The organism is Methylobacter svalbardensis, from assembly GCF_037671525.1.
GTDB lineage: Bacteria > Pseudomonadota > Gammaproteobacteria > Methylococcales > Methylomonadaceae > Methylobacter_A > Methylobacter_A svalbardensis.
The window spans coordinates 1-43,796 of sequence record NZ_JAWPOH010000032.1; the positions used below are offsets into that span (position 1 = coordinate 1).

At 47.0% G+C, this 43,796-nt stretch carries 46 protein-coding genes and 2 pseudogenes; 10 read left to right on the forward strand and 38 right to left on the reverse strand.

All coding sequences use genetic code 11. The annotated features are described in order from the left end of the window. Positions 1 to 159, forward strand: a pseudogene (locus tag RW114_RS20990) (IS5 family transposase); the annotation flags it as partial. A gap of 474 nt (positions 160 to 633) precedes the next feature. Here RW114_RS20990 and RW114_RS12745 read toward each other — a convergent pair. The 3 genes from RW114_RS12745 to RW114_RS12755 all read right to left on the reverse strand — a co-directional run bounded on the left by RW114_RS12745 (position 634) and on the right by RW114_RS12755 (position 2,922). Beyond that, a complete protein-coding gene (locus RW114_RS12745) occupies positions 634 to 1,797 on the reverse strand; it encodes a hypothetical protein (RefSeq protein WP_422614810.1) in 1,164 nt (387 codons plus the stop codon). A gap of 88 nt (positions 1,798 to 1,885) precedes the next feature. Beyond that, positions 1,886 to 2,623: a class I SAM-dependent methyltransferase gene (locus RW114_RS12750; RefSeq protein ID WP_340123179.1), complete on the reverse strand. Its 738-nt coding sequence runs from the start codon at positions 2,621 to 2,623 to the stop codon at positions 1,886 to 1,888. After that, a complete protein-coding gene (locus RW114_RS12755) occupies positions 2,623 to 2,922 on the reverse strand; it encodes a DUF1244 domain-containing protein (RefSeq protein ID WP_340123139.1) in 300 nt (99 codons plus the stop codon). The genes RW114_RS12750 and RW114_RS12755 overlap by 1 nt, the downstream gene beginning before the upstream one ends. A 121-nt stretch (positions 2,923 to 3,043) precedes the next feature. Between RW114_RS12755 and RW114_RS12760 the strand changes: the two genes are divergently transcribed. From RW114_RS12760 to RW114_RS12780, 5 genes are read left to right on the forward strand one after another with little or no spacing between them, the layout of a single operon-like run. Next, positions 3,044 to 3,370, forward strand: coding sequence for a hypothetical protein (locus RW114_RS12760; RefSeq protein WP_340123140.1), 327 nt, complete (start codon positions 3,044 to 3,046; stop codon positions 3,368 to 3,370). A 21-nt stretch (positions 3,371 to 3,391) separates the two neighbouring features. Continuing rightward, positions 3,392 to 3,928 carry a septation protein A gene (locus RW114_RS12765; protein WP_340123141.1) on the forward strand — a complete coding sequence of 179 codons (537 nt, stop codon included), beginning with the start codon at positions 3,392 to 3,394 and terminating at the stop codon, positions 3,926 to 3,928. 4 nt (positions 3,929 to 3,932) lie between these two features. After that, complete coding sequence (locus RW114_RS12770; RefSeq protein WP_340123142.1) at positions 3,933 to 4,235, forward strand: YciI family protein; 303 nt, start codon at positions 3,933 to 3,935, stop codon at positions 4,233 to 4,235. Next, on the forward strand, positions 4,232 to 4,510 hold the full coding sequence (locus tag RW114_RS12775) for a BolA family protein (protein WP_340123143.1): 279 nt from the start codon (positions 4,232 to 4,234) through the stop codon (positions 4,508 to 4,510). Before RW114_RS12770 ends, RW114_RS12775 begins: the two co-directional genes overlap by 4 nt. Beyond that, complete coding sequence (locus tag RW114_RS12780) at positions 4,511 to 5,575, forward strand: peptidylprolyl isomerase (RefSeq protein WP_340123144.1); 1,065 nt, start codon at positions 4,511 to 4,513, stop codon at positions 5,573 to 5,575. It begins immediately after the preceding gene. A 45-nt stretch (positions 5,576 to 5,620) separates the two neighbouring features. Here the strand turns inward: RW114_RS12780 and recJ are convergent, their stop codons facing one another. The 10 genes from recJ to RW114_RS12830 form a co-directional block, all read right to left on the reverse strand. Beyond that, a complete protein-coding gene (gene recJ / locus RW114_RS12785) occupies positions 5,621 to 7,366 on the reverse strand; it encodes a single-stranded-DNA-specific exonuclease RecJ (RefSeq protein ID WP_340123180.1) in 1,746 nt (581 codons plus the stop codon). A 64-nt stretch (positions 7,367 to 7,430) separates the two neighbouring features. Then, positions 7,431 to 7,571, reverse strand: a complete 141-nt coding sequence (locus RW114_RS12790) for a hypothetical protein (protein WP_340123145.1) — start codon at positions 7,569 to 7,571, stop codon at positions 7,431 to 7,433. Positions 7,572 to 7,785: 214 nt separating this feature from the next. After that, the gene (locus tag RW114_RS12795) at positions 7,786 to 8,001 is read right to left on the reverse strand and encodes a type II toxin-antitoxin system VapB family antitoxin (protein WP_340123146.1); all 216 of its coding nucleotides are present in this window, start codon (positions 7,999 to 8,001) and stop codon (positions 7,786 to 7,788) included. 93 nt (positions 8,002 to 8,094) lie between these two features. After that, on the reverse strand, positions 8,095 to 8,319 hold the full coding sequence (locus tag RW114_RS12800; RefSeq protein WP_340123147.1) for an addiction module protein: 225 nt from the start codon (positions 8,317 to 8,319) through the stop codon (positions 8,095 to 8,097). Positions 8,320 to 8,443: 124 nt separating this feature from the next. Then, a complete protein-coding gene (locus RW114_RS12805) occupies positions 8,444 to 9,415 on the reverse strand; it encodes a TIR domain-containing protein (RefSeq protein WP_340123148.1) in 972 nt (323 codons plus the stop codon). Positions 9,416 to 9,591: 176 nt separating this feature from the next. Continuing rightward, entirely contained in the window at positions 9,592 to 10,686 is a 1,095-nt protein-coding gene (gene thrC / locus RW114_RS12810; RefSeq protein WP_340123149.1) for a threonine synthase, read from the reverse strand. 9 nt (positions 10,687 to 10,695) lie between these two features. Next, on the reverse strand, positions 10,696 to 12,006 hold the full coding sequence (locus tag RW114_RS12815; RefSeq protein WP_340123150.1) for a homoserine dehydrogenase: 1,311 nt from the start codon (positions 12,004 to 12,006) through the stop codon (positions 10,696 to 10,698). Between the two features lie 23 nt (positions 12,007 to 12,029). After that, the gene (gene alaC, locus RW114_RS12820) at positions 12,030 to 13,214 is read right to left on the reverse strand and encodes an alanine transaminase (RefSeq protein ID WP_340123151.1); all 1,185 of its coding nucleotides are present in this window, start codon (positions 13,212 to 13,214) and stop codon (positions 12,030 to 12,032) included. Positions 13,215 to 13,316: 102 nt separating this feature from the next. Further along, on the reverse strand, positions 13,317 to 14,087 hold the full coding sequence (gene kdsB, locus RW114_RS12825; protein WP_340123152.1) for a 3-deoxy-manno-octulosonate cytidylyltransferase: 771 nt from the start codon (positions 14,085 to 14,087) through the stop codon (positions 13,317 to 13,319). Next, positions 14,084 to 14,278, reverse strand: coding sequence for a Trm112 family protein (locus tag RW114_RS12830; RefSeq protein WP_432746228.1), 195 nt, complete (start codon positions 14,276 to 14,278; stop codon positions 14,084 to 14,086). The genes kdsB and RW114_RS12830 overlap by 4 nt, the downstream gene beginning before the upstream one ends. 223 nt (positions 14,279 to 14,501) lie before the next feature. On the opposite strand from RW114_RS12830, the gene RW114_RS12835 reads away from it, so the two are divergent. The 3 genes from RW114_RS12835 (at position 14,502) to RW114_RS12845 (ending at position 16,686) form a co-directional block, all read left to right on the forward strand. Then, complete coding sequence (locus tag RW114_RS12835) at positions 14,502 to 15,005, forward strand: CDP-archaeol synthase (RefSeq protein WP_340123153.1); 504 nt, start codon at positions 14,502 to 14,504, stop codon at positions 15,003 to 15,005. Positions 15,006 to 15,205: 200 nt separating this feature from the next. Further along, positions 15,206 to 16,099 (forward strand): endonuclease/exonuclease/phosphatase family protein, encoded by an 894-nt coding sequence (locus RW114_RS12840; RefSeq protein WP_340123154.1) that lies wholly within the window; start codon positions 15,206 to 15,208, stop codon positions 16,097 to 16,099. Beyond that, on the forward strand, positions 16,096 to 16,686 hold the full coding sequence (locus RW114_RS12845) for a CDP-alcohol phosphatidyltransferase family protein (protein WP_340123155.1): 591 nt from the start codon (positions 16,096 to 16,098) through the stop codon (positions 16,684 to 16,686). The genes RW114_RS12840 and RW114_RS12845 overlap by 4 nt, the downstream gene beginning before the upstream one ends. Positions 16,687 to 16,812: 126 nt before the next feature. On the opposite strand, the gene RW114_RS12850 is transcribed toward RW114_RS12845, so the two are convergent. From RW114_RS12850 to RW114_RS12920, 15 genes and pseudogenes are all read right to left on the reverse strand, one after another. Next, complete coding sequence (locus tag RW114_RS12850) at positions 16,813 to 18,528, reverse strand: HAD-IC family P-type ATPase (protein ID WP_340123182.1); 1,716 nt, start codon at positions 18,526 to 18,528, stop codon at positions 16,813 to 16,815. Continuing rightward, positions 18,508 to 19,512, reverse strand: a pseudogene (locus RW114_RS12855) (HAD-IC family P-type ATPase); the annotation flags it as partial. The pseudogene RW114_RS12855 and the gene RW114_RS12850, both read right to left, overlap by 21 nt. Positions 19,513 to 19,585: 73 nt before the next feature. Further along, positions 19,586 to 19,780: a hypothetical protein gene (locus tag RW114_RS12860; protein ID WP_340123156.1), complete on the reverse strand. Its 195-nt coding sequence runs from the start codon at positions 19,778 to 19,780 to the stop codon at positions 19,586 to 19,588. After that, complete coding sequence (locus RW114_RS12865) at positions 19,767 to 23,147, reverse strand: NAD-glutamate dehydrogenase domain-containing protein (RefSeq protein WP_340123157.1); 3,381 nt, start codon at positions 23,145 to 23,147, stop codon at positions 19,767 to 19,769. Before RW114_RS12865 ends, RW114_RS12860 begins: the two co-directional genes overlap by 14 nt. Positions 23,148 to 23,181: 34 nt before the next feature. Next, complete coding sequence (locus RW114_RS12870; protein WP_340123158.1) at positions 23,182 to 23,607, reverse strand: ATP-binding protein; 426 nt, start codon at positions 23,605 to 23,607, stop codon at positions 23,182 to 23,184. A gap of 9 nt (positions 23,608 to 23,616) precedes the next feature. Then, positions 23,617 to 23,955: an STAS domain-containing protein gene (locus RW114_RS12875; protein ID WP_340123159.1), complete on the reverse strand. Its 339-nt coding sequence runs from the start codon at positions 23,953 to 23,955 to the stop codon at positions 23,617 to 23,619. Between the two features lie 556 nt (positions 23,956 to 24,511). Next, complete coding sequence (gene rsfS / locus RW114_RS12880) at positions 24,512 to 24,865, reverse strand: ribosome silencing factor (protein ID WP_340123160.1); 354 nt, start codon at positions 24,863 to 24,865, stop codon at positions 24,512 to 24,514. Positions 24,866 to 24,891: 26 nt separating this feature from the next. Then, on the reverse strand, positions 24,892 to 25,527 hold the full coding sequence (gene nadD / locus RW114_RS12885) for a nicotinate-nucleotide adenylyltransferase (protein WP_340123161.1): 636 nt from the start codon (positions 25,525 to 25,527) through the stop codon (positions 24,892 to 24,894). After that, on the reverse strand, positions 25,528 to 26,766 hold the full coding sequence (locus RW114_RS12890; RefSeq protein WP_340123183.1) for a glutamate-5-semialdehyde dehydrogenase: 1,239 nt from the start codon (positions 26,764 to 26,766) through the stop codon (positions 25,528 to 25,530). It abuts the gene before it with no gap. Positions 26,767 to 27,022: 256 nt separating this feature from the next. Further along, positions 27,023 to 27,358: a small metal-binding protein SmbP gene (gene smbP, locus RW114_RS12895; RefSeq protein WP_340123162.1), complete on the reverse strand. Its 336-nt coding sequence runs from the start codon at positions 27,356 to 27,358 to the stop codon at positions 27,023 to 27,025. Positions 27,359 to 28,525: 1,167 nt separating this feature from the next. Further along, positions 28,526 to 29,050 (reverse strand): ABC-type transport auxiliary lipoprotein family protein, encoded by a 525-nt coding sequence (locus RW114_RS12900; protein WP_340123163.1) that lies wholly within the window; start codon positions 29,048 to 29,050, stop codon positions 28,526 to 28,528. Next, positions 29,047 to 29,961, reverse strand: coding sequence for an MlaD family protein (locus RW114_RS12905; protein WP_340123164.1), 915 nt, complete (start codon positions 29,959 to 29,961; stop codon positions 29,047 to 29,049). Before RW114_RS12905 ends, RW114_RS12900 begins: the two co-directional genes overlap by 4 nt. Next, positions 29,954 to 30,778, reverse strand: a complete 825-nt coding sequence (locus RW114_RS12910; protein WP_340123165.1) for an ABC transporter ATP-binding protein — start codon at positions 30,776 to 30,778, stop codon at positions 29,954 to 29,956. The genes RW114_RS12905 and RW114_RS12910 overlap by 8 nt, the downstream gene beginning before the upstream one ends. Further along, entirely contained in the window at positions 30,775 to 31,914 is a 1,140-nt protein-coding gene (locus RW114_RS12915; protein WP_340123166.1) for an MlaE family ABC transporter permease, read from the reverse strand. Before RW114_RS12915 ends, RW114_RS12910 begins: the two co-directional genes overlap by 4 nt. Before the next feature lie 37 nt (positions 31,915 to 31,951). Then, complete coding sequence (locus RW114_RS12920) at positions 31,952 to 32,746, reverse strand: ferritin-like domain-containing protein (protein WP_340123167.1); 795 nt, start codon at positions 32,744 to 32,746, stop codon at positions 31,952 to 31,954. A 19-nt stretch (positions 32,747 to 32,765) separates the two neighbouring features. On the opposite strand from RW114_RS12920, the gene RW114_RS12925 reads away from it, so the two are divergent. Next, positions 32,766 to 33,131 carry a VanZ family protein gene (locus RW114_RS12925; protein WP_340123168.1) on the forward strand — a complete coding sequence of 122 codons (366 nt, stop codon included), beginning with the start codon at positions 32,766 to 32,768 and terminating at the stop codon, positions 33,129 to 33,131. A gap of 465 nt (positions 33,132 to 33,596) precedes the next feature. On the opposite strand, the gene RW114_RS12930 is transcribed toward RW114_RS12925, so the two are convergent. The 10 genes from RW114_RS12930 to RW114_RS12975 form a co-directional block, all read right to left on the reverse strand. Then, a complete protein-coding gene (locus tag RW114_RS12930) occupies positions 33,597 to 33,884 on the reverse strand; it encodes a hypothetical protein (protein WP_340123169.1) in 288 nt (95 codons plus the stop codon). 37 nt (positions 33,885 to 33,921) lie between these two features. Beyond that, positions 33,922 to 35,214, reverse strand: coding sequence for an adenylosuccinate synthase (locus RW114_RS12935; protein WP_340123170.1), 1,293 nt, complete (start codon positions 35,212 to 35,214; stop codon positions 33,922 to 33,924). Between the two features lie 12 nt (positions 35,215 to 35,226). After that, the gene (locus RW114_RS12940; RefSeq protein ID WP_340123171.1) at positions 35,227 to 36,465 is read right to left on the reverse strand and encodes an ATP phosphoribosyltransferase regulatory subunit; all 1,239 of its coding nucleotides are present in this window, start codon (positions 36,463 to 36,465) and stop codon (positions 35,227 to 35,229) included. A gap of 256 nt (positions 36,466 to 36,721) precedes the next feature. Beyond that, entirely contained in the window at positions 36,722 to 37,576 is an 855-nt protein-coding gene (hflC, locus tag RW114_RS12945) for a protease modulator HflC (protein ID WP_340123172.1), read from the reverse strand. Continuing rightward, positions 37,576 to 38,781 (reverse strand): FtsH protease activity modulator HflK, encoded by a 1,206-nt coding sequence (gene hflK, locus RW114_RS12950; protein ID WP_340123173.1) that lies wholly within the window; start codon positions 38,779 to 38,781, stop codon positions 37,576 to 37,578. Before hflK ends, hflC begins: the two co-directional genes overlap by 1 nt. Before the next feature lie 494 nt (positions 38,782 to 39,275). Next, entirely contained in the window at positions 39,276 to 40,658 is a 1,383-nt protein-coding gene (locus RW114_RS12955; RefSeq protein ID WP_340123174.1) for a sigma-54-dependent transcriptional regulator, read from the reverse strand. Next, positions 40,655 to 42,106 carry a sensor histidine kinase gene (locus tag RW114_RS12960; RefSeq protein WP_340123175.1) on the reverse strand — a complete coding sequence of 484 codons (1,452 nt, stop codon included), beginning with the start codon at positions 42,104 to 42,106 and terminating at the stop codon, positions 40,655 to 40,657. The genes RW114_RS12955 and RW114_RS12960 overlap by 4 nt, the downstream gene beginning before the upstream one ends. A gap of 128 nt (positions 42,107 to 42,234) precedes the next feature. Continuing rightward, a complete protein-coding gene (locus RW114_RS12965; protein ID WP_340123176.1) occupies positions 42,235 to 42,945 on the reverse strand; it encodes a DUF2490 domain-containing protein in 711 nt (236 codons plus the stop codon). A 180-nt stretch (positions 42,946 to 43,125) separates the two neighbouring features. After that, positions 43,126 to 43,545 carry a cation transporting ATPase C-terminal domain-containing protein gene (locus RW114_RS12970; RefSeq protein WP_340123177.1) on the reverse strand — a complete coding sequence of 140 codons (420 nt, stop codon included), beginning with the start codon at positions 43,543 to 43,545 and terminating at the stop codon, positions 43,126 to 43,128. 51 nt (positions 43,546 to 43,596) lie between these two features. Beyond that, on the reverse strand, positions 43,597 to 43,796 hold a 200-nt coding region (locus RW114_RS12975), incomplete at its 5' end, for a hypothetical protein (RefSeq protein WP_340123178.1).

A 43,796-nucleotide genomic window follows, 5' to 3' on the forward strand; every position in this document is an offset into this window, starting at 1 on the left:
ATTAAATGCGATTATTGGCATTATAAGGAGCGGCATGCGGTCGAATGCATGTTCGGCAAGCTCAAACATTACCGCAGAATTGCCACTCGATACGAGAAAAAGGCTATTAATTACATGGGGATGCTGTCATTTTCCTCGGTACTTTTATGGCTGAGATGAAACGTCAACAGAACCTAGTTCCCCTATATCTATTGAAAATGATGGCAGTGTTTTTTTACGGTCTACTTTTCTTATCATGTTTTTCACTTTTCAATTAAGAACGATTCGCAACAACCACAAGGACAGGGGTAAGTAGTACTGTCCTTTTGTACCACGAATGGTAATTTTTACATAGGGTGCATTATGCGGGCCTAACGCTCTACCAGCCTCGGAGACAATAGCCAAGACTTCGCATAATGTATATTATGTTAAATTAATATCATGTCTCTAATTATGCTCTATTGAAGTTCGTCCCCCTATCAGGCTACCGACTCAGTTATTTGCATTTATGTTTGGCATGAACAAGCGATGGTGACAGTTACTTTTTGATTTGTTGAAAAACTCAAAGCTGGTGGCGTTTCTGTGTTATTGGCTACTACGCCTATGAGCGTCCTTTGGGACGGATAAATCCGCCCCTGTACGATTTTTACTGCGTTAATCTATCGTTTCAACCCATCGACAACGGTCATTCACAATTTTGGCGGTGTTCTGGTTGCCAATGCCCTTGGCAATGAGTGCAATCACCCGATTATCAGTATCATAGCCTACGTGCGCATCAATTGGATTGGCAAGTTTACCCAGACCGAATGCGTCAAAGATGGTCGCTACGTTGATGTTAACATTAGTCACATCAACGCATAATCTTGAATCCAGATATTTTTCTACAAAACCGTGAGGAATCGCATAACTTAACAAATCGTTGGGATCACTAAAGGCAATGATGGGGGTTTTAGACAGCATGCGTTGATTATACTTTTCGCCATTCGGCTGACAATAGACCGCTTTTTGATTGCTTACATCGGGTAATTTGCGCCCTAACTGCAACATAGGCAGTTGGTTAGACATCATATAAATGGGGATTTCTTTGTTCTTTAAAGCATCACTAAATTCGACATTACGTTTATCCAGCAAAGAAGCAATGCGCTGCATGCCATCGATAATGATGCGGCTGCCTAAGCTATGCGAAATGAAGGCGTATTGATCTATCCGCATATTCGTTGCTATGGTGTCATCATTAAATGAACAGGCCTGCTTTACATCATCAGGCAAGTCAGCCCAATTACTTTTTGTCATCCAACATAAAGATTGGCCGAATGAAACCAGTATGTCTTCCCTACTCTCTCCCAGATAGATAATCGGGTCAGGACTGGTGTCATTGGAGAACTTTTTCATCAAATCATTGACTTCGGCTCTGCGAAACGAATATTCTCCAGAATTATCATAGGCCAGTACTTCTTTTTGCTTGGCAGTTATGGCAGACCACGTTAACTCATAAAACATTAACTCTCTGCTTTTGTCTTTACTTAGCAAGCGGTTGATTCTTAAGTTGCCCAGATTTTTGCTTGAATCAAGCCGACTTGTCAGCGAGATATTTTTATACTGCGCAGACATTACCGGTAAATCCAGTTCTTTAGCCAGTTTTTCTACAAATTGAGTTGAATATCCCGGCCAATGATTACCCACTCCATGCACCATGAGCACCTTCATCTTGCCTTGCTTATTGCCTAGAAACGGCGCAAGTCCATCGAAGGGTTTTCCCCATATGTCACAAACACGGATATCGACCGATTGTTGTTTTTCCAGAAAGGCTTCAGCCATACCTCTGCCCAAGCTGGCGCAACCGCTTAGTTGGGCAGTGGTAAGCAGTAACAAAAAAGAACTAAGAATGTGTTTCATGAGTAATTGATTAACCGGGCTTTGTCGCTGTCACCAGCGCGTTGACTTCAAGTCTATTGGAAAGATTGATATCTGAAAAGCCGGCGTCCTGTAGCTGAGCTAACGCTACCGACTCACGCATCACGTGATTTTCTGATTCATCGCTAAACAAATGCACTATCCAGTGTTCCAGCACGTCCAGTTTATTGAGCTGGGTTAATACTTTGAAATAACCGCTGACTTCCTGCTGTATGGTTCGCGTATGAAGGGAAACATCATCCAAAGCGTAACGGTCACCGTTAATGAATTGACCGCCGGGTTTTAAGATTCTGAAGATCTGCTGCATGACTTCCTTACGATAAGTATCGAGAAAGTTGTGCAGGGTATAGGCCGAAGCCACTATATCGACGCTGTCAGTCGCAATGTTTTGTAGCGCCGTTAATGCATCATCGCCGCAAAAAACCAGTTTGCCATTTGCCGCCCATTTGTGCAGATGCTTTTTGGCTTGTTCCTGCATAACCGGCTCGTTATCAATGCTAATGATATTGAAATTATCTGATGCAGTTAATAATGATAAGGTAGTAATGCCGGTGCCGCCGCCCAGCTCCACAACATTGAGATTATCGGTTGTTTGCGCCGCATATTCAGAGGCCTTATCGCCTACCAAACGGCTCATTTTGGTTGCTAACGGACAGATTAAATTGAGCAACTCATAATCCTGCCCGATAACGCCGGAAAACACATCATCATATTGCGATTTGTCGATCATCATTGTTTGGTTTGTTGTTTGCGTTCGAAAGCGGCCAATTGTTCTGCTGTGGCTTCGGTTTGAAATTTATCTTTCCACTCGCTATAAGGCATACCGTAGACGATTTCTCTGGCTTGCTCGTAATCCATCGCTATGCCCTGCTCTACCGCCTCCGCCATATACCATTTAGCCAGACAGTTTCGGCAAAAATCCGCCAATATCATTAAATCGATGTTTTGAACGTCGGTGTTTTTTTGCAAATGCTTGACTAAGCGCCTGAATGCAGCGGCCTCTAATTCTGTTTTCGTGTTTTTATCCACAGATTTGCTCCAAAAATAACTAGAATTTTAACAGAAACGGTTGTTTAAGCGTGTACATTCCTCACTAAAGATTTTACAATAAACGATAGTTAAGTTTGCGTACCGGTTTGCTCCGTATATTATGAAAATTCATAGCTCATCATTAAATTCGACCATAGGCCTTAACCGGAAAGTTGGTAATAATGGTGTGCAATATAATAACGAAAACAAATTATCTGTCGCAAAGGATGCCCCAGACAAAAAAGTTAATCAGCCTTCTACTCCTGAAGAGATTAAAAAAACACTGGATAATGTTGGCTTAAGCATTGATTTAACTAGCCAAAATAATTTTATTAAACTAACCAATTTACGAACCCAAAGAGCACTTTCTGCCTACAATCAGGAATTCAATGCACCGCTGCAAGATCAACGCGCTCAATTGATAACAGGAATAGATGCTTACGCCTGATCACCCTACCCTCAGTTACTCATGAAACAGCTTTTCGAGTTTTTCCCCATACTTTTATTTTTTATCGCGTTTAAACTTTACGATATCTATGTTGCCACCGCCGTTGTCATCGTTGCAACCATTATTCAGGTAGCTTTTGCCTGGTTTAAATACCGTAAGGTCGAGACCATGCAATGGATTACCTTGGGATTGATTCTGGTAATGGGGGGTGCAACCCTCTACTTACAGGATGAGCAATTTATCAAATGGAAACTGTCTATTATAGAATGGCTATTCGGCGCAGCCTTTTTGGGTAGCCAGTTTATCGGCAAAAAATCCTTTATTGAAAAAATGCTGTCCGGCAGCTTAACCTTACCAGCATTGATCTGGAAACGATTAAATACTATGTGGGGCTGCTTTTTTATTAGCGTAGGCTTTATCAACCTTTATGTGATGTATAATTACAATACTGATGATTGGGTTACCTTTAAAACATTTGGCGTACCGGCTTTGATGGTCATTTTTATTTTGTTACAAATGTTTTTTTTATATAAGTACATCCCTGACACAGAGGAATAAAAACGTGTTATACGCCATTATCAGTGAAGATATAGCGGATAGTCTGGAGAAAAGACTGTTAGTGCGCCCGGCGCATCTCCAACGACTACAAGAGCTGCAGGATGCCGGACGACTGGTTTTAGCAGGCCCCCATCCTTCAATTGACAGTGACAATCCCGGTGCAGCCGGTTTTACCGGCAGTCTGGTGGTCGCCGAGTTTGAAAGCCTTGCAGACGCCCAACAATGGGCGGACGTCGATCCCTATATTGATGCCGGAGTTTATGTTAAGGTTACCGTTAAACCATTTAAAAAGGTCTTTCCACAATGACATCCGAGTTAATTAAAAAGCTGTTAAATGACGCTTTTAATCCAGAGCTTTTAGAAATTATTGATAACAGTGCAGCTCATGCCGGACATGCCGGAGCGCGTAGCGGCGGCGGTCATTATCATGTCACTATTGTCGCTGACGTTTTTGAGGGCAGATCTTTAGTTCAGCGACACCAGCTTGTTTATAACGCGCTGGGCGACATGATGAAACAACAAATTCATGCCTTAGGCATTAATGCTCTTTCACCCTCTGAAGAAACTAAAGGAAGATTATAAATGAAAAAAAAATTCATCCCTCTACTTATTGTCGGCACAGCATTGCTTGCTGGTTGTAATCAAGAAAAAGCAACTGATACAGGCAGCACTACTCCTGCTGCAACTGCGATTGATAAAGCCGATGCAATTGCAGTTGTCAATGGTCAGTATATCGCCAAATCGACGCTGGAAGCGTTGGAAAAAGAAATCGCAGAGCGCAGTCACGGACAGGTTTTTCCTAAAGAAAAATTGATTGAGGAACTCGTACAGCGTGAATTGCTGGTTCAGGATGCCGTACAAAAACAACTGGATAAGTCGCCTGAATTGGCAGCGCAGCTAGAGGCCGCTAAAAAGGCATTATTAACCCAAGCTAATCTGCAAGACTTCATTAAAGCCAATCCTGTCACTGATGCTGAGGTTAAAGCTGAATACGACAGTAAAATTGCTGCTGAAAAGGGAACCGAATTTAAGGCGCGTCATATTTTGGTTAAAACCGAAGCAGAAGCTAAAAAACTGATTGCTGAATTGAATAAAGGTGCAGATTTTGCCAAATTAGCCAACAAGCATTCATTAGACGCTAAAGAATCGCAAAATGGCGGTGATTTAGGCTGGTTTTCTGCTGCACAAATGGTTGCTCCTTTCTCTGAAGCCACAGCCGCACTGGAAAAGGGCAAATACACTAAGGAACCAGTTAAGACCCAATTTGGCTATCATGTGATTTTAAAAGAAGATTCTCGCCCGCTAACGCCTCCTCCATTGGAAGCGGTTAAAGAGCAACTGATGCCTTTCCTGCAACGCAAAAAAGTTCAGGACATGATAGAAACATTGCGTAAACAGGCCAAAGTAGAAATATTGGTGCCGCTGACTGACGAACCAAAAGCCGAAGCCGCTCCTGCAACAACGCAAGAGCAACCTGCTGCAGAAGCCACACCTCCAGCCGTTGAAGAAAAGGCCGCCGCTCCCGCTACGATAGAACCCGTAGCGGAGCCTGCCAAAGCGATTGAAAGTGAAGCAGCTACTCCGGCAGCAGAACCCAAAGCCTCTGAGCCAGCTCCGGTAGCAGTGCCCGCCGAAACAAAAAAATAAGCACCACACTGTAATATAAAAAAGGGCGGTTAAACCGCCCTTTTTTTATGTGATTTTTTCCAGGTACTGCACTATAAGCTGCACATTGCGATTTCCCCTGAATTCATTGATATCCAGTTTGTAAGCCGCCTTGATGTGCCTTAAACCCAGCCAGTTTTCCGGCTTATCCACATAAAATGCAATCGCATCAATCAACAAATCGCCGAACGGTTTTCTCAACACTAATTTAAGATGGCGCTGACCGACAATACGCGATTGAATAACATCAAAAACGCCATCAAAAACAGGTTCGGGAAACTCCTGTCCCCAAGTCCCGGCGTTTTGCAATAATTCAGCAAATTCAATAGTCATCTCTTTTTCAGTCAACTCGCCATCGGAATAGATTTTTTGCTCCAGATCGATAGTAAGTAGACGCTTTCTGACCAAAGCATCAAAAGCCAATGCAAAAGGCGGATAGTCGTGCATTTTCAAACTCATGCCTGCGGCCATCGCATGACCGCCAAATTTACTCAGCAATTTAGGGTGTAGTGCGGCAATATCACTCAACACATCCCGAATATGAACGCCTGGAATTGAGCGCGCGGAGCCTTTTATCTCGTCTTTTCCGGCGGGTGCAAAAGCAATAACAGGACGATGCAATTGGTCTTTAATTCGGGACGCCAAAATGCCGATAACACCTTGGTGCCAGTTGGCATCAAACAAGCAAACGCCCGCAGGCAAATGATGTTCATCAAGCTTTTTCATCTCGCTTAACAACGCCATGGCCTCAGTTTTCATTTGCCCTTCGACCTCACGCCGGTCATTGTTCAGCTCATCAAGTTGCAGCGCCATTTGTTTTGCCAGCGCTGGGTCTTCGGTCAACAGGCATTGAATTCCCAGCGACATATCGTCCATACGACCTGCCGCATTAAGCCTGGGCCCCAGCGCAAAACCCAAATCGGAGGAAAAAATGGCTTCGGGTTTTCTGCCCGATACTTCGATAAGCGCATTAATCCCGGGATGCGAGCGCCCCGTGCGTATCCGCAACAAACCCTGATGCACCAGAGCCCGGTTGACTTGGTCCAGCGGCACCACATCGGCGACTGTACCCAATGCGACATAATCCAGCAACTGGGCCAGATTAGGCTCCTGAGTTTGGTTAAGCTCAAACCAGTTCTGCTCCCTTAACCGGCTTCTTAACGCCATTAATACATAAAACATAACGCCGACACCGGCAAGTGCACCTCCGGGAAATTCATCATCGACCAGATTGGGATTTACAATAGCGTCTGCAATAGGCAGCTCATGTCCCGGCAAATGATGATCGGTAATCAGAACTGTTATGCCCAGATCCTTGGCTACCTTAACCCCGTCTATACTCGATATGCCGTTATCGACGGTAATAATGACATCGGGATTTTGCAGCTTAACCAGATCGACAATTTCAGGGGTCAAGCCGTAACCGTATTCAAACCGGTTTGGCACGACGAAAGACACCTCCCCTGCCCCCAGCAATTGCAAGCCCTTGATAGCTACCGCGCAACTGGTTGCGCCATCAGCATCGAAGTCGGCCACGATACAAATTCGTTGTCGCTCATTGATTGCCGTGATCAAATGCCCTACCAAAGCTTCCATGCCCGATAACAGCCACGGCGACGGAAGCTTTGCCAGCGTTCTGATCAGCTCAGCTTCCGAAGTTAAACCCCTGGCTAAAAAGATACGCTCCACTATCGGATGCATTTCGCCTAAGTTAGAACGTGCTTTCGTGACCGGACGGGTAACTATGGTTTTTTTTACGCCTTGATAATACATGGGTTTTCCAATAAAAAAGCCGATATTGGTTGGCCTTTGGGTCATTCAATTATTCGTCGATCAATTATTCCAGCACCATCGCCAAATTGAGGCGCATGGCAACAGCCAATAAACGTTTATCGCGAGTCCACAATTTGGCATTGATTGCCAGTTGCGTGGAAGCTAATAAATACGCATCGATAAGCCCTATTCCCAAACCAAACAAAGAATGCGTTTCTATGAACCGATTGACCTCATCGGCAAAGACGATAGGGGCTTAAGGCAGATTATCCAAAGCACTCAAAATAATTTGGCGTTGGCTGAGATTCCCTAATGCCAACTCACCTCGAACAAAGGGATGACAAAGGACGCTATTTGACGTTAGCAAACTGACTAACAACGGTTCATTGTTACGGAGATGGTCAATCCAAACAGAAGTATCAACTAAGATCATCATTCACTTGAGCGGAGCTTTGCCTACGCGGAATCGCCAGCAATTGCGGCTCACTGCCACCTAACAAAGCTAACCTTTTAGCACTTTCCCGCTCTATCAGAGCTTTTAAGGCTTCCTTTATCAGGCTGGATTTTTCCTGTACGTTGGTTAAAGCTTGGGCTTTTTCCAGTAATTCATCATCTAATACAACAGTGGTTCTCATGACTTTCCTCCTGATATGTCATCGAATGATGCGCTTTTTTATGCGTTTGGGCAAAATGATTTGTAACTATCCGGTTCATAAGAAAATAGCAGTTCACCTTAGGAGTGCTTTGGCTTCCCGATTAACCACATCGGCAGGGATGCGTTGCACCAACCCTGAGTCCATTTCATCAGCACGACGTGCGGCCTCTTGAAACCAAAGCTGTTCAACTTCTGTTTCCGTTCGACTGTCGAGACTGGATAATAATTGTTCTGCCAATTGTGCCCGCTCTTGAGGCGGAAGCAGTAAAGCTTCATGAAGGATTGTTTCAATATTCATAGTAAATTTACCTCCTGACTTTAATATTTAATAATCTGCTTCATTGTAGTGTGTTGCCGGAAACGCCAGTTCTCGCTATCGCTCGAACGGGCTTATTCCTGCCTACAGGGCTAGCCTCACACGTTCAGAACGGAATATCATCGAACTCGTCAACAGGTATGGCCGACTCCGGCAATTTAAATGCACCAACTTGAGCGATCAGATTCTTTAGCTGCTTCTGTTCAAATTCAGAAAGGGAAGCTTGTTCCAATACTGTTTTTAGTTGGACATCTGTGACGATAGACCAAGAATCTACAACGGAAATTAGTTCTATCTTTTTCTGCGAATTTAAAGTGGCAAAGGCTTTGCTCATGCTCTGCAAAATCTTATTTCTATGCTGTGGTTTTTTCAAAAGCGTCTGAGTAATTTCACCTGCCACATTTTCTGGAACCTTCCCTTTTATTGGAATTCCTTGATATTTGCCAAAGAACCCAAAAGGATCGAGTCCAGCTCTAAGCGGAATTATGTCTATTTTACGGCCTAACGCAAATCCTACTTCTTGCACACACCAATCCGACTCTTTAAATCCAGGCTCCACGACAGCAACCAATACATCCATTGATTCAAGCCCAGCCTCGACTTCATCTCTCCATTCACGAGATGCTTCTATATCTTCGTGAGCAATAAATGCAGAGACTCCCCAGTTCGCTAATCCGACTTTCAATGAAGACATGCGAGTTCGATTGGATGATAAATGACTTACAAACACTTTTAGGTATCCGTCTATCCAAAAATCCGCTGATTTGACTGTCGATGCGACAAAAAGCTTTTGGTATTTCTCGGGACTCTTCTGTTGATACCAAAGATCGATGTCGAAATGCTCAATCACTTCAGGAATTGAACTACTATCTTCAACAAAAATAGCGTCTAAGACTTCAGCCGTGCAAAATTCATAATCATCATCGCCAAAGCTCATTGATCGAAATAACCGTGGATGATCGGAGATTTTTTTGAGCTGCCCAGTTAATTGTCCAAGCGCAAACCAATCACTTTCTGAGAATGACTCAGTAACATATTTCGTTATAACTGCGACTTTTTTTCGATCAGATGGATTCATTGCATGAAATGCCTAACTTTAAATTCAGTATCTTTAAGATCACGTTTAAATGTTAAATCAGCTTCACCGGCTGTCATGAAAAGCTTCCGAGATTGCTTTCTCAGCCGGGACGTGGTCTCAACACCGTCCCGGCTACAAAACTTCGTGTTCTTCGTGTCTTCGTGGTGAAAATCTGTTTATAAACAATCCAAAATAACCCGCTTAACCGCATCCAAACTGGCTTCAATCGTCACCGGATGCGCTGCTGTGCACTGTGCTATAGCAGTATCAGGGTCTTTTAAGCCATTGCCGGTTAAAGTACAGACAATGGTACTGCCTTCAGGGATTTTCCCGGAAGCAATGTCCTGCAAGGCTCCGGCTAATGATGTTGCCGAGGCCGGCTCACAAAAAATACCTTCATACTGGGACAGCATTTTTTGTGCGGCTAAAATCTGTTCGTCGGTAAACTTGTCAAACCAGCCGCCGGATTCTTTTTGTGCAGCCCAGGCAAAATCCCAGGATTGCGGATGACCGATGCGTATGGCTGTGGCAATGGTTTCCGGCTCATCGATCATGTGACCGGCTACGAACGGTGCGGCTCCGGCAGCTTGATAGCCGCACATGACCGGACGCTTGGCGGTAACGGCTTTGTGAGTTGCTGACTCGGTTGAATATTCTTTATAGCCTTTCCAGTAGGCAGTGATGTTTCCGGCATTGCCGACCGGCAGGCAGTGATAATCAGGAGCGCAACCAAGCTCGTCGACAATTTCAAAGGCGGCGGTTTTTTGTCCGTCAATTCTGAACGGATTGATCGAGTTAACGATGGTAACCGGCGCCTGTTCGGCGACTTCTTTAACTAAGGCCATGCCTTTATCGAAGTTACCGTTAATCTGGATGATTTCAGCACCGTACATCAGGGTTTGCGCCAGCTTGCCTTGGGCAATTTTGCCGTCGGGAATTAACACGAAAGCTTTAATGCCGGCGCGTGCTGCGTATGCTGCAGCCGAGGCGGAAGTGTTGCCGGTTGACGCGCAGATGATGGCCTGACTACCCGCTTCTACGGCTTTGGTGACTGCCATGGTCATGCCGCGATCCTTGAATGAACCGGTAGGATTTAAGCCTTCAAACTTGACATAAATATTAACCGACTTGCCGATCAATCGGGGTATATTTTGCAGTTGAATCAACGGCGTATTGCCTTCGTTTAAACTGATTATACGAGTGGTTTCGCTAACGGGCAGACGATCTCTGTAACGTTCAATTAAACCGGTGTAGTGTTTCTGCTTAGACATGTTTTTTATTTATCCTAAAGTTTCCAGACGGATGCGGTTGACTTTACCGGTAACGGTTTTTAACGCTTCAATTTCAGCAATAGCCGCGTTCATTTCTTTTTCAAGCGTGATCTGAGTCAGTATGATAATCGGTACCGAAGTTTCATTATGCAGCGGCACTTTCTGACTGATGGCTTCAATGCTTATTTGATGCTCGGCCAGAATCCGGGTCACTTCAGCCAAAACCCCCGGTTTATCTTCTGCATTAAGCCGCAAATAATAAGCGGTTCTGAATAGTTCCGCAGGTAATACTGGTATGTCGGCCAAGGCATTGGCCTGAAAGGCTAAATGAGGTACGCGGTTTTCAGGGTCGCTGGTCAAGGCTCTGACCACATCGATCACATCGGCGACGACAGAAGACGCGGTAGGTTCAGCCCCGGCTCCAGCGCCGTAATAAAGCGTAGCGCCGACTGCATCGCCTTTAACCAAAACGGCATTCATCACACCGTCTACGTTGGCAATAAGACGACGTTCAGGAATCAGCGTTGGATGCACTCTTAATTCGATACCTTCCGGCGTTTTGCGGGCGATACCCAAATGTTTAATGCGGTAACCCAGTTGTTCCGCGTACTCGACATCGACGCGGGTGATTTTGGTAATACCTTCGGTATAAACCTTGTCAAACTGCAACGGGATGCCAAAAGCAATGGAAGCCAGAATGGTTAATTTATGACCGGCGTCTATGCCTTCCACATCAAAGGTAGGATCGGCTTCTGCGTAGCCCAGGGCTTGCGCTTCGGCCAATACGTCGGCAAAATCACGGCCTTTATCGCGCATTTCGGTCAGGATAAAATTACCCGTGCCGTTGATAATGCCCGCCAGCCATTCAATCTGGTTGCCGCTTAAGCCTTCGCGTATGGCTTTGATAATGGGAATGCCGCCGGCAACAGCGGCTTCAAAGGCGACGATGACGCCTTTTTCGCTGGCTCTGGCGAAAATCTCGTTGCCGTGCAACGCAATCAGCGACTTATTGGCGGTAACCACATGCTTGCCGTTTTCTATGGCTTTTAACACCATGTCTTTGACTGGCCCTGCCCCGCCGATTAGTTCCAGAATTATTTCAATTTCGGGATCATTGATGATTTCATAAGGATCGGTCGTTAAGGCGATGCCTTGCGTATCGCAAATACGTTGCTTGCTTAAATCTTTTGCCGAGGCGCGAGTGATGATGATTTCACGACCTGCCCTGCGGGCAATTTCTGCCGCATTCCGCTTCAACACATTGACGGTGCCGCCACCGACAGTCCCTAATCCTAATACACCTACTTTTACCGGTTTCAAATCAAACTCCAGTTAAAAAAATATTATACAACCTTGTCTTTTTTCATCATATTGCGGATACCACGAACCGCCTGACGGGTGCGGTGTTCATTCTCAATTAAACCGAACCGGACATGATCGTCGCCATGTTGACCGAAACCAATGCCCGGAGAAACCGCCACTTTGGCCTCCGCCAGCAGTTTTTTGGAAAACTCCAGCGAGCCCATGTGCTGATATGCTTCGGGAATACGTGCCCAGACAAACATGGTCGCTTTCGGTTTTTCAACCGGCCATCCTGCTGCCACTAATCCGTCGCACAGTACGTCACGTCTTTTGCGGTACATCTCGGCAATTTCAGTAACGCATTCCTGCGGGCCTTCAAGAGCTGCAATCGCGGCAATTTGGATCGGCGTAAAGGTGCCGTAATCCAGATAAGATTTAATGCGTGCCAAAGCCGCAACCAGTTCTTTGTTGCCGCACATAAAGCCTACACGCCAGCCCGGCATGTTGTAACTTTTCGATAACGAGAAAAATTCTACGGCGATGTCTTTTGCGCCTTCGACTTGAAGAATTGACGGCGCTTTGTAGCCGTCGAAAACAATGTCCGCATAAGCGATATCCTGTACTACCCAGATGTTATGTTCTTTGGCGATGGCAATAATTTTCTCGAAAAAATCCAGTTCCACGCACTGACTGGTAGGATTGCCGGGAAAATTAAGAATCAGCATTTTCGGTTTCGGCCATGAATCGATAATGGCTTTTTCCAGTTCATCAAAGAAATCACCGCCCGGAACCATCGGTACATGTCTAAGATCGGCACCGGCAATCACTACGCCATACGGATGTATCGGGTAAGCAGGGTTGGGCACCAGCACCACATCCCCCGGACCTAAAGTAGCCAGCGCCAAATGCGCCAAACCTTCTTTTGAACCTATGGTCACAATAGCTTCAGTTTCCGGGTCTAAATCGACATCATAGCGATTTTTATACCAAGTACAGATGGCTTTTCTTAATCGGGGTATGCCTTTGGAAACCGAATAACGATGCGTATCGGGACGCTGGACGGCCTCAATCATTTTTTGGACAATATGATCGGGCGTAGGTTGGTCGGGATTGCCCATGCCAAAATCGATAATGTCTTCTCCCTCCGCTCGAGCTTTAGCTTTCAGTTCATTAACAATATTAAAAACATAGGGAGGTAAACGACTTATTCTTTGAAATTGTTCCATTGACAGCTCTTGAAAAACCGGTGTTTAAGTTTAAGTTAAAAAATGTTGCCCAAGGTACTGTTATTAATAGGCTATGTCAAATGGAAACAGTACCCGGGCAGGCTAGTGCTTTAAGAGCAATACTTGCTCCACGCGCAACAAATCTTCTTGTGTATCGACACCGGAGGCCGGTGTTCGGTCTACGACTTTTACCCGAACAGCTTCGCCGTGCCACAGTATTCTCAGCTGTTCCAGCGATTCGACCGATTCGAGCATTGACGCATCCCACAGGCAGTAGCGGTTTAAAAAATCAACCGTATAAGCGTATAGGCCTATATGCCTGAGATAGGGCGATTTCCCTGAGGGCTTGCCGCCTGCCAGGGTAAATGCATCCCTTTCCCATGGAATCGGTGCGCGGCTGAAATAAAGCGCGTAACCGGCTTTATTCAAAACCACTTTGACGGCATTAGGATTGAAAATCTCTTCGGGATCGGTGATTTTGGCGGCCAGCGTGGCAATACCTGCCTGCTGTTGACCGGCTAATGCCGCAGCAACATCACGGATATAGGTCGGTGGAATAAGCGGTTCATCGCCTTGCAGATTCACGATGATTTCATCACCAACCCAGCCGCAAAGCCTTGCGACCTCGGCAATTCTTTCGGTGCCGCTTTGATGATCCGCGCGGGTCATGACCGCTTTAAACCCTAAGTCACTGACTGCCTGAAAAATCCGGACATCGTCGGTGGCGACAATAACGTCATCAGCATCGGCTTCCTGTGCGCGTTCACAGACATGCGCAATCATCGGCTTGCCGGCGATGTTCAACAACGGTTTGCCCGGCAATCGTGTCGATCCGTATCTTGCCGGGATGACGACTTTAAAACGCACACTCATTTGGCTAATGCGTCGATTTCATCGTTGGTTAACTCGCGGGCTTCATCTTCAAGCATGACCGGAATATCGTCACGGATAGGGAAAGCAATCCGGTCGGCTTTGCAGATAAGTTCCTGCTTGGACTTGTCATAAATCAACGGGCTCTTGCATAAAGGACAAGCCAGAATATCAAGCAGTTTTTTATCTATCATGGTTTTCTCTTTAATTATAGTAAGGGGCAAAAGTGATTGATTTTTGCCTTTTAGGCATTTTACAGCATTTTACAGCATTTTTAAGCAGCCTGTTTCATGCGCGTGCCGGTTCATCATCAAGCATCTCCGCAGTTCACCTAAGCTGAATCGACAGAAATTGTTAACTATGGTCAAATAAGCTCAGCTGAAGGCAGAGTTTTTCTGAGCAACCGAGGATTTCAACATGACTGCGCTACCGGTGTGTTTATATTGCATGACTCAGGCTGTCGCATTGCTTATTGCTGCGAACGGCGCACCGGTTCTGGTCAATAAAATACTGGGCAAGCGTTGGGCATGGCCGGTAGATAATAAATTAAAACTGCGCGACGGCCATCGCTTGTTTGGCAATACCAAAACCTGGCGCGGCTTGTGTTCAGCCATTTTAACGACAACCCTGATAGCCATTTTAAGCGGAATAGAACCCTTGACGGGGGCATTATTCGGTGCCTTGGCAATGGCTGGAGACATGCTGGCAAGCTTTATCAAACGCCGAATGGGACGCGTCGAAAGCAGCCGGGCGCGAGGTCTCGACACGGTGCCTGAATCACTGTTGCCGATATGGCTGTTAAAAGAGCCACTGGCGCTGAGCCTGATCGACATCATGCTGATAGTCGCACTTTTCTTCCTGATTGAGGAATTGATTTCACCGGTACTTTACCGGTTGCATATTCGCAAGCGGCCTTATTAACAATATTACGCAGCTCTAATGGAACAGCATGGTCCACGAAAAGCACGAAAAAAAGGTATGCAATGCATAAAGCACTTTCTGTCATAACGGGTGCACATAAGGACGCATGTACTGAACTACCTAAAAGCAACAGCGGAACGGATTGAACAGTTAAGCATTTTCGTGTCTTTCGTGGACAACATTTATTAGACTAAAAAGATATGCTACGAGTATTAACCTATAACATCCATAAAGGTTTCAATGTCGGTAACCGGCGCTTTGTGCTACACCAGATCCGGGATGCGCTGATAGCCGCCGACGCCGATTTGATGTTCTTGCAGGAAATGCAAGGTGAGCACCAGCGCCATCAGCAAAAAATCCCCGACTGGCCGGTTTTATCCCAGCTTGAGTTTCTTGCCGAAAATACCTGGCCTTACCACGTTTACGGTAAGAATGCCGTTTACAATGCCGGCCATCACGGCAATGCAATTCTGAGCAAACATCCGTTCGAGCGCTGGGAAAACATCAATGTATCGCCCTTCCCCTGGGCCAGTCGCAGCCTGTTGCATGGCGTTATTCGACTGCCAGGGATGGCGGGAGTGTCGCAAGTGGTAGGGAACCAATGCGACCGACTGCCAGGGATGGCGGCCGAGACTGTTCCTGACAGTCCTCGGCATTCCCCCCATCCTTGGGGGTCAGGAGTGTCGCAAGTGGTAGGGAACCAATGCGACCGACTTCCGGAGAACGGTCAGGATGTGCATATTATGTGCATACATTTCGGTTTGACCGGCAAAGAGCGCCGCCTGCAAATAGGCAAATTATCGGCGCGTATCGACAGCCATGTGCCGCATGATGCGCCGCTGATTATAGCCGGTGATTTTAACGACTGGCTTGGACAGGCTGACCGACTGTTCCATGATCATCTGGGCCTGCAAGAGATTTTTCAGGTAACTCATGGCCGTTATGCGCGAAGCTTTCCGTCCTGGTTACCTTTTTTACCGATGGATCGCATTTATTTTCGCGGTTTAACCCCGGTATCGTGTGAACGGCTGACCCGCGCCCCGTGGCATACGTTGTCGGACCATGCGCCATTGACGGCTACGTTTAGCTTATGAGCAGCATCCAGTCCAAACTAACCCTACCTAACCTGCTGACCGGGTTTCGCTTTGTGGCAGCGCCGGTGTTGCTGTGGCTGGCATGGTACGATCACTCAATTGCCTTCATGGGACTGCTGGCGATTACCTTCGCTACCGACTTGCTCGATGGCGTAATCGCTCGCTTGACCGGACAGGTTTCCCAGTTTGGCGCCGCCCTCGACAGCTGGGCGGATGTCATCACTTACCTGACCGTTGCGCTAAGTTGTTGGTGGTTATGGCCCGATGTAGTGAACAGAGAACTGCTTTATGTCGGTCTGATTGTCGCCAGTTGCCTGTTACCCGCCCTAGCGGGTATTTTCAAATTCGGGCGCTTTACCAGCTATCATACCTGGGGGGTGAAAATCGCCGCTGCCGCTATGGGCTTGACCTTGTACATACTGTTTCTGGGCGGTCCGGCATGGCCGTTTCGCGTAGCTGCCGTGATGTGCATAGTTGCGGCAATAGAAGAGATAGTGATCACTTGGCTTTTGCCTGAACCTGAATCCAATCTACGCTCAGTCTGGGATGTGTTGAAGCGTTCAGTGCGGAATGATCGTCAAAGATAAGTCTGTATTTTATTCGTAGTGCGCCCACATTTCAGTACTTTGACGCCCAATACCTTATAGACCGATCAATGCTGAATGGCAATTCGCTTCGAATAAGCACCCGAAAGAGTACCAACAAGCCCTTATTCATTTCTTGTTATTCCCGGCTGCTGCTTTGGGCAGAAACAAGCGAATAAAAAAATTTTCTATTTCGACCAATATAAACACAGTTGAGGCGACGGCGACAATCATTTGCCAGGTATGCGCGTCTACGTCAACAGTGCCGAATAACACTTGCATGGGCGGCCAATAGGTGAAGGCCATTTGGAAGGCAAGCAGCAGCAGGACAGCCAACCACACCAGCCGGTTACCGAACAGGCCATGCAGATTGAGCACGGAATAGTGCAGGTAACGGCTGTTGAAGACATAAAATATTTCAAACATCACCAGCGTATTCACAGTAACCGTCCGTGCTTGTTCAATCGAGGTTCCCAATGACCGCTCCCAGAGAAACAGGCTTAAGGTACCGGTTACCATAATCAGCGACACGAACACAATGCGCCAGATCATAAACGCCGAGAGTAATGGCTCATCAGGCTTCCGGGGCATGCGGCTCATAATATTCCGCTCCGGCGGCTCAAAGGCCAGCGAGAGTGATAAAGTAACCGCAGTAATCATATTCACCCATAATATTTGCACCGGGGTGATTGGCAATGTTTCGCCCATGACGATGGCCGCGACGATAATCAACGCTTCACCGCCTCCGGTAGGCAAAATAAAAATAATCGACTTAAGCAGGTTGTCGTAAATGCCGCGGCCTTCTTCAACGGCATGGGCTATCGAAGCAAAATTGTCATCTGCCAACACCATTTCGCGGGTTTCCTTGGCGACCTCAGTGCCCTTTTTACCCATCGCCACGCCGACATCGGCGCGTTTTAATGCTGGCGCATCATTAACGCCGTCACCGGTCATTGCCACCACATGCCCGTCCGCTTGCAACGCCGTCACCAAACGCAGCTTATTTTCCGGGTTGGTGCGGGCAAAAACATCGACACGCCGGATGGCTGCTGTAAGCTCAGCATCGGTCATCCGGTCCAGCTGTTCTCCGCTCAGCACCGAGCCGTCACCGATATTAAGCTGTGCGGCAATCGCTACGGCCGTCGCCGCATGGTCACCGGTAATCATTTTGACCCTGATACCGGCGTTTTGGCACTTGAGCACGGCTTTAACGGCTTCGGGCCGCGGCGGGTCAATCATGCCGACAATACCCAGCAACGTCAGCCCGGTTTCAACATCGGCAAAGTTAATTTGAGTCTGGGAGGAAGGTACGGTCTTGAACGCAATCGCAAGCAGGCGCTGCCCGCTGCCCGCGATTTCATCCATCATTTGATGCCACTGGGCAACATGAATCGGCACATCTTCGCCATCAATCCGTTGCAGGCTGCACATGTCAAGCACTCGTTCGGGTGCGCCTTTGATAAACACGAAGGCATGGCCGCTATGGTCATGATGCAGTGTCGCCATATAACGATGTTCCGATTCGAACGGGATAACGTCGGTACGCGGCATTTCCTGATTGAGAAAATCGGGATCTATCCCCGCTTTGTGCGCCAGGGTAAGCAATGCGCCTTCGGTAGGGTCACCGAGTACAATCCAGTTGCCGCCGTGTCCAGTCCCGTTTCCGGATTTTTGCTCCACTCTTGCGTTATTGCACAGCGCTGCGGCGCGAAGCAATTCATGCAGATCAGGGTGATCTTCTCCAGGCGTTATTTCGTCCGCCAGTTTAAATCCGCCTTCGGGCTTATAACCGACACCTTCCACAGTAAATAGCTTGTTATTAACGAAGACCGATTTGACGGTCATTTCGTTACAGGTCAGGGTGCCGGTTTTATCGGAACAGATGACGGTAACCGAACCCAAGGTTTCGACGGCCGGCAAGCGCCGGATAATGGCATTGCGTTTGGCCATGCGTTGTACGCCGATAGCCAGGGTAATGGTCATAATAGCCGGCAAGCCTTCGGGAATGGCGGCCACGGCAAGTCCTACCGCCGACATAAACAACTCGGTCAAAGAAGAGTGCCGAATAGTCCAGCCATAGGCGAACGTAGCCGAGGCCACCGTTAAAATAGCAAAGGTCAACCATTTGCTGAAGCCTGCAATCTGCTTTAGCAGCGGCGTGGTTAATTATGGGACCGTGCGCAGCATGGAACTGATACGGCCGATTTCGGTAAGGTCTCCGGTAGCGACTACCATACCCAGTGCGGTACCGTAGGTAATTAAGGTGCCAGAATAAGCCAGGCAGAATCGATCTCCCAGTGCCGCATTGGCGCCGACAGTCGCCGTATTTTTTTCGACGGGTAAGGATTCACCGGTAAGCATGGATTCATCGGCGCGCAGATTTTTGACCTGTAATAAACGCAAATCAGCCGGCACCTTGTCGCCGCTTTCCAGGGCGACAATATCGCCAGGAACCAATTGCTCGGCAGGTATCAGAAAATGCTTGCCGTCACGCCGCACCATGGCCTGGTGCGTGAGCATATTGCGTATCGCATCCAGTGCCTTTTCCGCCTTGCCTTCCTGAATGAAACCGATCAACGCATTGACCACTACCACGCCGACGATGACGCCGCTGTCTACCCACTCTTCAATAGCTGCCGTTAAACCGGCTGCGGCGAGCAATACATAAATGAGCACATTGTGAAATTGGCTGAAAAAGCGTTTGAGAGGGCCGCGACTGGCTTCCGCCGTCAGCCTGTTTACGCCGTATTCAGCCAGTCGTTGTTCAGCCTCTTGCTGACTCAAGCCCTGTTCAGTGTTGTCAAAAGCATCGCAAATAACATCGAGGGGAAGCGTATGCCATGGACGACTGTTTGATGGCGTCTTTTTTTCATCATTTAATCTAACGAGCGCATTGTGATTATTAGGTGAAGTGAATTACCCCGACCTCAAGGACGTGGTTTTTAAATTCAACGGCACGAGCAGGAACAGAGGCTTTTTGTCCCTCGGCTTGACTAACAGTGCCTCGATTAGCAATACCGGCGATTCCTGCCGCTATTATTCTTTTCGCTTCATTTTTGCAATTGATATCTTCAAGAATAACCTTACGAATCACCATCAACCAAATTCTCCAACTCCTTAGTCAGTGCAATATAAGGAAACAGGTTAACCGGCAACCGGCTGTTAATTTCCTGATAAATCCGCCGGTACCGGTTGATTTTTTGTTGTTGATCTTGCTGCTCAAAGTAATCGGCACAGGTTTCAGCTTCGTTTGCCAGAATGGCCTTGAGCACACGAGCTGTCACTCGCTTCATATCCTCTTGCAATTCGTTCATTACTTTTCGTTCCCAATAATCTTGCATCGGCATCTTCGCCAACTGTTCATTGATCTCTATCAAGCCCAGATAGAGGGTGATTTCATTGAACCGTTTCAGGGTGGAGACAAAATCCAGCGAGGTTTCGGCGGCCAATGAGACGACCAGCGGAAAATCATTGAGGCTGGATATAAATATCAGGCGTAACGCCAGTAGGTCGGGAATGCCGTCTTGCCGATATTGCGCCAGTTGCTCGGCAAACCCGGCGTACTCGCTTTTAAAATACTGTTCATAGTCTTTTAAATGACGGCTATAGCAATCGACGGTCGGTTCATTCGGCCGGATTTTTCTTCCCTGCATCAAGGCCCAGCGACAAAAACCGGCCAGCGTATTTTCGATCTGCATCAATAACCGATATTGCTTATCAGCCGCTATGCTATTGTCCAGCTCACTAATCGTCTGCCGCAACGCGTCGCCGTCTAAAACCCGATCGAAGGTCAGATAACAGGTGACATGATCTAGGGTATTTTCGCTGTCGACATCCAGACTTAAAAATCCGCAACCGGCCTGATTGATGATTTTATTGCTAATCAAGGTCGCTTTAATTTCACGGGCCAAGGGGTGGTAGGACAGATAGTTTGGGTACTGTTTGCTGACCAGTTCAGGAAAATAAGCCTGTAAATAACAGTTACAGCATTCTTCCTGCAATAAGGCGGATTGCTCCTGTATCAACTGGGTCAGGTACATTTTGCTGGCGGCCATCAATACGGCAAATTCGGGCCGGGTTATCATTTGTCCGGGTCGGGACATGACTTCTTTAGTTTGCGGAAAGCATGCAACCGCCCTATCGAAAAAACCGGCTGCTTCCAAACGTTCGGCCAGCTGCAAATAAACAGCCGAATCTTCTATGCAACGTAATTGTTCCAAAGATAAACAAAGACTTTGGTCTATATTATCGGCCAACACCAACCGGCAAACATCCTGGGTCATACTGATAAATAACGGCTGATAATCAGCAATCAATTTTTTCTTTTGCAGACTGACCAGGAAGATTTTTAAATTCACTTCATGATCGGACGTATCGACGCCTGCCGAGTTATCGACCGCATCTGTGTTAATGCGTCCGCCCCTCAGGCTGTATTCGATGCGCGCTTTTTGGGTAAAGCCCAGATTAGCGCCTTCACCGACGACACTGGCACCCAGATCGGCTGCATTCACCCGCACGTTATCATTTGCCCGGTCGCCGACATCTTTGTGTCTTTCTGTACTCGCTTTTACGTAAGTGCCGATACCGCCCAGCCATAATAATTCCACCGAAGCCATCAGCAAGTAACGAATCAGGGATTCACCATCCAGCGATTTGTAACGTAGGCCTAACCATTTTTTCAACTCAGGAGATAGCGGAATATCTTTGGCCGATCTTAGATAAACACCGCCGCCTGCTGAAATCAGCGTACGCTCATAATCATTCCAACTGGATCCCGGCAACTCGAACAATCGCTTGCGTTCATTAAAAGCAGCCTCGCTATCGGACGGATTAGGATCGATAAAAATATGCTGTCCGCTAAAAGCCGCCTTTAGCCGGATAAACGGCGACAACAACATGCCGTTACCGAACACATCGCCATCCATGCTGCCGATACCGACGACAGTAAAGGCTTCGTTTTGTATGTCTTTACCTACAGGACGTAGGTAAGGAGCGTTAGCAGGAGCGGAAGCCTTGGCAATTTCACGAAAATGGCGTTTTACACATTCCCAAGCACCGCGCGCCGTAATACCCAGCGCTTTATGGTCATAACCATGAGAGCCGCCGCTGGCAAAGGCATCGCCCAACCAGAATTGATATTCTGCCGAAACCGCATTGGCAATATCGGAGAACTGCGCGGTGCCTTTATCGGCCGCCACGACCAGATAGGGATCTGGATCATCGTAACTCACGATGTTATGCGGCTTGACGATCTTGTCGTCGATATAATTGTCGGTTAAATCCAGCAAGCCGCGTATCAAGGTGAGATAGGCTTTTTTTCCTGCCTCCCTCGTTGCCAAACTGGATGACTTTGAACCATTCTTTTTAACAACAAATCCGCCCTTGGCACCTGTCGGGATAATCAGCGCATTTTTACTAACCTGGGTTTGCATCAACCCCAGAATTTCGGTTCTAAAATCATCGGGACGATCCGACCAACGGATACCGCCACGGGAAATCTTACCGCTACGTAAATGTATGCCTTCCATATCGACCGCATGAACATAAATTTCATTTTGCGGCTTGGGTGAGGGCATATCGATAATGCCCAGGCTGTTAATTTTAAAGGCGATGAAATAGTCCGCCAAACCGCGACGCAGATGATAATTACAGCGCATCGTCGCATCAATCAGGTTAAACAGGGTACGCAAAATGCGATCATCATTAATATCGGAAACCGAGTCGATGCTTTCCAGCAAGTGCAATCGTAGCGGAAATGCAACCTGCTCTTCCCTGATCGCCGGATCATCCCAATCAGGATTCAGCCTAAAACGCAGTTCAAAGTAATTAAACAAGCCTAGCGCAACCGGCGGATTATTAAGCAATGCATGATGTACGCTGGCGCGGGTCGTTTGGTGTCCCAGCTGTAAATAATAATTTCGGTAAGCCCTGAGCACATCGATTTCCTGCCAGGTCATGCCGGTCAATACACACAGCTTGTTCAATGCGTCGTTTTCGACCTTCCCATCCATCATCACTTGAATGGTTTCCAGCATCCGACTTCTTAACGGGGTGAATGAAGCGCACTGGCTTTTTGCCGCCTTGATAGTGAAGCTTTTGATAAATAAGGTAATGCCATCGACCGTAACCGAAAACTGCACCTGATCCACCACTCTTAAATGCATGTTTTCCAGAACCGGAATATATTCGTCCAGATAACGGGGTTGTCGACCATAAAAATGCAGCCGATAATGATCGGCTCTCTTGCAGGGGTTAAGCAGGCTGATGCGTTGCTTTTTTGACGTTAAGACCTGCTCAAGATTCAGCATATCTTTTAGCGCATAGCGCGGCGAAACCAACGCCCGATATTCGGCTGAAAACGCGGCATGGTATTTTTGCCACAGTTGCCGGCCGATTGCTGCGCCTAAAGCTCTCTCAGCTATACGCTGCAAGGCAATCGACCAAGTTTGGGTCTGTCTTCTCAATGGCTTATCCACCTGTAACTATCAGCCGTTATAGTCAACTCAGATATTTTATAATTTCCAACACATTACAATCGCCCTGCCGGGTATAGGTAACCGAATCCATCAAGGTACGGATGAAAAATATACCCATGCCGCTTTCTTTAGGATGCTCAAAATCCGGTAACGGCACCGATTCCAGGTCGAAGCCTTGGCCATGATCGTACACCTTGATATTCAGTTCATTTTCCTGAATCTGGATGGTTATTCTGACGGTGTCTTTCGGGTTGTCAAAGTTTGCATGTTTGATCGCATTGACTGTCGCTTCCGTTAACACCAGATTTAAATGATAAGCCAACGCTTCCCGGTCACCAGAGTAATCATCCAATTCTTTCGCGATATGCTCACCGATACTTCCGATCAAATCCAGATATTTTGTCTGTGTCGGAATGATTACCTCTACCTGAATAACCGAATTACACATACATAACCTCTATGTTTCATTATCAAAAGCTTCATTTAAATCGGCATAGATTTCAAATATCCTGTTTAAGCGGGTCAACTCAAACATCGATAACACCTGTTGCTGCAAGTTGGCTATAGCCAACTTGCCCGACTTGGCTGCTGCATTTTTATGGCCTGACAGCAACGCGCCCAAACCGGAGCTATCAATAAAACGAACTTGTTCCAACTGGACAATAATATTGATTTCACCCTGTTCTATCAGACGCAAAATAGTTTCCTTTAATTCATCTGAATTATGCGCATCTATCCTTTCTTCCTTAATAAAAAGGACAGTACAACCATTTGTTCTTTCCAGATTTAAATTCATTGGTTTTCTTGAAGGTGATAAATAGTTAAAACAAAACCTGTAGTCGAATCATAGCACTATAAGCAATATTACAAATCTATTATCTGGCAAGTTAACAATCTGTTTTTACAAAGGCTGCAGGGGTTTATGTCGTTTTTTCCAGCCAGCTTACGCATCACAAAATAAATCGTGGGCGTGGTTAGCACGGAAACCGTCAAGGCTCCCATCACGGCGATAGCCAACGGTTTTAAGCATGTGTATTTGTTTCACACCCTCCAAATGAGGGTTCATTACCACGGGTGTGCGGGGAACGCAGAAGTCTGGACAGTTGAGCAAGTTGATATTACGGTTTATCCTCACGGGTATGCGAGGAACGCGGAAGTCTGGATAGATCGATATTTTTCATTAAGAATCAGATGCATAGCATGCATAAGCCGGTTTTAACGGCAGCGAGAACAGGTGTTTCCGGTAGCACCCAGATTCGCCAGAAACGCTGCCTCACGCTAAGTCCTTCGACAAGCGCAAAGCAGGCTTGGTAATCTTATTTAGGCATGCTTTTCAATAATCAAGCCCAAGCCTACGAAGCTTTCTGCTCGCTTTCTTTGGAATCGTCAACTGACCATAGTTTTTCAAGCTGATAAAAGCCGCGCGCCTGAGCATTCATTGCATGGACAATCACGTCACCCAAATCCAGTAACACCCAGTCTGAACCTAGGTCGCCTTCAATACCCAAGGGTTTGATGCCGCTTTCCTTTAGTTTTTCTGCGACATAATCGCATAAAGACTTCAGGTGACGATCCGAGGTACCGGTTACTACGACCATATAATCGGTAAAACTGGTTTTGCCCCGAACATCGAGTGTCGTTATGTTTTGCCCTTTGCGTTCATCCAAAACTTCCTGGACAATTTTCAATATCTGTTCTGCTTGCATTCAAATTCCTAGTGTAAAAAATGAGATCAACGTGTCTCGTAAAGCTGGTGTTGCTTGATGTATTCTATGACAGCATCGGGTAATAAAAAACCCGGATTTAGTTTTCTTGCAATCATATCCCTGATAGCCGTTGCTGAAATATCCAGTTGGGTGACTTGCTGAAAACATAATTTTCCTGCGGTAGCTTGCGCCAACTCCTTTGCTCCAGCCAATCTGGCTTTAAAAAAATCGTCGAGCGCCTGTGTTTCAAAGCCCGGCCGGGTCATTACTACAATGTGCGCATAGTCGAATAACCGCTGCCATTGATGCCAGCCGGTTAAATGTTTGAACGCGTCACTGCCGATAAATAGCAACAGGGGTTCGGCTGGGAATTCCTGCCGTAAGGACTTTAGCGTATCCACCATAAACGACGGCGCTTGCTCGGACTCCTGGTACCTGTCCAGTTCTCGGGTATCGATCTTTAGCCCCGGCTGGTTTTTTATCGCCAGCTCCAGCATCTGTAAGCGCATGTCAGCGGTTACGGCAGGCTGCTCGCGGTGCGGCGGATTAGCGCAGGGAATCAGCCGGACTTCATCCAACCCGAAGATGCCCTTAACTTCAAGCGCCGAACGTAAATGTCCGTAATGAACCGGGTCGAAAGTGCCGCCGAAGATGCCGATCATTTACTGGCGGATATGGCCGTCACCCAAAACGATGTATTTTAAGGAAGTCAGCCCCTTTAAACCTACCGGGCCGCGCGCATGCAGCTTGTCGGTGCTGATGCCGATTTCGGCACCCAACCCGTACTCGAAGCCGTCGGCAAAACGGGTCGAGGCATTCACCATTACCGAGCTGGAATCGACTTCCCGCAAAAAACGCCGAGCCAAGGTGTAATCTTCGGTCACAATGGCTTCGGTATGGCCTGAGCTGTGCTGATTGATGTGCTCCATCGCTTGATCGATGCCGTCGACTATCCTGATCGATAAAATCGGTGCCAGATATTCAGTGTCCCAGTCTTCTTCTGTTGCCCTGATGCAGTTTGGAATCAGGGAACAGGTTTTCAGGCAGCCGCGCAACTCGACGCCTTTTTCGCTGTATTTTTCAGCCAGCAGCGGTAAAACTTTTGCGGCAATACTCTCGGCAACCAGCAAGGTTTCCATCGCATTGCAAACGCCGTAACGATGTGTTTTGGCATTGACGGCAATCCTGACCGCCTTCTCAATATCGGCTTTATCGTCAATATAAACATGGCAGATACCGTCCAGGTGCTTGATTACAGGAATCGTTGCGTCCTTGGAAATGCGCTCGATCAAACTTTTGCCGCCGCGCGGTACGATCACGTCGACGTATTGGTTCATGGTGATTAACTCGCCCACCGCCGCGCGATCAGCCGTCGCCACGATTTGTACGGCTTCCACCGGCAAGCCTGCCGCTTCCAAACCTTGGGAAATACAGGCTGCAATCGCCTGATTGGAATGGATGGCTTCCGAGCCGCCTCTTAAAATACAGGCGTTGCCGGATTTAAGGCACAGGGCCGCCGCATCGACGGTCACATTGGGACGGGATTCGTAAATAATGCCGATCACGCCCAAAGGCACGCGCATTTGACCGACCTGGATGCCGCTGGGCCGGTAGCTTAAATCGCTAATTTCGCCGACCGGATCGGGTAACGCAGCTACCTGTTTCAAGCCTTCAACCATCGCCTGAATACCGGCTGGTTTTAATTCCAGTCTGTCTAGTGACGCCGCATCCAGGCCATTGTTCTTGCCTGCGTCCAAATCCTTGCGATTTTCCGCTATCAACAGTTCATGACTGTTTTCAATAAATTTGGCAATTTCCAGCAAGGCCTGATTTTTTTTGCCCGACTCGGTACGACTTATTTCACGTCCTGCTTTCCGGGCCTGCTGCCCCAGCGTTTTCATATATTCTTTAATATCCACTGTATTCTCTAACAGGATGATTGTTGTGGGCGATTATATCGTTTAATCCGGTGATTTGACAGTCTTTAAATGCAACAACTATCGGATATTAAAGAGTTTTATGAGGTGACTTAAACATCGAGATCAAGTCGTAACAGGTTAATAGGCCGTATCTTCGGCGTAGTGGCTATTCCAAATAGTACTAAATTCAACACAAAAAAAGGGCGGATCACTCCGCCCTCTCCTTAAGATATAGAGATTATTTATTGCCAGCTGTAATGTGCTCTACAGCCGCTTCAGCATGTGTAGTAGCCACGTCAGCATGATCCAGATTACCGTGATCAATGGCCTCTTGCAGTTCCTTAGCAGCAGCATCTAAATGGGTTTTTGGTGTGCCCTTAGCGACTTTGGAGGCTGCCAGCGTATGCTCCATTGCCAACTTTGCATGCTCGACCAAAGCCTCTGCCTTACCGGCCTTGCCTTGAACTACAGCCGCATTGGCGTGTTTTAGCGCCGCTTCTGCATGCTCTTCGGCGAAAACCGTAGTACTTAAAAATAACAATAAACCTGCACATGCTAATGCTAATTTTTTCATGATTCTGTCCTCATTAAAGTGTGGGTGAAAACCTTTATAAAAAATCAAATGACAACAGCATGGAAAAACCCAATCTCTTGTCAGCTGCATACCAATCCGTTAACCTAAAAAAAAATTAATTGGTATGTTTAAAGCAAATACAGGATAGGGGCGGCAAATTATTTATACAATTAGTAGAATCACCTAGTCGGCTAAAATCATCAATTATCTAAATGACATATTCTGATTAAACAATAAGCTAAATATTTTAGCCTCTTAGTTATCGGCTTCTAAAGAAGACTGTTATTCGGGATAATTCAGTGGCTTGCTTGAGTTAGCTAACTGGATTTATTTTCATACCAAAAATTGGCTTTGGCGATGTAGTGCTATACAGAGAAGCTCAGCTCAGCTGATGTTTGCATCTATAACGGGCGCACCTAATGGGTAATGAAGCTTATTGGCTGAAAGAGTTTAAGCGCCTCTTATCCTGCAAATACTTGTTTTTTTAGATTTATAGATACCATTTAACAACTATCAACAAAACAGAAACAATCTATTGCTTTTTAGCTATATTGTAAGCATATGACTACATACGTATAATCTTCAGTCATTGGGAGCAAGCCATATCGTAACTAATTTCAGTGTTAGATTAAGGCGCTTATTACTGGAATATATAGATTTATTTTCAGCATGCTTCATTTCAACTGTTATTTGCAAGCGTTGCTATTTTAAGCAATGTTGCCATGAGATCAAGACTTAATAACTGATCTCCAAAAGTTTCATATACCTCCTCGTAGTGTGAAAGTTCAGAACTATCCAGTATCTGTACACCTTACCTCCCTTTGCCTTTGGCACTGGGAGGTTTTTTTTGCCTACATGGATGTAGGCAAGGGGCGCGAGCAGGAGCGGAAGCTTTGCCTACTGGGCAGTGATTGCTCCCGGCAATCATTCTGCATTTCCTCCATCCATGGAGGTCAGATGTAGGTAAGGCAGATATTTGCTCCTGCAATATCTGCATTCAACACATCCCTGTGTCTTGGGCGCGAGCACGACTGCATGGAAGCAGAGCAACGCAGGAGCGGTTTGCCGAGGAGCAGAAGCTTTGCCTACAGGGATTGCAGGCACGAGCAGAGCGGAGCAAATATCTGTCCATTGCCCATGCTGTCGTAAAGTGCCCACTTTCGTCAGCTATAATCCCGCAAGCCACCCCTCGATTTTTTCACCAGCCTGCCTCGCTAAATCAGCAAAACCACTAATCGCACCAGCCGCATCAGGTGTTTTAGTAGACTGTTGCAGGTGAAATTTCTGTGTACCAATTTTGGTATTATTAGAATAAGCTTCCACCGAAAATCGCAGTACTACTCTTGCTCGGTCTGGCGCATCGAATTGCTGTTCAAAATCCTGTAGCCTAACGATCAATACGTAATTCTGGGTCTTGCCACTGGAGCTCAACAACTGCTCAAACAATTCGGGCGGCGAGGCAATCCAGCGATCCAATCCGTAAAACCTGACTTGCGATGGCGAGGCAAAAAGCAATCGATAACGGATACGATTATCCCAAAGCCAGGTCGGCGCATTGACGGTAATCAATGCCCTGCCCTGTTGAGAAGTAGCTAACACTGGCAAGCCAAAATCATGCAATGCAGGTTGTTTGACGGGAACGCTACAACCCACGCTAACCAATGCCAACCAGCCGATTAACAAATATTTCATTTCGGTTCCTTATAGCCCGGTTCGCCCGGCCCTGAATCCCGTTGACTCGGCCCCAGCAACAATTCCTGCGGATTATTTTCCAACATCGTGGCAACTCTTTTTACCAGTTGAGTTGTCGATTGTAACTCAGTCAGCAGCTTGTTAACTTTCGGCAATGTCGTCTGCGTCAAGACATCGCCGGTGTTTTTCCCGCTATCGACAAGTCCACCCGCTTTCAGGCTGAGGTTTTGCACTTCTCTTGTTAAGCGTTGTAGCTCGTTAGTCAATGCATCGATATTTGTCAGGGTTTTTCGGGCATCTGTAGTCAATGCAGGGATACCGGTCAGCGCCTTATCGACGCTTTTTTGCAACTCGGAAAGCTTGTCGGTTAATGTTTTCAGGTTGCTTAAAATACCGCCGATATTCTTTTCATTTTCATCGCTTAATAACGAACTAAGCCGCTGCATTAAATGATCGGCTTTGTGCAAAAGTTCTTCCCCTGTATCCATCAGTTTGTCAGTTATTGATGGCACCAGAGGAATACGAGACATGGGATTATCCCCAGGCTTCAACGCTTCGGAAATAGTACCGGAATCTTCCAGCTGAATCTGAGTTAAGCCGGTTACGCCTTTTAAGCGCAAGGTTGCGTAAACCCCTTTACTCAGTACGATTTTCTTATCGACTTCAACCGGAATAAGAATGGTGCCTGAATCTAAAGGATCAAATTGAATTTTAAGCACCTTCCCCACCGCTATGCCCCGGTAAAAGACTGTAGATTCAGGATTAAGACCCGACACCGATTTCCTGGTTGAGATAACGTAGAGATTGCGCTCTTCATTCATGGTGCCGATCCAGAAAACAATCGCCGTCGATGCCGTCACCAAAGCAATCAAAAACAGCCCGGTAATCAGTGCATGGTTTTCTCTACCCATGAGCAGTCTCCTGATACTGAAATACCCGTTCAGCGCGTCTATTGTGAAAAAATTCAGCAACAAAAGGATGCTTGCAGTCTAAAACAGCAGTCAGCGTTCCAAAAGCAACCATTTTGTTATCCGCCAGCACTGCAACCTGGGTACACAAATCTCTCAATATATCCAAGTCATGGGTCACCATGATTGCCGTAAAATGAAGATCCTTATGCAATTCGGATAACAGATTGACAAAGTCCTCGCTGGAAATAGGATCAAGGCCCGAGGTCGGCTCATCGAGCAACAACAGTCCAGGTTCCAGAACCATAGTACGGGCAAGCGCGACCCGCTTGATCATGCCGCCCGACAAAGCGGCCGGCTTTAACCAGGCGTCACTGTCAGCCAGGCCCACCATAGACAGCTTCATGAACACGATGCGCGCAATCAACTCCTCATCATGAAAACCCAGTTCTCGCAGTGGAAAGGCAATATTATCAAAAACATTTAAAACGCTAAATAACGCGCCTTTCTGGAACAGCACACCGCAATTGTTACGCAGTCGCTGACCGTGATCGGCATTAGCATTTTTCAACGACTGCCCCATCACGAACACCTCGCCTTGAGTGGGTGTTTGCAAACCGATGATTTCTCGCAGCAAAGTTGTCTTGCCGCAACCGGATGCGCCAACCAACCCCAAAATCTCGCCTTGCTCCAGACAAAGATTAATATCCTGATGAACAATCTTTTCTGTACCCTTGTTGGGGTCGCCAAAGCTTGTCGAGACATGCTCCAGCCTTATTGCGCATGTATGCCTAGGGGCTGTTGCCGATAACTCGCTCATGGCATCCCCACATCCATAAACAAAATGGCGAATACTGCATCGACCATAATCACCACGGTAATAGCTGCCACCACGGAATTAGTGGTCTCATTACCCAGACTTTCGGTATTGGGCTTGATCCGGAAACCAAAGTGACAGGCAATCAGGGCAATCATCAAACCGAAAACTGCGCTTTTCAGCAGGCCGATAAACAGGTTAACCAGAGGCACCGCATCCGGCAATTTAAGGAAGAATTGCTGATAACTGATGTCCAGCGTTGTTTGTGCCGAAAACATCCCGCCTATCAGCGCCATCGAGCTGGTCCATACGCCTATTAGCGGCAGAACGATGGTCAATGCCATCACCTTCGGCAAAATCAGGCGCAAGGAATGGGATATACCCATCGCCGATAGTGCATCGAGTTCCTCGGTAACCCGCATGATACCGATTTGTGCCGTCATGGATGAACCGGAGCGCCCCGCAACCAGAATAGCTGCCAGCAAAGGCCCTAACTCACGAATAACACTCAAACCCAGAATATCGATGATATAAATTTCCGCCCCGAAAATCTTTAATTGAAGCGCCGACAAATAACTGAGTACGATGCCGATCAGAAAGCCCACCAGCGCCGTGATGCCCAAAGCTCGAACCCCGGACTCATAAATCGTAATGGAAATTTCCGACCAGGGAATACTGCCCGGATGCAGCAACAGATAGCCTATATCCAAAACCAACTGGCCTAACAAGGTTACCAGTTGCAGCAATTGTCCCCAAAAGTTGGAGAACAGTTGATAGCCGTATTTAACAATCAGGCTTGAACTGTATCTGCTCGGTTCGTGCTCAGGAATTTCCTGGGCTTGCCAGCGCTCGAACAAACGTTGATGTTCAGGCTTCATCTGCAACGCAGCCGGCAGCTTTCTACCCCATGCTTTCCAGAGAATCAAGGCACTGGCGCTGTCGAGCACCTCAATCGCGTTCAAATCCCACTGAATGTTTTGATTAGCTGCGTACGAGCTGATTTTCCGGTTCAGTTCGGTTGCTGTTACCAGTCTGCGAAGGTTCCAGCTGCCTGTCAGTTTGACGAAAAGCTTCCCGTTGCTCTGTTCAACGACTTCTAATGTAGGCGGTATATCCTGATCGGTTGAGGTGTCAGTCATAGAGATATGTATTGTTTTCACCTTGGTGTTGACGTCATTAACGTTCCAGCCAATCTATCTCAGCATCCGAAAAACCGGCAATTTTGCGCAATTCCCTGTTAAACGGCCCTTTAGGTTTACCGCCCACATAGTATTGATCGATTAATTCCCGGTATTTGGCCTCAGCCTCGAAACCGCGTTGTTGACAAACAAACTTAAACCAGCAAGAGCCCAGCTCCACATGCCCTACTTCGTCGGTCAAAATACGTTCTAAGATTGCCACGCTTGCATCATCACCCAGTATCTTGAATTTTTCAATAAGCGCAGGCGTTACATCCAATCCCCGTGCTTCCATACAGCGGGGAACCATTGCCAATCGGCCCGGCAAATCATCGGCTGTATCTTTGGCATGGTCCCATAAGCCGCTGTGCGCGGGTAAATCGCCGTAATCAATCTGCATAGTCAGTAAATGTTCCCTGATTAATGCAAAATGCTGAGCTTCTTCATCGGCAACACGCAGCCAATCCTGATAGAATTGCTCAGGCATGCCGCGGAAACGATACAAAATATCCCAGGCCAGATAAATGGCGACGAATTCAACATGGGCAATGGCATGAAAAAAAGCCGCGACACCTGCGGTTGTGGTCAGTTTTCGTCGGGGCATCTGGCGCGGAGCCAATAACTCCGGTCGCCGGGGAAACGTTACCCGATCTATCGGCAATACCGGCCGGTCCGAGGTAAACGTTAATTCTTTGGCAATATAAGTTTGCCAAGCCTGATGCGTCAGCGCCAACTTTTCATCGACATTGGCCTGACAAAAAAACGCCTCGGCAAAGTCAAATAAATTTTTCATTACTCATTATTGTAAAGCTATGACCAAGATTCTTGATTTCACGTTGTTATTTCTCTATTGCCTGTTTATTTACTGGCTTTCCGACCAGCCTATCCTGCCGGTTCCGAGTTTGTTTTCCTTTCAGGATAAAATCCTCCACGCCGGGGCCTATTTTATAATGGCTGTGTTGGCATGGCGCAGTTTTAATCACCTGCTTAATCGACCTATTGTACTTGCTTTAATCAGCGTTACCTTTTGCAGTTTATACGGCATATCAGATGAGTGGCATCAGTCTTTTGTTGAAGGTCGTTTTTCGGATGTTGCCGATTGGATCGCCGATACCAGCGGCGCGGGGGTGGCGGTATTTTTGTTGGATAGGTTGCGTTGGCAGCAAGTATCTGCTTAAACAGAAAGTCCGCATATTTTCTTGAAAATGACCGATGCCCCATCCTTTGAGCTATTGGGTTGTCCAGCTTAATATGATCATGCGGGACTTGACACTAATACGGCTACCGAAAAAATAAAATAACTAAAATCAAAGCATCAGGAATGTATAGTTACTTGGCACGATCAGTAAAGTAAGTGATTTGGGTCTATGTTTAATCGCCCTGGGTTGTCTCTTTCGTTTTTGTTTGCCAATGACCGTTAGTCATCATCACCTTTAATAATGCAGCCTAGTTGTAATCTATGGATTAATTACATTTTTGAAAGCAGTATTGGGCTATCTACCTCATCCATAACGTTTGACACCTCACAAAATCGGATACTTTGCAGCGAACATCCTGAGATAGCAAACATTAGGACCGAGGTTACAAACCCCGGCCCGATCGATAACCTTAAACAGACAGAATCTTTCTGGCTCGTTATACAATCAATCCAATTTAATCCAATCTTCCAGCGCCTCGATAATAGCTTTCGCCTGGTCTTTACTGGAAATATTGAACTTTGATTTTTGCTTGTACTCGCCATTTTGCTTCTGGTAACGACGTATAGTGTATTTATCAGGGCCGTATTCTTCTTTGGCACGATTCCAGTCCTGATAACGGTACATAATCGTAGCCCAGGCACCTTTGGTCAGCACTTTCTTGTCCAGCTCCTTAACTGTCTCAATACCGCCATCTTCATATGTTACAGTCAATTCATCTACAGTTTCAGCCATGTCATCTCCAGGTCATTAGTCTCTCTGTAACAGTCGCTCAAGCGAACGGATGTTCCAGGATAATTGTTTCGTCTCTATCGGGGCCGGTTGACAAGATAGTAATCTTGACGCCTATCAGCTCTTCAATTCTGTTGATATAGGCTTTGGCGTTGTCCGGCAGCGCATTGTAATCGGTTACACCGGCCGTCGTTCCCGTCCAGCCCGGCATGTGTTCAATTATCGCCTGACATTCTTCATACTGATCTGCGCCTAAAGGCGCGGTTTCGGTAATGACACCGTTAAGTTTATAGGCGGTACAAATACCGACCTTTTCCAGACCATCAAGCACATCGAGCTTAGTTAAACAAATGCCGCTCAGACTATTCATTTTTGCGGATTTGCGCATCGCGACCGCGTCAAACCAGCCGGTGCGACGCTTGCGCCCGGTGGTAGCGCCAAACTCATGGCCGACCGTACCCAGGTGATCACCGTTCGCATCATGCAATTCGGTCGGAAAAGGGCCGTTACCTACGCGTGTCGAATAGGCTTTGGTAATACCCAGCACATAGTCGAGATCTAGAGGTCCGATGCCGGTACCGGTAGCCGCACCGCCCGCTGTGGTACTGGACGAAGTCACATAAGGAAATGTGCCGTGATCTATATCCAGTAGAGCGCCTTGTGCGCCTTCAAATAACAGGTTTTTGCCTTGATCTTGAAGTTGGTACAGTTTCTCGCTCACATCAGTCAACATGGGCTTGATTTGTTCACCAAGACTCAGCGCTTCATTAAGCGCCTTTTGATAATCGACGGCTTCAGCATGATAATAATGGGTCAGCATAAAGTTATGATAATCGACCAGCTCCTTAAACCTTTCGGCAAAAACCGTTGGATTTAAAAAGTCGCCGGCACGCATACCTCTTCTTGCCGCTTTGTCTTCGTACGCTGGCCCTATACCACGCCCGGTCGTACCAATCGCCTTGTTGCCGCGGGCTTTTTCACGCGCCTGATCAATGGCTATATGAACCGGCAATATCAATGTGCAAGCTTCACTGATCAGCAAACGATTTCTAACCGGAATACCGGCTTTTTCCAACAATTCAATTTCTTCCAGCAAGGCAGTGGGCGATAAAACGACGCCATTGCCGATCATGCATTGAACGCTTTCCCTGAGTATACCGGACGGAATAAGATGCAAAACCGTCTTTTTCCCCTGTATAACCAGCGTGTGACCTGCATTATGACCGCCCTGAAAACGGATAACGGCTTCCGCTTGTTCCGTTAACAGATCAACCAGCTTACCTTTACCTTCGTCACCCCATTGAGTACCGATGACAACAACATTTTTTCCCATAATTATTCCAAATTACGACTGCAAGGATGCAGGAGGTAGAGCAACGCATGGAGCCGTTGCCGAGGATAAGGTTCTTACGAACCAGTTTTGATGATCTTGTTCCAAGATAGCTGTGCACCTGAGTTCTTGTGCTGTTCCGGTTTGCCCCGGTAGTTGCTGAACAACGGCTAGTCCCTCGGCGCGTAAATCCCTGATTTTTTCATTTAGTGCGGCATCGTCTAAATACGGAGCATAAATCAAGGCTCGCTGTTCTTTTTGATAGGCTGTTTTGCCTAATGCCGATAATACTTTCAGGTCCGCACTAAAGCCGGTCGCAGCACGCGCACGTCCAAAAATAGCACCTATATTGTCATAGCGACCACCTCTGGCTATTTCCCTGCCTACCGACGGCACGAAAGCCGCAAAAACAATGCCCGTATGGTAATGATAACCACGCAATTCAGCCAAATCGAAACTAATCGGTAATGATGGAAAACTGGCCGATAATTTTTCCGCAATCGCTTCCAAATCCGCTAAAGCCTGCTTGACTTCATCATTTGCCGTCAATAAAACGGCTTGGGCTCTGACTATGGTTTCTTTGCCGCCATTCAATTCCGGTAATTTCAGGAACATAGCTTTAAGCTCATCAGCGATGCTGTACCCGGCCATCAACTCCTGAAGCTCCGGTCTGGCCTTGCGCTGCAACACGTCAAACAATTCGGCTTCCTGTGTGTCACATAATCCTGCCTGTTTTGACAGTGCCCGATAAATGCCGACATGGCCCAAATCAAGATGCACATTTTGCAATCCGCTGATCGCCAGCATTTCCAGCATCAAGCGGATAACTTCTACATCGCTTTCCTTACCGGCATGGCCATAAAGCTCGGCGCCTATCTGCATCGGACTTCTGGTTTTTTCCAGCGGATCGCCCTTGGTGTGCAAAATAGTGCCTGTATAACAAAGACGGGTCGGCCATTCCGCATTAAGATTATGCGCATCGATTCTGGCAACCTGTGGCGTCATATCCGCCCTCACTCCCAGCATTTCGCCGCTAATCTGATCGGTCAGTTTGAAGGTTTGCAATTCCAGATCATGTCCTGACCCGGTCAACAACGAATCCAGATAATCGATGAAAGGGGGGATAACTAACTCATATCCCCAGCAAGCAAAGGTATCCAATATCTTACGGCGCAAGCTTTCAAGATGCTTAGCCTCTTCCGGCAAAATCTCTTCTATGCCGTCGGGCAAAAGCCAAGAGTCTTTTTGTTGCATGTTTTATATGTCCACTCAAACAAAACGCCCCGCATGCGGAGCGTTGGTTACGGGTTCCCAAGCTAAAAAGAAACTGTGAAAGTTTTATCCAAATCAAGGCAAAAAATCATTTACCACGGAGAACACCAAGGACACGGAGAATATAATCATGATGAATCAATATATTATAAACTCCGTGCTCTCTGTGTTCTCCGTGGTTATTCATGTGTTGCTCTAAAAACGAATGGTTTTCACCGTCTCTAAGATCTTGAGAATCTTATTTCTGCTGTTTAAAATATCTAAAGAAGTCGGAATCAGGATCAAGCACCATCATGCTTGAACTTGAAAAAGTCTTTTTATAGGCATTCAAACTACGATAGAACGTAAAGAATTCAGTATCGGCGCCATACGCTTTGGCGTAGATTTCAGCAGACTTGGCATCACCCTCACCACGAAGCATTTCTGCATCTCGGAACGCGTTGGCCATAATAACAACCCGTTGCCTATCGGCATCGGCACGAATTCTTTCTGCGGCTTCCGCACCTTGCGAGCGGAACTCACGGGCAACTCGCTCACGTTCCGCTTCCATTCTGCGGTACACAGAACTACTGACTTCGCTCGGCAAATCAATGCGCATGACCTGAACATCAATAATTTCCATACCCAAATCAGCAGCAAGTGGCCTGGCGTTTTTAATCAAAATTTCACGAATAGTCTGACGATCGGTTGAAACCAATTGCTTGATATTCCGCTTACCGAATTCGCCCCGGAAAGCGTCTTTAACAATTTGATCCAGTCGTAAATTAGCCTGATCTATATCACCGGCAACAACGGTATAAAAAGTGCCTACATCGCCGATACGCCATTTAACAAAAGAATCAACAATAACGTTCTTCTTTTCCGCGGTTAAAAAACGTTCAGGTTTGGCATCCATCGTTTGAATGCGTTTATCAAATTTTTTTACATTATTGATAAACGGCAATTTAAAATGCAATCCGGCTTCGTAATCGCTTTTTATAATCTCACCTAAACGAAACTTAATTGCCCTTTCTGTTTCACTGACGCTAAATATGCACATCATACCGACAAACAACAAGGCAGCCAGACCTATCAATATTTTATTCTGTATCATTATCGTCCCCTTGCGTCGCGACCGCGAGATGAAGTTCGCCCAACGGATTGTGCTGGCGGCTCAACCCCTGTTTGATAAGGTTGACCTGTCGCACTTGGAGGAGGAATATTAGTTTCTTGAATCGGAGGCTGATGCTGGATCATTTTATCCAATGGCAAATAAAGCATATTATTGCTGCCTTTAACGTCAACCATCACGGTATTGGTTTCGCCTAATACGGATTCCATAGACTCGATATAAAGGCGTTTTCTGGTCACGTCCGGCGCTTTAGTATACTCCGCAAGTAATTTGGAAAAACGACTGGACTCACCTTCCGCTTGAGCAATAACCCGTTCTTTATAACCCTCGGCTTCCTGCATCTTTCTGGCGGCAGCACCGCGCGCTCTCGGCACGACATCATTAGAGTAGGCTTCCGCCTCGTTAATTGAGCGTTGTTCATCTTCACGCGCCTTAATGGCGTCTTCAAATGCGTTTTGTACCTGCTCAGGTGGTTGCGCATCCTGCAGGTTAACACTGGTAATATGGATGCCGGACTTATAACTATCCATAACATACTGTATTTCCTTTTTAATCTGAGCCACAACCTCGCTACGGCCTTCGGTCAACACAAAGTCCATGTTGCTACTGCCGACCACGCCACGTTGCGCGCTTTCAGTAACCTGTTTCAAGGTGGCTGCAGGATTGACTACATTGAAAACAAAATCCTTTGCGTCTTTAACCTGATACTGTACGGCCAAACGCACATCGACAATATTTTCATCTTTAGTCAGCATTAGCGCTTCTTTAGGTACCGAACCAACAACTTGCTCACTACCGCCACTACGATAACCTACTTCGATATACCGTTGCTGCTTAACATCAACAACCTCAACCTGTTCGATAGGTGCAGGAAAATGCCAGTTCAACCCAGACTGAGTTGTCGCCACATACTTGCCAAAACGGGTTTCAACACCATGCGTACCTTCATTGACAATATAAAAGCCGCTTAATCCCCATATTACTACTGCACCTAATATGAGAAAACCCAGACTTTTCAAAGGAGGAATACCGGATGATCTGTCACCCCCCTCATTGCCACCGCCAAAAAAGCCGCTTAACTTTTCTTGCAATGAACGTATTGCTTCATCTAGATCAGGTGGACCTTTTTGGCCGCCACGACCGCTCCAGGGGTCTTTTTTATCACCGCCAGGCTCATTCCAGGACATAACTTTTCTCCATATTGGTTACTTAAACGTTATTACAATTATCCCGTAGGATGATTTTAACTTTCAGCAAAAGGCAACATCCCTTATAGCTTACCGATTCATATTTGTCATTCTATCGTAAATATCGGTAAAAGGCGAAGCCAAGCCTCTTCCAATGTAAAATGAACCTAATAATTGCTTAATATCGGTAATGATAGGAAAACAAAACCGATCATGATCATAACTAACCTCAATACCACTGATCATTGGATCAGTATTTAATCTCTGCTATAGCACCGCTCAAACTACTTGCCCGCCTATCGAGGCTATCCAGCGCAAGTTGGCAACGCCGTTGCAATAGCCTGATTAGCCATCAGTCTGTTATGGCTGATCAAGCAGAATATGTTCAACTCCACCACCATGATGTCCGAGCAAGCCGCCACAGCAGCAGAATCAATCGAAGAGCAGGCACAAGGAATGAGTGTTATTGTTGAGCAATGATAAATTGATCAACATCAATCAGCAATTTTCAAATGATATTTCCGCACCCGATAGCGTAGTGTTTCCCGGGTGGCTCCAAGGTCTCTGGCTGCGGCGGTCAGGTTATTATCCGCTCGCTCCAGTGCTGTCTTGATAATAAAGCAATCCATATCATCCAGTGCCATGCTGCCATCCAAGGGCAACCAAATGCCTTGCTCGGTTTGCACTGCCTCTGAGGAAGGTTGTCCGGGCAATTGCAGCCATTGCCCCGGAAAGATCGACCCCTCGGAGAATAATACGCAACGTTCGATCACGTTACGCAACTCTCTGACATTGCCCGGCCAGTAATGCACTTTCAACTTGTTCCACACCGCATCGGGTATGGCTTTAACCTGCCGTCCTGCTTTAGCGTTGTACTCGGCAACAAATAAGGGCACCAGCTCGTCCAAATCTTCTACCGCCTCGCGTAGCGGCGGCAAGATCAGCTTGAACACGCTTAAGCGATGGTATAAATCAGCGCGAAAGCTGCCGTACTGGGCCATTTTTTCCAGATCACGGTTGCTTGCGGCGACGATCTGCACATCGACCTGAATTTCCTTTTCCCCACCCAAGCGCCGGACTTTGTGGTCTTCAATCACTTTGAGCAGTTTGGCCTGTAAATCCAGCGGCATTTCGCCGATTTCGTCCATGAACAAGGTGCCGCCATCGGCTTGTTCGAGCAAACCGCGATGCCGTCCTGCGGCTCCGGTAAATGCACCGGGTTCATGGCCGAATAATTCCGATTCCAGCAACTCCCGTGGCAACGCCGCACAATTCACTTCAATCATCGGTTGCTGGGCGCGGGAACTACCATAGTGTAAAATACGCGCCGCCAAGCCTTTGCCGGTGCCGCTCTCTCCGCCGATAATCAGGGCGCTGAACGGCACTTGCGTCAATTTTGCCAATAGCTGTCGTATGCCCTGCGCCTGTTGACTGTGGCCGACATAAGCATCCGGCGAATAACGCCGGTGCCGGTGCTTGGTTTGATCGACAACCCTTCGTTGGATGGACGCACTACGCGCAGCACTGGCGACGATCAAATCAAGTCGATCCAGATCACAGGGCTTTTCCAGGAAATCATAAGCGCCCAGCCGTAATGCCCTGACCGAATCCGGCACATTGCCGTAGCCGGTTAGGAACAACCATTCGGTATTGTCGATCTTTCCTTGGATCTTTTCCATAAAATCCAGCGCATTACCATCCGGCAAATTCATATCGGAAAGAATTAATAACGGTTCTATTTTCTTATTCAGCAATAATTCCCTGGCCTCGGCCAGATTGATAGCCAGCACCACTTCCCAACCGGACTGCCGATAATGACGGGACAACTCGGAACCTAACAATTTTTCATCTTCAATGATGAGCAGGGTTTCTATCATGATTTATCTCTGACTATGCACTCATTGGGCAACAATATGGATACGCATGCGCCATGGGTCGGTTGATTGGCTAGACTGATGGTACCGCCCACATCTTTTACAAAGCGTTGCACCATTGCCAACCCTAACCCGGTGCCGCGTTGACGACTGGTGAGAAAGGGTCGGATACCATGCTCCAGCATATCTTGGGAAAAACCGACACCATCATCCTGCACATCGATGCGTAATCCCTGCCTGCTGGTGTGCGCCTTGATATGGATAGTTCCGGGATTACCTTCAAGCGCATCGGCTGCATTCAGTATCAAATTCAACAAGGCTTGTCGTATCCCGCTCTCAGGCAGATGCACAGGTAAGGCGCAAGGAGCGTCAATTTCCAAGTATATGGATTCGGCAATCTGGTAACGAGTCAACGCTACCAAATCCCGAATTAACGTCCTTACATCCAAAGTGGTGGCTTCTTCCGGCGAATGACGACTCTGATCGAGCATATCATTAAGCAGTCTTGCCATCCTTTTCAGTTCAGTATTAATCAAATCCAGCCTTTCCAGTTGGTCTTTGTCATCAATTTCACGGCGTAAATTGCTAACCGCCATTTGAACCCCGGCTAGTGGATTTCGTATTTCGTGCGCCAATTCCGCGGCGACTTCTCCTATTGCCGCTAACCGGTCTGCTCTCGCCAAGCTGTATTGCTGTTCCAATAAGGCTTGCGTGGCTAGCCTGACCTCATGCTGCAGTGATTGGGCATGCAAGCGATTGGCTTCTTCCAATTCCGCGAGATGGTTAACCATCTCGTTATAACTGTCAAACACAGGTAACAGCAGCGGATCGAGATGATCGGTGGTGATCGGGGTAAAATTTTCTTCGGTCAAATGCTGTAGCAACTCCCTCAAATCATTTAACGGATGCAGGATTCTGAAGCGAAAAAATAATAGCGCTACAATCAATATCGCCAGAAAAATAGCCAGGGCTATATACAATTCAGTTTGGGTATCCAGACTAATGTTTTCCAGTAATTCTTCACGCTGCAAGGCCTCGTTATCCAGCGTTTCGCTCATCAATTTAAGGACCGCTAACAGACGGTTATGCTGTTCTTGTTTTTGTAATGTGGGCAAATCTGCCAGCATAGTCCTGACCGTTTCCAGACTCGTCCTGGTCGCCGTTGATAAATAGCTATTGTTCGTTATCAACGCATCCATCTCACCCAGAGTTTTGGTCAGTGCCTTTGAATGTGAATACGACGCCGTTTCGGTCAAATATTCAATCAATGATTGTTGCAAGCCCACCGAAACGTTTTGGATACGGTGCGAATAATTGACATAAGAAAAAACTGTTTCAAAATGATGTGTATTCCGCCAGATCATGCCGCCGAGTATGGCAAGAGCCATTAATAACAAACCCAGAAAGGCCAAGCCACGCAGCTGGGCAGGACGGTAAAAAATTGGTTTCATTGAGCTCTCTTTGGAACGACTTAAAGTTTCTAATTATCGCATCATCTTTCACTATACGTTCTATCTTGTTGACCAAATCGAGAATCAACGAACCCATAGATTAACTATCAATAAGTTACAGGATGGAATTAAAAGTTGATAAATAACGACCCTATAACCAAGTGATTCATGGTGTTATTGGTGTGGGTGGCGTCATCCAGATACTGGTTAAGATAACCCGCTTCAGCCCGGAAGCTTTTGTTGAAGGTCCAACCCAGGCCCGCAAACGCACGGTTTTGATCAAAACCGGCCTGTCCGCCGATTTTGGTTGAGTTGACCCGGATGAAAAACTCGTCCCAGGTAATCAGGCTTAAACGCGGCTCGAACTCCAGAGGATGCATGAACCGCAGCATCTGGCGAGGTCTAAAACGAACATCATCGCCTTGTATGAAGTTGCTTTCGAATAGAGTTCTAAAACTGAAAGTCCCTATATCGGTGGGTAAGACATAACGAAACGCCGGCCAGACATCTTGCTGAGAAATAGTGCTCTTGCCGACGTTTTGGGTAGGCACCCACGTGTAGCCAGCCCAGATAGTTGCCCGGTCGCTGAGCGAATAGCCTACCGCCGCGCGTACCACGCCTTGATTCCAATGATTCCAGTCGTCATCGAAGCGGGATTGGCCTTCCAACCAGATACGCCCTTTTTCCAGTTTAGGGTCGATGACTTTCAAACTGCCCTCGCCTACGATTTGCAGCCAGCTACCGGCATCCTGAAGCAAGTCGTCTGCCATAGAGGCCATACTGAAAGAACTCAGTATCACTGCGGTGATCCCCCATAGTTTTATTTTTTTCTTAATCATATTATTTACCTATGTAAGCGGCTCAGTAACGAGTGATTTTCTATATCCAATATTTTTAAATTTGTTTAGCAAAATAGGCCCTTGTTGATAAAACTTTTCTAGTCTCTGGAGCATGAGAACCCCCGTCCTGCTTAGCGTTTTACGTTGTGTAGATAGCTATGCCTTAGGGCGGAGAGGATGTCAAATTTTCACCAGACGGTAAAAAATGTGTTTTGCTATCTCAGCCGTTGAGATATAGAGCGCAACGATGACGCCAAGCAAACCGAGTAAGCGCAGCGGCAGCGGCTCAAAACCTATTAACGGCGCGATCGGCGTATAGGGTAACGCCACGGTGACGGCAACGATGGTGAGCGTTGCGGCGACCAAGTATTTTCCGGGACGAGTGGAAAAAAACGGTTTGCTGCTGCGCACCACAAACACGATTAACGCGGCTGAAACCACCGATTCCACAAACCAGGCGGTGCGAAATTGTTCCACAGAGACATCCAGCAACAACAGCAGGCCGAAAGTCATAAAATCGAACAGCGAACTGACGAAGCCAAAGGTGATCATGAATTTGCGGATGAACTTGATATCCCAGCGCCGCGGCTGCGAGACCATTTCACTCGATGTTCAAGTTTTTAAATTTTTTGCAGCCTGATTCTTGGAAAATTATCCAGCAGCACGGTACTGTAGCGAAACCGTCGGCCCTAAACGCCCCAAATCCCTCCCAACCATATGTTTGCCAGAAGGCATTAACTGAAAAACCTCATCAATAAGTCCAGCCAATTCTTTGAGCTTAGCCGCAGGATTCTTATCCTCTAACAAGGCTTTGATAAATTCAATCAGCACCTCCATTTGAGATTTTCTTT

Excerpts from the sequence above, each read along its gene's own strand:
- RW114_RS12745 (WP_422614810.1), bottom strand. The coding sequence starts at position 1,797 with ATGGCTGAAGCCTTTCTGGAAAAACAACAATCGGTCGATATCCGTGTT.
- RW114_RS12750 (WP_340123179.1), bottom strand. The coding sequence starts at position 2,623 with ATGATCGACAAATCGCAATATGATGATGTGTTTTCCGGCGTTATCGGG.
- RW114_RS12760 (WP_340123140.1), top strand. The coding sequence starts at position 3,044 with ATGAAAATTCATAGCTCATCATTAAATTCGACCATAGGCCTTAACCGG.
- RW114_RS12765 (WP_340123141.1), top strand. The coding sequence starts at position 3,392 with ATGAAACAGCTTTTCGAGTTTTTCCCCATACTTTTATTTTTTATCGCG.
- RW114_RS12775 (WP_340123143.1), top strand. The coding sequence starts at position 4,232 with ATGACATCCGAGTTAATTAAAAAGCTGTTAAATGACGCTTTTAATCCA.
- RW114_RS12780 (WP_340123144.1), top strand. The coding sequence starts at position 4,511 with ATGAAAAAAAAATTCATCCCTCTACTTATTGTCGGCACAGCATTGCTT.
- recJ (WP_340123180.1), bottom strand. The coding sequence starts at position 7,366 with ATGTATTATCAAGGCGTAAAAAAAACCATAGTTACCCGTCCGGTCACG.
- RW114_RS12795 (WP_340123146.1), bottom strand. The coding sequence starts at position 8,001 with ATGAGAACCACTGTTGTATTAGATGATGAATTACTGGAAAAAGCCCAA.
- RW114_RS12800 (WP_340123147.1), bottom strand. The coding sequence starts at position 8,319 with ATGAATATTGAAACAATCCTTCATGAAGCTTTACTGCTTCCGCCTCAA.
- RW114_RS12805 (WP_340123148.1), bottom strand. The coding sequence starts at position 9,415 with ATGAATCCATCTGATCGAAAAAAAGTCGCAGTTATAACGAAATATGTT.
- thrC (WP_340123149.1), bottom strand. The coding sequence starts at position 10,686 with ATGTCTAAGCAGAAACACTACACCGGTTTAATTGAACGTTACAGAGAT.
- alaC (WP_340123151.1), bottom strand. The coding sequence starts at position 13,214 with ATGGAACAATTTCAAAGAATAAGTCGTTTACCTCCCTATGTTTTTAAT.
- kdsB (WP_340123152.1), bottom strand. The coding sequence starts at position 14,087 with ATGAGTGTGCGTTTTAAAGTCGTCATCCCGGCAAGATACGGATCGACA.
- RW114_RS12830 (WP_432746228.1), bottom strand. The coding sequence starts at position 14,278 with ATGATAGATAAAAAACTGCTTGATATTCTGGCTTGTCCTTTATGCAAG.
- RW114_RS12835 (WP_340123153.1), top strand. The coding sequence starts at position 14,502 with ATGACTGCGCTACCGGTGTGTTTATATTGCATGACTCAGGCTGTCGCA.
- RW114_RS12840 (WP_340123154.1), top strand. The coding sequence starts at position 15,206 with ATGCTACGAGTATTAACCTATAACATCCATAAAGGTTTCAATGTCGGT.
- RW114_RS12845 (WP_340123155.1), top strand. The coding sequence starts at position 16,096 with ATGAGCAGCATCCAGTCCAAACTAACCCTACCTAACCTGCTGACCGGG.
- RW114_RS12850 (WP_340123182.1), bottom strand. The coding sequence starts at position 18,528 with ATGACCGTCAAATCGGTCTTCGTTAATAACAAGCTATTTACTGTGGAA.
- RW114_RS12860 (WP_340123156.1), bottom strand. The coding sequence starts at position 19,780 with ATGGTGATTCGTAAGGTTATTCTTGAAGATATCAATTGCAAAAATGAA.
- RW114_RS12870 (WP_340123158.1), bottom strand. The coding sequence starts at position 23,607 with ATGTGTAATTCGGTTATTCAGGTAGAGGTAATCATTCCGACACAGACA.
- RW114_RS12875 (WP_340123159.1), bottom strand. The coding sequence starts at position 23,955 with ATGAATTTAAATCTGGAAAGAACAAATGGTTGTACTGTCCTTTTTATT.
- rsfS (WP_340123160.1), bottom strand. The coding sequence starts at position 24,865 with ATGCAAGCAGAACAGATATTGAAAATTGTCCAGGAAGTTTTGGATGAA.
- nadD (WP_340123161.1), bottom strand. The coding sequence starts at position 25,527 with ATGATCGGCATCTTCGGCGGCACTTTCGACCCGGTTCATTACGGACAT.
- RW114_RS12890 (WP_340123183.1), bottom strand. The coding sequence starts at position 26,766 with ATGAAAACGCTGGGGCAGCAGGCCCGGAAAGCAGGACGTGAAATAAGT.
- smbP (WP_340123162.1), bottom strand. The coding sequence starts at position 27,358 with ATGAAAAAATTAGCATTAGCATGTGCAGGTTTATTGTTATTTTTAAGT.
- RW114_RS12900 (WP_340123163.1), bottom strand. The coding sequence starts at position 29,050 with ATGAAATATTTGTTAATCGGCTGGTTGGCATTGGTTAGCGTGGGTTGT.
- RW114_RS12905 (WP_340123164.1), bottom strand. The coding sequence starts at position 29,961 with ATGGGTAGAGAAAACCATGCACTGATTACCGGGCTGTTTTTGATTGCT.
- RW114_RS12910 (WP_340123165.1), bottom strand. The coding sequence starts at position 30,778 with ATGAGCGAGTTATCGGCAACAGCCCCTAGGCATACATGCGCAATAAGG.
- RW114_RS12915 (WP_340123166.1), bottom strand. The coding sequence starts at position 31,914 with ATGACTGACACCTCAACCGATCAGGATATACCGCCTACATTAGAAGTC.
- RW114_RS12920 (WP_340123167.1), bottom strand. The coding sequence starts at position 32,746 with ATGAAAAATTTATTTGACTTTGCCGAGGCGTTTTTTTGTCAGGCCAAT.
- RW114_RS12925 (WP_340123168.1), top strand. The coding sequence starts at position 32,766 with ATGACCAAGATTCTTGATTTCACGTTGTTATTTCTCTATTGCCTGTTT.
- RW114_RS12930 (WP_340123169.1), bottom strand. The coding sequence starts at position 33,884 with ATGGCTGAAACTGTAGATGAATTGACTGTAACATATGAAGATGGCGGT.
- RW114_RS12935 (WP_340123170.1), bottom strand. The coding sequence starts at position 35,214 with ATGGGAAAAAATGTTGTTGTCATCGGTACTCAATGGGGTGACGAAGGT.
- RW114_RS12940 (WP_340123171.1), bottom strand. The coding sequence starts at position 36,465 with ATGCAACAAAAAGACTCTTGGCTTTTGCCCGACGGCATAGAAGAGATT.
- hflC (WP_340123172.1), bottom strand. The coding sequence starts at position 37,576 with ATGATACAGAATAAAATATTGATAGGTCTGGCTGCCTTGTTGTTTGTC.
- hflK (WP_340123173.1), bottom strand. The coding sequence starts at position 38,781 with ATGTCCTGGAATGAGCCTGGCGGTGATAAAAAAGACCCCTGGAGCGGT.
- RW114_RS12955 (WP_340123174.1), bottom strand. The coding sequence starts at position 40,658 with ATGATAGAAACCCTGCTCATCATTGAAGATGAAAAATTGTTAGGTTCC.
- RW114_RS12960 (WP_340123175.1), bottom strand. The coding sequence starts at position 42,106 with ATGAAACCAATTTTTTACCGTCCTGCCCAGCTGCGTGGCTTGGCCTTT.
- RW114_RS12965 (WP_340123176.1), bottom strand. The coding sequence starts at position 42,945 with ATGATTAAGAAAAAAATAAAACTATGGGGGATCACCGCAGTGATACTG.
- RW114_RS12970 (WP_340123177.1), bottom strand. The coding sequence starts at position 43,545 with ATGGTCTCGCAGCCGCGGCGCTGGGATATCAAGTTCATCCGCAAATTC.